General features: G+C 68.8%; 54 protein-coding genes (1 of these 54 cut by a window edge). 14 read left to right on the forward strand and 40 right to left on the reverse strand.

What is annotated here, in order from left to right; all coding sequences use genetic code 11:
• From icmH to IBL26_RS16850, 5 genes are all read right to left on the reverse strand, one after another.
• The coding region (icmH, locus tag IBL26_RS16830; RefSeq protein WP_187785668.1) for a type IVB secretion system protein IcmH/DotU at window positions 1-921 on the reverse strand (921 nt) is incomplete at its 3' end.
• Entirely contained in the window at window positions 918-2,255 is a 1,338-nt protein-coding gene (gene tssK / locus IBL26_RS16835; protein ID WP_187785669.1) for a type VI secretion system baseplate subunit TssK, read from the reverse strand. The genes tssK and icmH, both read right to left, overlap by 4 nt.
• Before the next feature lie 3 nt (window positions 2,256-2,258).
• Window positions 2,259-3,587, reverse strand: a complete 1,329-nt coding sequence (gene tagH / locus IBL26_RS16840; RefSeq protein ID WP_187785670.1) for a type VI secretion system-associated FHA domain protein TagH — start codon at window positions 3,585-3,587, stop codon at window positions 2,259-2,261.
• The gene (locus IBL26_RS16845) at window positions 3,578-4,168 is read right to left on the reverse strand and encodes a DUF6931 family protein (RefSeq protein WP_241749482.1); all 591 of its coding nucleotides are present in this window, start codon (window positions 4,166-4,168) and stop codon (window positions 3,578-3,580) included. Before IBL26_RS16845 ends, tagH begins: the two co-directional genes overlap by 10 nt.
• Before the next feature lie 14 nt (window positions 4,169-4,182).
• Window positions 4,183-5,991 (reverse strand): type VI secretion system Vgr family protein, encoded by a 1,809-nt coding sequence (locus tag IBL26_RS16850; protein ID WP_187785671.1) that lies wholly within the window; start codon window positions 5,989-5,991, stop codon window positions 4,183-4,185.
• Window positions 5,992-6,277: 286 nt separating this feature from the next.
• On the opposite strand from IBL26_RS16850, the gene IBL26_RS16855 reads away from it, so the two are divergent.
• From IBL26_RS16855 to IBL26_RS16865, 3 genes are read left to right on the forward strand one after another with little or no spacing between them, the layout of a single operon-like run.
• Window positions 6,278-6,952: a hypothetical protein gene (locus tag IBL26_RS16855; protein ID WP_187785672.1), complete on the forward strand. Its 675-nt coding sequence runs from the start codon at window positions 6,278-6,280 to the stop codon at window positions 6,950-6,952.
• Window positions 6,953-6,992: 40 nt separating this feature from the next.
• On the forward strand, window positions 6,993-7,394 hold the full coding sequence (locus IBL26_RS16860; protein ID WP_187785673.1) for a hypothetical protein: 402 nt from the start codon (window positions 6,993-6,995) through the stop codon (window positions 7,392-7,394).
• A gap of 3 nt (window positions 7,395-7,397) precedes the next feature.
• Window positions 7,398-7,991 carry a hypothetical protein gene (locus tag IBL26_RS16865; RefSeq protein ID WP_187785674.1) on the forward strand — a complete coding sequence of 198 codons (594 nt, stop codon included), beginning with the start codon at window positions 7,398-7,400 and terminating at the stop codon, window positions 7,989-7,991.
• Window positions 7,992-8,142: 151 nt separating this feature from the next.
• Here IBL26_RS16865 and IBL26_RS16870 read toward each other — a convergent pair whose 3' ends face one another.
• From IBL26_RS16870 to adh, 8 genes are all read right to left on the reverse strand, one after another.
• On the reverse strand, window positions 8,143-11,181 hold the full coding sequence (locus IBL26_RS16870) for a caspase family protein (RefSeq protein ID WP_187785675.1): 3,039 nt from the start codon (window positions 11,179-11,181) through the stop codon (window positions 8,143-8,145).
• An 11-nt stretch (window positions 11,182-11,192) separates the two neighbouring features.
• Window positions 11,193-12,185 (reverse strand): YMGG-like glycine zipper-containing protein, encoded by a 993-nt coding sequence (locus IBL26_RS16875; RefSeq protein ID WP_187785676.1) that lies wholly within the window; start codon window positions 12,183-12,185, stop codon window positions 11,193-11,195.
• A 120-nt stretch (window positions 12,186-12,305) separates the two neighbouring features.
• Window positions 12,306-12,647: a hypothetical protein gene (locus tag IBL26_RS16880; RefSeq protein ID WP_187785677.1), complete on the reverse strand. Its 342-nt coding sequence runs from the start codon at window positions 12,645-12,647 to the stop codon at window positions 12,306-12,308.
• Window positions 12,635-13,798 carry a polymorphic toxin type 50 domain-containing protein gene (locus IBL26_RS16885; RefSeq protein ID WP_187785678.1) on the reverse strand — a complete coding sequence of 388 codons (1,164 nt, stop codon included), beginning with the start codon at window positions 13,796-13,798 and terminating at the stop codon, window positions 12,635-12,637. Before IBL26_RS16885 ends, IBL26_RS16880 begins: the two co-directional genes overlap by 13 nt.
• A 15-nt stretch (window positions 13,799-13,813) precedes the next feature.
• The gene (locus IBL26_RS16890) at window positions 13,814-14,248 is read right to left on the reverse strand and encodes a DcrB-related protein (protein ID WP_187785679.1); all 435 of its coding nucleotides are present in this window, start codon (window positions 14,246-14,248) and stop codon (window positions 13,814-13,816) included.
• Between the two features lie 124 nt (window positions 14,249-14,372).
• Entirely contained in the window at window positions 14,373-14,909 is a 537-nt protein-coding gene (locus IBL26_RS16895; protein WP_187785680.1) for a hypothetical protein, read from the reverse strand.
• Between the two features lie 167 nt (window positions 14,910-15,076).
• The gene (locus IBL26_RS16900) at window positions 15,077-15,433 is read right to left on the reverse strand and encodes a DUF779 domain-containing protein (RefSeq protein WP_187785681.1); all 357 of its coding nucleotides are present in this window, start codon (window positions 15,431-15,433) and stop codon (window positions 15,077-15,079) included.
• Between the two features lie 51 nt (window positions 15,434-15,484).
• Window positions 15,485-17,002: an aldehyde dehydrogenase gene (adh, locus tag IBL26_RS16905; protein WP_187785682.1), complete on the reverse strand. Its 1,518-nt coding sequence runs from the start codon at window positions 17,000-17,002 to the stop codon at window positions 15,485-15,487.
• Window positions 17,003-17,207: 205 nt separating this feature from the next.
• Between adh and IBL26_RS16910 the strand changes: the two genes are divergently transcribed.
• The 3 genes from IBL26_RS16910 (at window position 17,208) to IBL26_RS16920 (ending at window position 19,537) form a co-directional block, all read left to right on the forward strand.
• Entirely contained in the window at window positions 17,208-17,696 is a 489-nt protein-coding gene (locus IBL26_RS16910; RefSeq protein WP_187785683.1) for a hypothetical protein, read from the forward strand.
• Between the two features lie 69 nt (window positions 17,697-17,765).
• Window positions 17,766-18,470 (forward strand): GntR family transcriptional regulator, encoded by a 705-nt coding sequence (locus IBL26_RS16915; RefSeq protein WP_187785684.1) that lies wholly within the window; start codon window positions 17,766-17,768, stop codon window positions 18,468-18,470.
• Window positions 18,471-18,565: 95 nt separating this feature from the next.
• Window positions 18,566-19,537: a Bug family tripartite tricarboxylate transporter substrate binding protein gene (locus tag IBL26_RS16920; RefSeq protein WP_187785685.1), complete on the forward strand. Its 972-nt coding sequence runs from the start codon at window positions 18,566-18,568 to the stop codon at window positions 19,535-19,537.
• A gap of 76 nt (window positions 19,538-19,613) precedes the next feature.
• Here IBL26_RS16920 and IBL26_RS16925 read toward each other — a convergent pair whose 3' ends face one another.
• Together IBL26_RS16925 and IBL26_RS16930 are read right to left on the reverse strand one after the other, a co-directional pair.
• Window positions 19,614-22,802, reverse strand: a complete 3,189-nt coding sequence (locus IBL26_RS16925) for an efflux RND transporter permease subunit (protein WP_187785686.1) — start codon at window positions 22,800-22,802, stop codon at window positions 19,614-19,616.
• A gap of 11 nt (window positions 22,803-22,813) precedes the next feature.
• Window positions 22,814-23,941, reverse strand: coding sequence for an efflux RND transporter periplasmic adaptor subunit (locus IBL26_RS16930; RefSeq protein WP_187785687.1), 1,128 nt, complete (start codon window positions 23,939-23,941; stop codon window positions 22,814-22,816).
• Window positions 23,942-24,153: 212 nt separating this feature from the next.
• Here IBL26_RS16930 and IBL26_RS16935 point away from each other — a divergent pair, with 212 nt between their 5' ends.
• The 5 genes from IBL26_RS16935 to IBL26_RS16955 all read left to right on the forward strand — a co-directional run bounded on the left by IBL26_RS16935 (window position 24,154) and on the right by IBL26_RS16955 (window position 28,353).
• Window positions 24,154-24,762 (forward strand): TetR/AcrR family transcriptional regulator, encoded by a 609-nt coding sequence (locus tag IBL26_RS16935; RefSeq protein ID WP_187785688.1) that lies wholly within the window; start codon window positions 24,154-24,156, stop codon window positions 24,760-24,762.
• Between the two features lie 183 nt (window positions 24,763-24,945).
• Window positions 24,946-25,998, forward strand: a complete 1,053-nt coding sequence (locus IBL26_RS16940; RefSeq protein WP_187785689.1) for a TRAP transporter substrate-binding protein — start codon at window positions 24,946-24,948, stop codon at window positions 25,996-25,998.
• A gap of 26 nt (window positions 25,999-26,024) precedes the next feature.
• Entirely contained in the window at window positions 26,025-26,528 is a 504-nt protein-coding gene (locus IBL26_RS16945; RefSeq protein WP_187785690.1) for a TRAP transporter small permease, read from the forward strand.
• A complete protein-coding gene (locus IBL26_RS16950; RefSeq protein ID WP_367615454.1) occupies window positions 26,495-27,850 on the forward strand; it encodes a TRAP transporter large permease in 1,356 nt (451 codons plus the stop codon). The genes IBL26_RS16945 and IBL26_RS16950 overlap by 34 nt, the downstream gene beginning before the upstream one ends.
• Before the next feature lie 71 nt (window positions 27,851-27,921).
• A complete protein-coding gene (locus tag IBL26_RS16955) occupies window positions 27,922-28,353 on the forward strand; it encodes a DUF1810 domain-containing protein (RefSeq protein ID WP_187785691.1) in 432 nt (143 codons plus the stop codon).
• Between the two features lie 35 nt (window positions 28,354-28,388).
• Here IBL26_RS16955 and IBL26_RS16960 read toward each other — a convergent pair whose 3' ends face one another.
• The 10 genes from IBL26_RS16960 to IBL26_RS17005 form a co-directional block, all read right to left on the reverse strand.
• Complete coding sequence (locus IBL26_RS16960; RefSeq protein WP_241749484.1) at window positions 28,389-29,243, reverse strand: helix-turn-helix domain-containing protein; 855 nt, start codon at window positions 29,241-29,243, stop codon at window positions 28,389-28,391.
• A gap of 297 nt (window positions 29,244-29,540) precedes the next feature.
• Window positions 29,541-30,338 (reverse strand): 5-deoxy-glucuronate isomerase, encoded by a 798-nt coding sequence (gene iolB / locus IBL26_RS16965; protein WP_187785693.1) that lies wholly within the window; start codon window positions 30,336-30,338, stop codon window positions 29,541-29,543.
• A gap of 17 nt (window positions 30,339-30,355) precedes the next feature.
• On the reverse strand, window positions 30,356-32,269 hold the full coding sequence (locus tag IBL26_RS16970) for a bifunctional 5-dehydro-2-deoxygluconokinase/5-dehydro-2-deoxyphosphogluconate aldolase (RefSeq protein ID WP_187785694.1): 1,914 nt from the start codon (window positions 32,267-32,269) through the stop codon (window positions 30,356-30,358).
• A gap of 90 nt (window positions 32,270-32,359) precedes the next feature.
• On the reverse strand, window positions 32,360-33,208 hold the full coding sequence (locus tag IBL26_RS16975; protein WP_187785695.1) for a MurR/RpiR family transcriptional regulator: 849 nt from the start codon (window positions 33,206-33,208) through the stop codon (window positions 32,360-32,362).
• 55 nt (window positions 33,209-33,263) lie between these two features.
• Complete coding sequence (locus tag IBL26_RS16980) at window positions 33,264-34,340, reverse strand: ABC transporter ATP-binding protein (RefSeq protein WP_367615455.1); 1,077 nt, start codon at window positions 34,338-34,340, stop codon at window positions 33,264-33,266.
• Complete coding sequence (locus IBL26_RS16985; protein ID WP_187785697.1) at window positions 34,337-35,203, reverse strand: ABC transporter permease; 867 nt, start codon at window positions 35,201-35,203, stop codon at window positions 34,337-34,339. Before IBL26_RS16985 ends, IBL26_RS16980 begins: the two co-directional genes overlap by 4 nt.
• Entirely contained in the window at window positions 35,200-36,129 is a 930-nt protein-coding gene (locus IBL26_RS16990) for an ABC transporter permease (RefSeq protein WP_187785698.1), read from the reverse strand. The genes IBL26_RS16985 and IBL26_RS16990 overlap by 4 nt, the downstream gene beginning before the upstream one ends.
• A 16-nt stretch (window positions 36,130-36,145) precedes the next feature.
• Window positions 36,146-37,273, reverse strand: coding sequence for an ABC transporter substrate-binding protein (locus IBL26_RS16995; RefSeq protein WP_187785699.1), 1,128 nt, complete (start codon window positions 37,271-37,273; stop codon window positions 36,146-36,148).
• 50 nt (window positions 37,274-37,323) lie between these two features.
• A complete protein-coding gene (gene tkt, locus IBL26_RS17000) occupies window positions 37,324-39,384 on the reverse strand; it encodes a transketolase (protein WP_187785700.1) in 2,061 nt (686 codons plus the stop codon).
• 98 nt (window positions 39,385-39,482) lie between these two features.
• Entirely contained in the window at window positions 39,483-40,028 is a 546-nt protein-coding gene (locus IBL26_RS17005; RefSeq protein WP_187785701.1) for a hypothetical protein, read from the reverse strand.
• Window positions 40,029-40,124: 96 nt separating this feature from the next.
• Here IBL26_RS17005 and IBL26_RS17010 point away from each other — a divergent pair, with 96 nt between their 5' ends.
• Window positions 40,125-40,748, forward strand: coding sequence for a TetR/AcrR family transcriptional regulator (locus tag IBL26_RS17010; RefSeq protein ID WP_187785702.1), 624 nt, complete (start codon window positions 40,125-40,127; stop codon window positions 40,746-40,748).
• 25 nt (window positions 40,749-40,773) lie between these two features.
• Here IBL26_RS17010 and IBL26_RS17015 read toward each other — a convergent pair whose 3' ends face one another.
• From IBL26_RS17015 to IBL26_RS17035, 5 genes are all read right to left on the reverse strand, one after another.
• Window positions 40,774-42,087: an ArgE/DapE family deacylase gene (locus IBL26_RS17015; RefSeq protein ID WP_187785703.1), complete on the reverse strand. Its 1,314-nt coding sequence runs from the start codon at window positions 42,085-42,087 to the stop codon at window positions 40,774-40,776.
• Window positions 42,088-42,198: 111 nt separating this feature from the next.
• Window positions 42,199-42,654 carry a MarR family winged helix-turn-helix transcriptional regulator gene (locus tag IBL26_RS17020; RefSeq protein ID WP_241749486.1) on the reverse strand — a complete coding sequence of 152 codons (456 nt, stop codon included), beginning with the start codon at window positions 42,652-42,654 and terminating at the stop codon, window positions 42,199-42,201.
• Between the two features lie 65 nt (window positions 42,655-42,719).
• Window positions 42,720-44,078 (reverse strand): class-II fumarase/aspartase family protein, encoded by a 1,359-nt coding sequence (locus IBL26_RS17025; protein ID WP_187785704.1) that lies wholly within the window; start codon window positions 44,076-44,078, stop codon window positions 42,720-42,722.
• Window positions 44,075-44,905, reverse strand: coding sequence for a BKACE family enzyme (locus IBL26_RS17030; protein WP_187785705.1), 831 nt, complete (start codon window positions 44,903-44,905; stop codon window positions 44,075-44,077). Before IBL26_RS17030 ends, IBL26_RS17025 begins: the two co-directional genes overlap by 4 nt.
• 71 nt (window positions 44,906-44,976) lie before the next feature.
• Window positions 44,977-45,483, reverse strand: a complete 507-nt coding sequence (locus tag IBL26_RS17035) for a hypothetical protein (protein ID WP_187785706.1) — start codon at window positions 45,481-45,483, stop codon at window positions 44,977-44,979.
• 344 nt (window positions 45,484-45,827) lie between these two features.
• On the opposite strand from IBL26_RS17035, the gene IBL26_RS17040 reads away from it, so the two are divergent.
• Together IBL26_RS17040 and IBL26_RS17045 are read left to right on the forward strand one after the other, a co-directional pair.
• The gene (locus tag IBL26_RS17040; protein ID WP_367615456.1) at window positions 45,828-46,655 is read left to right on the forward strand and encodes an ornithine lipid ester-linked acyl 2-hydroxylase OlsC; all 828 of its coding nucleotides are present in this window, start codon (window positions 45,828-45,830) and stop codon (window positions 46,653-46,655) included.
• 117 nt (window positions 46,656-46,772) lie between these two features.
• A complete protein-coding gene (locus tag IBL26_RS17045) occupies window positions 46,773-47,570 on the forward strand; it encodes an SDR family oxidoreductase (protein WP_187785707.1) in 798 nt (265 codons plus the stop codon).
• Window positions 47,571-47,604: 34 nt separating this feature from the next.
• Here the strand turns inward: IBL26_RS17045 and IBL26_RS17050 are convergent, their stop codons facing one another.
• The 10 genes from IBL26_RS17050 to nikA form a co-directional block, all read right to left on the reverse strand.
• Window positions 47,605-48,696, reverse strand: coding sequence for a ParB/RepB/Spo0J family partition protein (locus tag IBL26_RS17050; protein ID WP_194443623.1), 1,092 nt, complete (start codon window positions 48,694-48,696; stop codon window positions 47,605-47,607).
• A gap of 10 nt (window positions 48,697-48,706) precedes the next feature.
• On the reverse strand, window positions 48,707-49,906 hold the full coding sequence (locus IBL26_RS17055) for an AAA family ATPase (protein ID WP_187785708.1): 1,200 nt from the start codon (window positions 49,904-49,906) through the stop codon (window positions 48,707-48,709).
• Window positions 49,907-50,017: 111 nt separating this feature from the next.
• Complete coding sequence (locus tag IBL26_RS17060; RefSeq protein ID WP_187785709.1) at window positions 50,018-50,467, reverse strand: RbsD/FucU family protein; 450 nt, start codon at window positions 50,465-50,467, stop codon at window positions 50,018-50,020.
• Window positions 50,468-50,470: 3 nt separating this feature from the next.
• A complete protein-coding gene (locus tag IBL26_RS17065; protein ID WP_187785710.1) occupies window positions 50,471-51,310 on the reverse strand; it encodes an amidohydrolase family protein in 840 nt (279 codons plus the stop codon).
• Window positions 51,311-51,314: 4 nt separating this feature from the next.
• Window positions 51,315-52,355 carry an aldo/keto reductase gene (locus tag IBL26_RS17070; protein ID WP_367615457.1) on the reverse strand — a complete coding sequence of 347 codons (1,041 nt, stop codon included), beginning with the start codon at window positions 52,353-52,355 and terminating at the stop codon, window positions 51,315-51,317.
• A gap of 68 nt (window positions 52,356-52,423) precedes the next feature.
• Window positions 52,424-53,239, reverse strand: coding sequence for an ABC transporter ATP-binding protein (locus tag IBL26_RS17075; RefSeq protein WP_187785711.1), 816 nt, complete (start codon window positions 53,237-53,239; stop codon window positions 52,424-52,426).
• The gene (locus tag IBL26_RS17080; RefSeq protein WP_187785712.1) at window positions 53,236-54,012 is read right to left on the reverse strand and encodes an ATP-binding cassette domain-containing protein; all 777 of its coding nucleotides are present in this window, start codon (window positions 54,010-54,012) and stop codon (window positions 53,236-53,238) included. Before IBL26_RS17080 ends, IBL26_RS17075 begins: the two co-directional genes overlap by 4 nt.
• Window positions 54,009-54,815: a nickel ABC transporter permease subunit NikC gene (gene nikC, locus IBL26_RS17085; RefSeq protein ID WP_187785713.1), complete on the reverse strand. Its 807-nt coding sequence runs from the start codon at window positions 54,813-54,815 to the stop codon at window positions 54,009-54,011. The genes IBL26_RS17080 and nikC overlap by 4 nt, the downstream gene beginning before the upstream one ends.
• A complete protein-coding gene (gene nikB / locus IBL26_RS17090) occupies window positions 54,812-55,753 on the reverse strand; it encodes a nickel ABC transporter permease subunit NikB (RefSeq protein ID WP_187785714.1) in 942 nt (313 codons plus the stop codon). Before nikB ends, nikC begins: the two co-directional genes overlap by 4 nt.
• Window positions 55,754-55,756: 3 nt before the next feature.
• Window positions 55,757-56,182, reverse strand: the 3' portion of a protein-coding gene (gene nikA, locus IBL26_RS17095; protein WP_241749488.1) for a nickel ABC transporter substrate-binding protein. The gene runs 1,140 nt beyond the window's last position; 426 of the gene's 1,566 nt are visible here — the last part of the coding sequence; its start codon lies beyond the right edge, outside the window — the gene reads right to left on this strand; it ends in the stop codon at window positions 55,757-55,759.

Here is a 56,182-nt window from a genome sequence, read left to right on the forward strand (position 1 = left end):
CACGGGGGCCGGCGGGGGCGCGGGCGGCACCGGCGGCGCGGTGCGGGCAATGGCCGGCTGCGTCGCCGGCGGCAGGGCAGCCAGCCGGGCGTAGAGATCGTCCGAGGCCTGGTTCAGGTCCCTCGACAGATAGGCATAGCCGATGCCCAGCAGAGCCAGTGCCAGCGGCACGGCAATCCAGGCCGAGACGCCGCGCCGGGCCGGACGATGCGGTGCGTCGACGCCACGCCAGCGGGGCGAGAGCTCCCGCTCCCACGGCCCCCGCAGCTGCGCCAGCAACTGGAACAGGCCTTCCCGCAGCCGGTCCAGCTCCGACCCACCGCCGCGCGCCAGGCGGTAGCGCCCCTGCATGCCCAGCGCCATGACAAGGTAGGCGACCTCCAGCGCCGGCAGGTAGCGGCCGGGGTCGCGCTGCATGCCCGCCAGCAGGTCGAAGAACCGCTCGCCGGAGCGGACTTCCTGGTGGAAGGTCGAGACCAGCGACTGCGCGCCCCAGACGCTGGGCGGCCCCCAGGGGGTGGCCAGTGCCACGTCATCCAGCGCGGCGCAGAGGGCGTAATGCGCCGCCCGCAGCGAATCCGGCGAGATATCGGCGGCGCGGGCATCGGCCTCGAACTGCCGCAAGGCGCGGATGGCGCATTCGCGCAGTTCATCAGGGCGCGCCACCTGGGCCATGTTGGTCAGCTGGGCCAGCAGTTCCAGCAACGGCGCTGCGGCAGCCGTGAGAGGGGAGATGCCGACCTTCGGCAATGCCTCCACCTCCCGCGCCACGGCGGCGGGCAGGCTGGCGGCAGGGGCCGGTGCCCCGGCCCAGGCGGCCACCGGGCGTGGCGGCGGCGGCGTGGCGCCGGCACGTGGCTGCGGGCCACGGATGATCGTGCGGTCGGCATCCTCCGGTTCGGAGAACGGGTTATCGCTCATCCCCGGATCGCCCAGAGTTCCATCTGCAGAGCCGGGAAATCGCCGGAGACATGGATGGCGAAGCCGCCCGAGGCCTGCATCTGCTGCCAGTGCGGGCTACCGCGATCCAGCTCGAAATACACCGCTCCGGCATTGAACGGGATCTGCCGCGGCGCCACCGGCAGCGGGCGGATGGCGATGCCGGGCAGCGCGACGTTCACCAGCTCCCGGATATGCTCCACGGCGCCGATCTTGACCTGGTTGGGGAAGATGCGGCGGATCTGCTCGCCCGGGAGTTCCGCCTGTACGGTGAGGACGAACTGGCTGGCCCGCAGCAAGGTGCGGTCCATGATCGGGCCGACGCGGACACCGTGCCGGCGCTCCTGCAACGGGATGGCGACGGCGTTGGTCTCCAGCACGGCGGAGAGCGCGCGCCGCAAATCGGCCACCACGGGGGCGAAGGCGCGCTGCAGATCGTCGTGCCGGTAGGCCGGATAAGGGCGCGCGCGGCGGCCAGGGTCGGTGAAGGTCGCCAACTCACCAGCCATCTGCACCAACACGGCAAACAGGGCTTCCGGGTGCGTGTTACCAGCATCCGACCAATGGGCCAGCAGCGGCAACCACCGGTTCAGCGTCTGCAGCAGTAGGAAATCCGCGACCTCCGCCACGCCACGCGCGCCGGGAGCGGAGAGGCGGGCCGCCAGGGCCTCCGCCCGCTGCCCCAGCATGCCGACCAGTTCCGGCGCCAGGTTGCCGATGGCAGGGCAGGCCGAGACTCTGAGGCAAGGCGGGATGAAGCGGTCATCGACCACGACGCGGCGATCCGCCTGCACCTCCACCACCCGGGCGATGCCGAGGCAAGTGAAGCCGGCGCGTTCCTCGCTCTCCAGCAGGAAGCGCAGCCGCGGACGGCCGACCTGCAACTCCGCTGGCTGAGTGCTATCCGAATGCGTGTCGAAGGCCTCGAAATTCCGCAATCCGTAGCGGGCGCCGGAGAGTTCCGGCATGTCGCCGAAAGCGACTTCCGGGCTGCCAGGCTGCCGCAGCGGCGCGGCGAGGTAGACCACCTGGTTCCGCGTGCCTTCCGGCAGGTCCAGCGGCTGCGGCTGGTCGGCGGTGCCGGGAATGGCGAAGGGCGTGCCGTCCTCCAGGATGCCGGCCGCGTTGGCGAGGGCGAACTTGCCGGCCGCCAGCAGGTCCCGGTCCAGCGCCAGTTCCGTCAGGCCCCAGGGATGCGGGCGCAGCGGTGCGGTGCGCGCCTGCAGCAGGTGCTCCACATAGCGGTCCTGCTGCTGGAAGTGCTGCGCGCGCAGGAACATGCCTTCCTGCCAGACAACCTTATCGGTCCAGACCATGCTTCAGCCCCGCCCGCCGCGTATGGCGTCCTCATAGGCCCGCGCGAAAGCCTTGCCGAAAGCGCTGTCGAAATCGTCGTCGAACTGCTCGGCGGTCTGCTGGTGCAGGGCCTTGTAGGCTTCCCACAACCGCTTCTCCCGCGCGCCGGGCATCAGGCCGCCGCCGCTATCGGCGGCTTCCAGCGGCGCCGGCGCCAGCCGTTGCAACAAGGCGCGGGCCGCCGCCTGGGTTGCCGCCAGCGTCGCGGCCTGATGCGCGGCAAGGTCGGCCACGGTTTCCTCCAGCGCCGCCTGCCCCGGCATGGTCAGCAGCGCCAGCAGCGCCGCTTCGTTGGAAGCGGCGAACTTCACCGGATTATTGCCGCTGGCGCGTAGCATCGTCTGCTCGATGCGGAACTCCCGCTTCACGTCGGCGCGGGCGATCAGCAGGGCGCGCATGCCGGCGATGGCGGCGCGCGTCACCACGCCGGCGGCGTGCAGCGCGGCGTCCGGGTCCGTGGCCGCCAGCACATGCGGCGGCAGGCCCGCCCCGGCGAGGAAGGCGGCGATGCCGCTTTCCGTGACCTTCGGCGCATGCGGCGCCGCTTCCGGCTGCGGCGACCATGGCTGTGCCACGCTGAAGGAATCCGGTTCCGCCGGTAATAGGGGCAAGGGCGCTTCCTGTTGCGGCGGGGGAACCGGCCGTGGCGGCGGTGGGGCTGCGGAGGGTTGTGGGGCCGGCGCGGGGCTAAGGTCCAGGTCCCAGTCATCCGGAAGGACGCTGGCAGGCCGTGCCGGCGGCGGCCGGAAGGCATCCGACGCCGATGGCCGGTGGTCCGGCATTGGCGCCTCGTCCTCCCCGAAGGGATCGCGCGAGGTGGTGGGCTGTCCAAAGGGGGTATAGGCAGGCGGGGGCGGCGCCATCGGGTCGAATAACGGGTCCAGCGCCGCGGTGGAGGCCGGCGCCTGATACGCGGGCGTGGGCGGCTCGGCGAACGGGTCGGTGCCGCCCCACGGCAGAGGCCCGGCCTGGGCGGCAACGGCGCTGACCCGCACCTCCACTTCCCAGGCGCCCAGGCGCAGCCGGTCCCCATCATTGAGCGGCGCGGCGGCTTCGCGGCCGAGGGGCGCGGCGGACTGGTTCAGGTAGGTGCCGTTGGTGCTGAGGTCGCGCACCTGCCAGCCGCCCGCGCGGAACTCCAGCACGCAATGGTGCTTGGAGAGCACCCGGTCCGGATCGGACAGTACCCAGTCATTCCCCGGCGCGCGACCGATGGAAAAATCCCCCCTTACCCGCCGTGTCTCGGGCACCGCGCTATCGGGGCAGCGCAGGACAGCCAGGGTTAGTTCCATATCGGGTCCTCCACCGGAATACGGCCGGCGCCACCTGCGGCGATGTCGCGTAGGGCCGCCAGGAAGCGGCTGTAGCGGGATGCCGCCTGGGCGGGGTCGTCACGCACCGCCGCCAAGGTCAGCGCGCTGGTGACCGCCGCGCCGGTCAGTTGCGCCGCCGGCTTCACCGCTTGCGCCCCGGCGGGCGCGATGGAGCCGCCGGACCAGAAGGCTGCCACCGCCGCCCAGGCTTCCGGCCCCCGGCAGCCGGAGCGCATCGCCAGCTCCATGCAGCGGTAGCGTCCCGGTTCGTCTTGCTGGCGCACCCAGGCTTCGGCGGCCTCCAGCGCATCGGCATCCGCATCCACCGGGTAGCGCGCCGGGACGGCGCGGGCGGCCATGCAGGCCCACCAGACCGCCTCCCGCTTCGGCAGCGCGTGAGCCGCCAGACGAATGGCATCGGGGAAGCGCCGCGCGTGTTCCAGCCGCAGCACGCCCTGCGCCGCATCGGCCACGCCGTGCAGGCAGGTTACGCCCGCCGCATCCAGCTCCAGGCGTGGCAGTAGCGGCGCCACGGCCGCCGCCAGCTTTCCGGCCGTCATCCCCGTCGTGCCCATCAATTGATGTGAATGATGCCGCCCTTGAGGATCATCGAACCCGACGCATCCTCCTGGATCAGCGGTGCCTCGATACGCGCGGTGCCAGTGGCCTTGGCGGTCACCAGAGTTCCCTCGATCGTCACGCCCGATGAATCGATGGTGATCTTGGATGAACCCACCTTCAGCGTGATCGACTGCATGGCCTCGATCTCGATCCGCCCCTGTTGGGCGGTGACACTGATATTGCCCTTCTCCACCAGCAGGGTGTCGTTGCCCTTCTGCACGGTGGCGCCGCGGTTGTCCCGCACCAGCAGGTTCAGGTCCTTCTCGGCCTGGAGGTAGAATTCCTCGGCACCGGCCTTATCCTCCAGCCGAAGGATGTTGGCGTTCTCGGCACCGCCGCCCTTGGAGGAGCGGGAGGAGATCCAGCTGCGCGTCATGTTGCCCGGCATGGCGTGCTGCTGCCGCGCGGCATCGTTGTAGAGGCTGCCGATCACGACGGGCTTATCCGGATCGCCATCCATGAAGCCGACCAGGACCTCGTCTCCCACCCGTGGCAGGAACCAGGTGCCGCCCCAGGACCCCGCCCAGGGCTGCGCCACGCGTACCCAGCACGAGGAACCTTCCGTACGCGGCCCGGCGCGGTCCCAATGGAAGTGAACCTTCACGCGACCGTATTCGTCGCAATGGATCTCGCCACCCTGCGGGCCGGTGACGATGGCGGATTGCAGGCCCGGCATCACCGGGCGCGGGCGCGGCGCCGCGCCGCGCCAGGTACGGTCGGCCTGCATCAAGCTGAGACTGTTGCCGTAGTGGCTGCTGCTGCCGCCGGCGATATGGCTGTCGTCGCGCGCGCGGTGCTGCACCGCGGTGACCAGCCAGCTGGACGGCGCAGCGCCCAGGGCCGGCGCCACCTGCAGGCGGCCACCGGCAAAGACCGCTGGCTCGCCTCCCTCGGCGCGCACCGCCTCGGCATGCGCCTCGCCACGTTCCATGGACAGGCGGGCCGGATCCACATCCGGCTGCGGCGTCTGATTGCCGGGCCAGGAAAACATCTCCGCCTCGGCGGCCGAGGTCGCCAGCATGGTGCTGGCCGAGGTCTTCTGCAGCGCCGCCGGGCGCAGCTGGTCGTAATCCAGCGCCTCGGACCGGCCCGGCCGCTGCGCCGTGGCGGCGGACCAGCCCCATACCGTATCGGGCCCGCCATTCTCCGCACCCGGCCGGTTGGTCACAGGCGCGCAGGCGATGGTGGGGAAGTCGGCATTGGCGCCGGTAACATGCAGCGTGTGCTCGCCCTGCTCATGACGGAAGAAGAAGCCGGCGCCGACTTCATCCAGCAGGCGCTGCACGAAGTCCAGGTCCGTCTCGTTCCACTGCACGCAGTAGTCACGTGCGGCCGCGGGCAGGTTGCCGAAGCGCACCGGGCTGACATGCCCTTCCTCCAGCACAGTTTGCACGATCCGCTGGACGCTCTGATTCTGGAAAATCCGGCAATCGGAGGTGCGGCTGAGCTGCCAGAGACGCGGCACCGCCGTTACCCGATACAGGCTCATGCCGCGGCCGTAGTCGCCAGCACGGTGGAAGCTTTGCACGATTCCGTGAAAGTGGCGCGGCGGGCGGCCAGGCAACGCGACCGTGCAGGTGATGCCGCGTCCGATCAACTCCCCGGCCTGGATATCGGCGCGATGGGAGATGGCCTCGGCCTCGATGGTGTAGAGGCTGCCGATCGCCTCATCCACATCTAGCGCACGCAGCACCAGGACATCGGCGCCAAGAGGCGTCGTCATCTGCAGCAACCGTTCAGCCTGCACGTAGTCGGCCGCCATCGGGCACTCCTCATTCGCCATGGGTACCGGATACGCGCGCGGCTTCGCAGACCCAGTTGGCTGGCGTTGTCGATCTCTTCTCCCACGATCGGCGGCGCAACGGTAGAGGCGCACTCTGCTGTGCCAGCAAACGCTTTCTTGATCATGCCACCGCCGACAAACGCGTGAGACAGCCTGTTCGCACCCCGGCCTCGCCTTGGCTCGGCTTCCGCCTGCGGATTACAAGCCACAAGGATGCTGGGGGAACCATGAGACAGTCCATCGACACGCGGCCGGGTACAGACCGATGCCTATTCCGCTGATCCTCATCGCGGCATTGCGGATCGCGGCACCTGTCCTGATCCGTGGTGGCGCTGCGTTGCTAAGGGGCGGTGCGGCCACGGCGCGTGTGGGTGGACGGGTGGCGATGAACCCCATCGCACAAGGCAGCGCCGGCTTCGTCGCCGGCGTCAGCACGGAAGGCACGGCAAATTCCCTGCCGGGCGCGGGGGCCGCCGCCGCTGGCGAGGCTATCGGCCACCTGGAGAAGACCAAGAGCTGGCGCTGGCTCGGCCCGGCCGGTCAGGCACTGAAATGGGGCGGCCTGGGCCACGCGGCCGGCGCCGCGACGCGGGACCTGCTGAAGGAAGCCGGACTGATCGATGATGGCTCCGTGCTGCAGGCGGAGGAAGAGCTTCGCGCCAGCCTGCGTGCGCTGGGCATTCCGTTCGAGGCAACGCAAGGCCTGATCGCTATCCGCAAGACTACCGACCTGGTGGCGATGGTGGAGAAGCAAGGCGGCATCGGCATCTCCATCAACGTGCAGGGTGGCGAAGGTGCGCTGGACCTTTGGGGCAGCGGCTTCGGGGAGGACCTGCCGGAGTTCCTGACGCGCTATGCGCGCGGCACCACCATCGTCACCTTCAAGCGGCAAGGCAGGCTGGAGCGGGTGCCGATCGCGCCGCAAGGCATCCGTGCCTAATCGTGTGGAGCACGGCGCATCGTGGCGGCGGGCAGGGTTCGTGTTCCTGTCGCTGCTCTGGCTCGTGCCCGCGCTGATCGGCACCATGCGCCGGCTCGGCTATGAGAGGCTGCCGGCGGGACCGGTGCTGGGCGACCGCTTCTGGGTCGTCGTGGGGGGCGTGGTTGCGCTCGTCACTCTGGATCTGGCGTGGCGCTGGCTACTGGGTGCGCGGCGGGCACGCCGGGCGCTGCCCGGCCAAACGCCGGCGCGGCTTGCGTTCGTCCTGCCGGTTGCGGCGCTGATCTTTGCCGGCGCGGTATGGGTTTGGCTGCGCCATGCCACATCATTCCCAAATCTGCCGCTGCTGGGGTCCTGGTTCTGGCCTGCCAGCGCGCTGACCCTCTCCCTATTAATACCCGACCAGATCTGGCGCGGCTATGTCGCGCCCCGGAGGAACTGAGCCATGCAGGCGTTGAACGAGGCCGCCTTCTCTCAGCCGCACTGGCTGCTGCGTGCCAAGGGCTTCAATACCGAGGACTGGTATGGCCGCCCGCAACGCGGCACGGCCATGGAGCGCAATGGTGGCATCGAGAACCCGAACCGCACCCGCCTCTACACCCGCAATTGCGTCTACTACCGCTTCGCCGATTCCAATGCGCGCAGCGACGACGCCAAGCAGGGTGGCGGCTGGTGGTTGGATTACGAGCAGCTGGAGAAGGTGATGTCCGGCTGCGCCGCCACGGGCATGAACCTCTCCCAAATGGCCCGGCATTATCTGGCGGTGCCGTGGGAGTGGAGCCAGGCGGATATCGTCATCTCCGCCGTGTTCCAGCAGCCGATGGACGCCTATGAAGGACGTGGCCGCCCTGTCGAGATCACGGGGCGCTACCTGGGCCGCAACGCGGTCGATGCCGGGCAGGGCTACAGCGGCAATCGCAATGTCATCCAGTTGTTCGTCCCCGACATGCGCAGCCATTGGCGGCAGACACTGACGATGGTGAAGGTGGAGGACGTGCGCGTCTTCGCCCGCCAGCATCGGGATATCATCCGCGTGTGATTGCGCGCATGGGCCGGGGCTTGCGGTGGCACTGCCGTAAGCCCTGGCGTGCTGTAGCGTGGTGACTTGAGGTGGAATCACCGAAGCCTGAATCACGCAATCAAACAGGGACGGAGAGCGTGGTTCATGAACGAATATCCACGCACCATGCTTAAGGCGGGGTAGCGCTCAGCGGGAAGCTGCGCAGGTCCCGCGTGGCAGTACGGAACACCGCATCCTGGCGATGGTTCCGCTCTGCCGCCAATTCGGGCACGCGGCGGGACACGTATTCGCCCAGGCCCAGCGCACTGACGCGGCCTTCGGCATCCTTCGGCGCACGCCCACTCAAGCCTTCCCGCAGGGCATAGGCAAAGACGCCGTTGCGGTCGTCGTAACTGTCCAACGCCTCCTGCACCGACGATGCGGCGGCAAGCAGGAAGCGCCCGGTTTCATTACCCATGGCTGAGAGACTGTCCAACGCCACCTGCCCGGCGTAGCACGTGTCGATCAGCAGAAAGCCATCCCGCGCACGGATGCGCGCCAGGGCGGCGATCAACGCGTCGTCATCCAGGGCAGCGCGGCTTGCCTCGGCCATCGAGGCCGGCTGGCCGATATCGGCCGGCAGGAACAGGAAGCGGCCGGTCTGCTCGACGCGCACACCGTGGCCGGCAATGTAGAAGACGAAAGTATCCTGTGGCCGCACACGGCGCGACGCGGCCTCCAGCGCGCGGAGGATACCGTCGCGCGTCGCGTCGCCATCCGTCAGCAATGTGGTGTCCACGCCCTCGAACAAGCCGACGCTGCCGGCGCGCAGGGCTTCCACTACTGTTCGCGCATCCGGCACGGCGAATTGCAGGTCCATGTCCTGCCTGCCGTAGTTGTTGACACCGACTGCCAGCACCACCAGCCGGCCAGCGCCGGAAGGGGCCGTCGCCTGCCCTTCCCGCCGCAACTCCAGCGCCGGGCCCTCGGCGAATAACGCACGGTCGGCGGCGTAGAGGCGAGTCGAGACATTGTTCGGCCCCGGGTCCAGCGGCACTTCCGCCTGGATAGGCGCGGCGCCGGCATCGCCGCGACGGTCTGCCCCAGCCTTGGGGGCATCGATGCGGGCCGCGATGCGGCCGTTGACCAGCACGTCCAGCGGGCCAAGGCCGAGGCCACGATCCTGCGGCAGGACCGAGAAGCGCAGGGCCGTCGCCGTGGCGGGAAGCGTTGCGCCATTCCAGGCGAGCGCGGGGCAGGAGCCGTCCGGCATCACCGCGCAGACATCGCCGGGATTCGCGACCGGCGTGTGGCCGATCCGCTCGCGCAGCCCGGCGGTGATGCCGGGGCGCGGCATCTGCCCCGCCACACGTTGCCGGACCGCCGCCGGGGCGTAGAGGGCGCGATAGGCCTGCTGAAAGCTCGCCCATTCCGGCGTGGCGGCACGGCCTTCATTCAGATGCACGCCGACCAGTTCCTGGCCACCGCCGGAGCCGTGGTCGAACAGTCCCTCCGGCGTCCACATCGCCCAGCGCGTCGTGCCAGGTTGCAGGAACAGCGCTGCGCGTTCAGCGATCTTCTGGCCATCCAGGCCGTACCAGCGCACCGTGCCGTCCGCATGCGCGGCCACGACCACCGTGCCGTCGGCGGAAGGCACCAGGCCCCAGGTGGCGCCCGGCCCGGCCAGGGCATCGAGCAGGTTGCCGCGTGCATCGAACAGCCGCAGATGCGTATCAGTCCCCAGCAGGAAGCTCTCGCCCCCCGGCAACACGGCGGCACTGCGGGCGAATTCCCCGGCGCCCAGTGGCAATGGACGGCCATTCAAACGCGGTTGGGTGGCGTTGCGCCACTGCGTCAGGCGGGTCGTGCCAACCGCCTCGTTGGCGGAGAGGAAGCCATCGCCGGCCAGAGGCTTTGTCGTCTGCAACTGGCCCGTTGCCACGTTGAAGCTGACGGCCGGCATGCCGGGGCGCGGCACAAAGCGCAGCCGCATGCCATCAGGGCTGATGGCGAGCGTATCGGCAGTCGCGCGGAAATTCGCGGTGAGCGAGCGCGGCGGTTGCGCCAGCGCACCATCCGGCGCCAGCCGGCCCCAGCCCGGATCAGCCGCGGCGAAGGCCAGCCCACCCTGCGGCAAGGGCAGCAGCTGCGCGATGGAATCACGCGACGCCGCAATGTCGGTCGCGGGCCCAAGGCCGAAATCGGCCCACCGGCGAATCAGGAAGCCGCGTGGCTCCGCGGCATTGTCCTCCGCAGCTGGGCTGGCCGGCTCGGCCGGCGCGGCGGAAGGCGGGCGGATGCCCCGCGCGCCAGTGGTCTGGGGCGCCGGCGCCGATGCGGCGCGGGTGGCGGACGCTGCGCCACGCGCATAGCCCGCCGCGTGCAGTTGCACGCCACCCTTGCCATCGCTGGCCCAGGCCACCGCCGGCAGTCCCTCGCCTTGCAGGCCTTCCGTGTCCGGCACAGCGACGCCGCGCAGGTCCGGCAGTGCCAGGATGTCCACGCGCAACCGGTCTTCGTAGCCGATGGCAACCAGGGTGCTGTCCGGCGACACCGCCAGACCGAACGGGCGGCCATTCGCCACCGGCACGCGTTCGCCGATCTTGCGTCCGCGCGAATCATAGAGACGGATTTTGCCGTCAGCGGAGGTGCTGATCAGCCGGCCCTGGGCGTCAAAGGCCACCATGCGGACGGGGCCAGCATAGTTGGCATCGTCGAAGACTGGCCGGCCGGTCCTGGCGTCCCAGACGCGGATGCCGGCCCGGCCGCCCAGCGCGGCGGCCAGCCGCGTACCGTCGGCGGAAAGTGCCAGGTGCTGCACCGGTGCCGGTAGCCCGGGCAGGCGCGCGGCCAGGCGGCGAGCCTGCGTGTCGAAGACATAGATGGAGAAGCTGCCGTCCCAGGCACGGCCGGTGCTGCCGGCGGCAAAAGCCCTGCTGCCATCGGCCGAAAGCGCGACCGCGTAGAGCTCGCCTTCTTCCGCCGGGCCGATCGGCGGCCGCAGCACGCCGCGCGGCGTGCCGTCCGGCAAGGACCACAGACGCAGCGTCTTGTCATCGCTGACCGTGGCCAGCAGGCGGCCGGAGGCATCGGTCGCCAGACGCGCAACGGGGGCGGTATGCGCCCCCGTCTCGATCCGCAGGATAGGCTGCTGCGGCGGCTCCTGCAGCAACTGGCCGAATGCCGGGCCAGAGACCAGCAGGAGCGCCGCGAGCAGGACCCTGCGCATGGGGGCTGGGCTCAGCCCGCCGCCAGCTCGAAGCCGCTGGCCGCCGCCGTCTGCGCCTGCGTCACGCTCTCCGCGAAGTTGTCGCGGCGGGCGATGTTGCTGGCGGCCAGGGAGCGGGCGTCACCGGACACGCCGGTCGGCGTCACGCGGGGCGTGCCCAGCGAGCGGCGGCTGGCGAAGGAATCGGTGGTCACGTAGCCGCGCTGGCCGTTGGTGGTCTCCACCAGGGCGAAGTTGCCGCTGGCCGGACGTGCCTGCACCGACTGGCGCGCGGCAACGGTGCCGATCTCCGGCGAAGCCGCGTCCGGACGCAGGCGGATGGATGTGGGGCGGCTGACCTGCACGCTGCGCAGCGGCACTTCGCGCGCGGCGAGCGCGGCCTTGGTGGTGCCGGGGGAGATGGTTTCCACGGCAGTATCGAACTCGGCGCCGCGCTTGTTGACATTCTGGCTGATGGTCTGCGCCAGCGCGATCTCGCGCTGCGTCCGCTCCCGCAGCTGCGCCATCTGCGCCTGGCCGGAAGCGCGGTCCAGGCTGCCATTGGCGACCGAGGCGCGGATCTGCTGCGCCTGGCTGAAGCGGCAATCCATCAACTGATCGAAGGCCAGCTGGGTGCGGTCCAGCTCGGCGTTCTCACGCTCCAGGTCGGAGGCGATGGAGGCGCGCAGGCTGGCCTGGTCCTGGTTGCGCTGCTGCTGCGCGTAGAGATAGCCGCCGGCCGCGCCGGCCGCGGCACCGGCAGCGGCGCCGATGGCCGCGCCACGCCAGTTCTGCCCGATGGCTCCACCCAGCAGTGCACCGCCGACGGCGCCCAGAGCCGCGCCCTTCAGGATGTCCTCGCCAAAGAAATTGCCGGTGCTGTCCAGCGCGACGAGCTGCGTGCGGCAGGAATCCGTCCCGTCATCCGAGCCAATGCGCCCATCCCGCGTCAGCGGCGTGGCGCAGCCGGCGAGCAGGCTGAGGGAGGTGAACACTGCAACCGCGCGCCGTGCTTGAACTGGCATGAACTGGCATTCCTTTTTCTGGCGGCCGGAAGGTAAATGCCACGCGGGACCGTTGCCAAGATGGCAGAGGCTACGCCTGTATAGATTATAGCGACACTCGCAACGATGTGACGGGCGATTTTACAGTCCGCCGCCAGAACGGCGGTAAGCGATGGCTGGCAAGCAGGCCGGTGACCGCCCTGCCGGGACGATTTCTATTTCCGTTTCCACATCAAAATCTTCCGGCAGATAGGCCATGACTTCGCTTTCCACGGCCTGGATGGCGTCGATGTCATCCTCGCTCGGCTGCGCGTCGAAATGCGCCTTGAGCCGCGCCTGCCGCGTACCGGGCAGCACTGCGCAGGAATAGGCCACCAGCGCAGCCGGGGCGTCCTCCAGCGCATGCTCGGCCGACCAGCGGACCTGTTCCTGCCATGTGCGCCAGGCCTCGGCGTCTTCATGCGGTTGGTTCATTCCACCCATCCATCGGGACGTGCGGGCACGACATGCGCCCCGTCCTTGCCATAGTGAATCATGCCACGCGTCGTGGGCGCGGAGCGGCCATCCTGGTGTCGGAAGACGCCGATCACCTCACCACCCGTGTCGAAGCGTTCCTTCGAGCCGGGCTGGCCGACCGGGATCTTGCCGACGGGCTGGCCCTGCCCGGCATGGGTATTCAGCAGCACCTGCGGGTCTGCCGTGATGGTGCCGCGGTTGGGGTCGGTCTGCTGCCCGGGGATGTGGCGGCCCTGCTTCGGGCTGACGGTCACGGGCGGCTTTGGGGCCGGCGGCGGCACTGGTGGCGGTGCTGTCGTGGCCGGGGGTTCCGGCGTGGTGGGCCGTGCCGGCGTCCTGGCCCTGCCGGCCGCGCCTGCACCCAACATGCCGCCCGCCAAGCCCCCCAGCGTGCCACCGGCCACGGTGCCGATCCGCTCGCCCAGCTCCGGGGCGCCATACTGGGCACCGATGGCGCCACCAATCTCACCGCCTGCCGCACCCAGCAGCGTGCCACCCGCCAGGCTGCCACCCAGCCCACCCAAGGCCGGCCCCCACCCCACTGCCAGGGCGGTGCCGCCGGTCGCGATGATGGTGCCACCGATCATCACGCCCAGCAGCGTGTTGCGCAGCCACGCAGGCACTTCATCCTCGATGGAAAGGCCCGGAACGGTGGTGGACGCGCCACCGATGATGACACTGGAGCAGCCGGAGGCGATGGCGGCGCCGCAAAGCATCTTGTCCTGCTTGCGGGCGGCCATGAAGCCGTTGACCAGCACGGTCGGGCTGCCCTGGGCGATGACCGGCACGCCATGTACCCCCGTTGGGCCGGCGCAGGGGGACATGTCCGCCAGGGCGCGTGCCTGCGGCAGGCCACCGGTGATGACGTTGAGCGAGCCTTTGATGATGGCGCCGCTGGGCGGGCCTGGAATCAGCTCGCCGATCAAGGCACCGGCAAGACCGCCGCCCGCGCCCGCGGCGGCGATACCGGCGCCGATGGCCACCGCCGCGACACCGCCTGTGCCGACGATGGCCACCACCGCCCCCGCCAGCACCACCCCCGCGACCACGCCCATCAACAGCCCGGACATGGCGCTGGTGTGGTTGATCTGGTCGGTCAGGCGCGCGGCCTCGGGCATCGGCGCTGCGGGCTGCTAGGCGATGGGAAAGCGCAGGCTGGCGAACATCTTGTCGAACACCGCCTCGACCTTCGGGTAGTCGCCGCGCAGGGCGGAGGCGACGGCCGAGAATACCCGGCCATCCGGCATCAGCAGGATCAGCTGCCGCTGTTGCAGCACACCCTCGGCGCCTGCCCAGGTGAACAGCATGTCGAGGCCCGTGTGCTGCTGCACAGCCGTCTCGGCCCGGCGCAGCAATTGGAAATCGGGCAGCCGCCGCGCCAGCTCGACCAGCGTGCGGTCGGCATACTCGGTCACGGTGCGGGCTTCCCCGGCGGAATCACGGGTGATGACGAAGTTGGGGAGGACCTTGAACTCACCGCCGACCGGCGCCGCGAAGGCCGTCATGCTGCGGTCCGTCCAGTCGGACGGATAGGCCAGCTGCAGATCGCTGCTTACATGCACCGGCACCGTGTCGCTCCCTCACCACCCCCGCGCTTCTATGCCGGGGCGGGGACGGCGCCGAGAGGCCAACCGATCAGCTTACGGTGATCGAGCTGCTCCGAAGCCCGGATCAGCTACGCTGCGCGGAAGCTCAGGCCGCGCTGCGGCGGGGCCCACGACGGCGCCCGCCAAGGGGCGAGGACGGGGCGACACCGGGCAACAGCGCCAGTTGCAGCGCTGCGGGCTGCGGCAGGGAGCGGGGCTTGGGGGCAGGCGCGACCACGGGCACGGGCGACGGCATGGGCACCGGCCAGAAGCATTCCGTGCGGCCTTCCTCCCCCCGCAGGGCCAGAAACACCACACGCTCGACCCCGCCGCGATCCTTGGTCTCCAGCGCCAGGCGGAACATCAGCCCGCCGGTCTCGGCCTCTCCGCCAAAGGCCATGGCGATCTGGGTCGCCTCGTCTTCCTGCAGGCGCAGCGTGCGCTTGTTGGGCTCGTCCGCATCACCACGGAAGAAGCGAACCGGCACGCCGTCGATCAGGAAGACGAAATGGTGGGTCGCGTCCAGCACCTTCAGCCAGGGGTAGCGGCCGGCCTCGGCGGCGGCTTTCACCTGATGGCGGCTGAAGGAATAAGCGCGGCAGCCGACGGACCAGGGGTCATCACCCGCTTCGTAATCCGCCATCTCGAGCGCCCTTTCCCGTCCCCGAACCAGGAGGCGGGCGGATGCCACCAGCCTCTCCTCCGTGAGGGCAGGATGCAAATCCCAGGGGTAGCTGCCTCGGCTCGACCCGCGCGCTTCGCTCATACCAGTACATATAGGAAACCTTCCAGCGACGGGAAAGTGATTTCCTAGCTCTCCAGCGACATCATCTCACCCGGGGTGAAAGTCCGAGAGCGGGTCAGGAACCGACGCTCCCGCCCATTGTCCAGCGAGAACATGCCGCCGCGCCCTGGCACGACGTCGATGACCAACTGGGTGTGGCGCCACAACGCGAACTGCGCACCGCCGATATAGACCGGGGCGCCACCGATCTCGCCCAGCTTCACATCATGGTCACCCAGCAGGAAATCACCCTGCGGGTAACACATGGGGGAAGAACCGTCGCAACAGCCGCCTGACTGGTGGAACAGCACCGGGCCGTGATCGGCCTGGATGTCCGCCAGCAGGGCCAGGGCAGCGGGGGTGGCGGCGACACGCTCGGTCATGGCCCGTCTCCAATCAGGGGCGATGAGCGCCGCAAGGCGCCCACCGTCGGGTCAGAAGAAGCCGAACTTCTTCGGGCTGTAGCTGACCAGCAGGTTCTTGGTCTGCTGGTAGTGGTTCAGCATCATGCTGTGGTTCTCACGCCCGATGCCGGACTGCTTGTAGCCGCCGAACGCGGCGTGGGCCGGGTAGGCATGATAGCAGTTGGTCCAGACCCGCCCGGCCTGGATGGCGCGGCCGAAGCGGTAGGCGCGGTTGCCGTCCCGCGTCCATACCCCGGCGCCGAGGCCGTAGAGGGTATCGTTCGCGACGTGTAGCGCCTCCGCATCGTCCTTGAAGGTTGCGACGGAGACGACGGGGCCGAAGATCTCTTCCTGGAAAATCCGCATGCGGTTGTGTCCCTTGAAGACCGTGGGCTTGACGTAATAGCCGCCAGCCAGCGCGCCCTCCATCTCGTTGCGGCCGCCGCCGGCAAGCACCTCGGCGCCTTCCTGGCGGCCGATATCGATATAGCTGAGGATCTTCTCCAGCTGCTCGCTGGAGGCCTGGGCACCGACCATGGTCGCCATGTCCAGCGGGTTGCCCTGGACGATGGCCTCCACCCGCTTGAGCGCCTTCTCCATGAAGCGGTCGTAGATCGATTCATGGACCAGCGCGCGGGAGGGGCAGGTACAGACCTCGCCCTGGTTCAGCGCGAACATCACGAAGCCTTCGATCGCCTTGTCGAGGAAGTCGTCATCCTCCGCCGCCACGTCGGCGAAGAAGATATTGGGCGACTTGCCTCCGAGCTCGAGCGTGACAGGGATCAGGTTCTGGCTGGCATACTGCATGATCAGCCGGCCGGTCGTCGTCTCACCGGTGAAGGCGATCTTGGCGATGCGGTTGCTGGAGGCCAGCGGCTTGCCCGCTTCCAGCCCGAAGCCGTTGACGATGTTCAGCACGCCCGGCGGCAGGATGTCCGCGATCAACTCGGCGAATAGCAGGATGGAGGCCGGGGTCTGTTCCGCCGGCTTCAGCACGACGCAGTTGCCGGCCGCCAAAGCGGGCGCCAGCTTCCAGCACGCCATCAGCAGCGGAAAGTTCCAGGGGATAATCTGGCCCACCACGCCCAGCGGCTCATGGAAATGATATGCCACTGTGTCGTGGTCAATCTCCGAGATCCCGCCTTCCTGCGCCCGGATACAGCCCGCGAAGTAGCGGAAGTGGTCAATGGCCAGCGGCAGGTCGGCCGCCGTACTCTCGCGGATTGGCTTTCCATTATCCCATGTCTCCGCAGCCGCCAGCAGCGGCAGGTTGTCTTCCATCTTCTGCGCGATGCGCAGCAGGACCTGGGCACGGTCTCCCGCGCTGGTGCGGCCCCAGGCCTCCTTCGCGGCATGGGCGGCATCCAGCGCCTTCTCCACATCCGCGGCCTCGGACCGGGCGATCTCGCACAGCACACGGCCATCGACCGGCGAGGTATTCTGGAAGTAGCGGCCGGAGACCGGCTCTGCCCAGGCGCCGTTGATGAAGTTGCCGTAGCGCGCCTCGAAAGGCGGTTGTGCGGTGCGGTCGAATTCCACCTTGGTCATCGTGTTCCTCCGGTCTCGCGCTCGTGCGGCGCCTTGTTCTGGAAGATTTCGCCTTCACGGCCAGCGATGTAAGGGGTGGCGACGCCTTGGCCCCCGGGACCTGTCGCAGTTCTGCGCCAGGTGACGCCGACAAGAATGCGCGAGGCAGGCTTGCCCGCATGCCGGCTGGCAGCAAAGACGCTGCACCATTCCCTGGAGCTGCCCGATGCGCCACCGCGCCCGCCCTATCGTCCCATTGGCCTTGGCCGTCCTGGCCCTGGGCGTCCTTGGCAAGCCCGCATCGGCGGACGGCCTGCGCTGGCAGCACCGGGAAAGCGCCAGCGGCGCCGTATTGGCCTGGGAGAAGCCGGATACAGATGACCAGCCGCTCGTGTTCAACTGCAACGCCAGCGACCGCAGCCTGCGGGTCGGCTACGTGCATCCGAGCGGGCAGCGGAGCCGGGATATCCCGCTGGAACTGAGCTCGGAAGGTGGGCGGGTGCAATTGCGGATGCAGGGCGAGCGCAGCGAACTCGATGATTCCTTCGTGCTGAGTACGCGGACCAGCCTGACGCCGGAGTTGATGAACGTGCTGAGCCGTGGCCGCCATCTGACCGTGCGCGTGCGCGGCGATGTCGCCCGCATCCCTCTCGCCGGCGCGGCGCCCGGCGTGGCCGAGCTGGCGCGAAAATGCGGCGCAACGCCCGCGGGCTAGCGAACCCCACCTTAACGCGCTGCAATGTGATATTGCAGCCCCTCGCCGTTGGCTGGTAGCATCGGTCCCATGCTGAACGATGCACCGACAGGTCTCATACGGCTGGCCGCCGAGGACATCATGTCCCTGGCCGAGCGGGCTTACCGGCGGCTGCGCGACGCGATCGTCGATGGCAGCCTGCCGGGGGGAGAGCGGGTTTCCGAACGCTCCCTGGCCCACTCGCTCGGCATCTCCGCCCAGCCGGTGCGGGAGGCGCTGCAACGGCTGGAAGCCGAAGGCATGGTGGTCACCCTGCCCCGCCGCGGCACCCTGGTGGCGGAGTTCGGGCCGGAGCGCCTGGCGGAGATGGGGCTGATCCGCGTAGCGCTGGAAGGTACGGCAGCCGGGCTGGCGGCACGGCGGGCCGACCCTGCCAGCCTGGCGGAGCTGCACCGCCGGTTGCGCGCCATGCGCCCGCTGGCACAGGACGAGATCCCCCGCCTGGCGGAAGCCAACGAGGATTTCCACGAGGTCATCCACCGCATGTCCGGCAATGCGTTCCTGGTCCGGTCGCTGGAGGCGCTGCGGGCCTACGACCATTTCGGCCGGGTGCTCGCCCTGCGCTCCACGCCGCAGGAACCCCGCCTGGCCTGGCGGGAGCATGCCGGCATCCTCGCCGCGCTGCGGCGCCGGGACCCGGTGCAGGCGGAGGCGCGGATGCGCGCGCATGTCCAGCGCTCGCTGGAGGCCAGCGGTATCCTCGAGGCGCTCGAGCAGGAGGGAGGAGCGGCATGACGCAGCCCCGTCCCGGCTAGTCCACCACAGGCGCAGGCACGCTTCCGCCCACGCCTCCCACACCGATGTCCAAGCAAAGAAAAAGGTAGAACGTCATGACCGTCACCCGCCGCGCGGCGCTGGCCGCGCCCTTCGTCCTGGCCGCCGCAGGGCGCGCCCTGCCTGCCCGGGCCCAGGCCCCCTTCCCCAACCAGACCGTGCGCATCATCGTCCCCTACAGCCCTGGTGGCGCCTCCGACATCGCCGCGCGGCTGATCGCGGAGAAGCTGACGCCGCTGTGGAAGCAATCCGTCGTGGTGGAGAACCGCACCGGCGCCAACGGCATCGTCGGCAGCGACGCGGTGGCCAAGGCGCCGGCGGATGGCAGCACGCTGGGCTTCGTCTCGGTGAACCATGCGGTGAATGCGGCGCTGTACACGACGCCGTTCGACACTCTGAAGGATTTCTCCGTCATCAGCGTCATCTACTCGGTGCCGCTGCTGCTGGTTACCGCGCCGGACTTCCCGGCGAAGTCGGTGCAGGAGCTGGCGGCGATGGTCAAGGCCAAGCCGGGCGCCATCACTTTCGCCGGCACCGGCGGCGCCGTGCACCTGGCGGCGGAGATGTTCGCCCACAAGGTTGGCGCGCCGATGGTGCATGTGCCGTATCGCGGCTCGACCGCCGCGCATCCGGACCTGATCGGCGGCCGCGTGGATGTGATGTTCGATACGCTGGCGGCCGTTATCGGCCACGTCCAGTCGGGCAAGCTGAAGGCGCTGGCCACCACCGCTGCACAGCGCCTGCCGATTCTGCCGGACCTGCCCACCGTGGCGGAAAGCGGCTTTCCGGGCTTCGAGGCCTCCACCTGGGGCGCCATCATCGGCCCGGCGGGCCTGCAGGCCCCGGTGGTGACCAAGATCGCCACGGATTCCATCGCGCAGCTGCAGGTGCCCTCCATCCAGGAGCGCATGGCAGCGTTGGGCGCCACCCCGGTCGGCAGCAAGCCGGAGGAGGCGCAGGCCTTCGTCCGTGCCGAGGTGGCCAAGTGGCAGGCCGTGGTGACCCAGGCGGGGATCGAGAAGCAGTAGCCCTCAACAGAAAACGGCACCCGGGGGGAACCGGGTGCCGTTTTCCATTCAGTTCGGAAAGCCTGTCCTGTGCGTGTCAGGCTTCCGAATGCGTGCCGACCGGCGTTGCCGCCGCAGCCTGCCGCTGCCGGCCCGCGAAGCGGCGGGCGACGACGTAGAACACCGGGGTGAAGATCAACCCGAACACCGTCACGCCCAGCATGCCGGCGAAGACCGCCGTTCCCAGGCTCTGCCGCATCTCGGCACCCGCGCCCGTGGCGATGGCCAGCGGCAGCACGCCCAGGATGAAGGCCAGCGAGGTCATCAGGATCGGCCGCAACCGCGTCCGCGCCGCGGCCTCCGCCGCCTGCCAGCGGGTCATGCCATCTGCCTCGGCGGCACGTGCGAACTCGACGATCAGGATGGCGTTCTTGGCGGCCAGGCCGATCAGCACCACCAGCCCGATCTGCACCAGCACGTTGTTGTCCAGCCCACGCCAGGAGACACCGGCCAGCGCCGCCAGCACCGACATCGGCGCGATCAGCACCACCGCCAGCGGCAGCAGCCAGCTTTCATACAGAGCCGCCAGCAGTAGGAAGACGAAGACGACGGCGAGGCCGAAGGCGATCGGCGCCGTGTTGCCCTGCGTGGTCTCCTGCAAGGCGATCTCCGTCCACTCGAAGCTGTAGCCCGGCGGCAGTTCCTTGGAGAGCAGCTGCGCCACGGCCGCGATGGCTTGGCCGGTGGAGACGCCCGGCGCGGCGACGCCCTGCACCTCGGCCGCAGGGAACAGGTTGTAGCGCGGCACGCGGTAGGGGCCCGTATCCTGCTCCAGCGACGCAATCGAGCCGATGGGCACCATGTCGCCCGCATCGTTGCGGGTGCGCAGCAGGGAGACGTCGCGCGTGCTGCGGCGCTGGCCTTCCTCCGCCTGCGCCGTCACCCGGTAGGTGCGGCCCAGAATGTTGAAGTCGTTCACGAAGGCGGAGCCGAGATAGACGGACAGCGTCTCCGACACGCGGGAGAGCGGCACGCCCAGCATCTCGGCCTTGCTACGGTCCACCTCGGCCCGCAGGGTCGGCGTCGAGGTGTTGAACAGCGTGAAGGCCATGGCGATCTCGGGCCGCTGGTTGGTGGCGCCGACGATGCGGTTGGTCACCGCCTCCAGCTCCCGCGCCCCACGGTCGCCACGGTCCTGGATGTAGAGTTTGAAGCCGCCACCGGTGCCGATGCCGGAGACGGAAGGCGGCGGGATCACCAGCGCGAAGGCGTCGCGCTGGGCGGAGACGGCGGCCTGCACCGCGCCGATCAGCGCGGGGTAGGAGATGTGCTCGGCCGTCCGCTTCTCGAAGGAATCGAGGGTGACGAAGATTACGCCGGTATTCGGCGCATTGGTGAAGGTGGCGCCATCGAAGCCGGTGAAGACGACGGTGTTGGACACGCCCGGAACCTGCAGCAGGTCCTTGGAAGCCTGGCGCATCACCGCATCCGTCCGGCCCAGCGTGGCGCCGGGCGGCAGCTGGAAGGCGGCGATCAGATAGCCACGGTCCAGCGGCGGGATCAGGCCGGTGGGCGTGGTGCGGACAGTCTGGCCGGTCAGCACCAGCAGGCCGGCGAACAGCACCATGACGATGGCCGTCATCCGCACCAGCCGCCGCGTCAGCGCGCCGTAGCCGAGGGACAGTGCATCGAAGACGCGGTTGAAGCCGCGGAAGAACAGGCCGAACGGCGCACCGACGACCGCGCGCCAGCCCTTCGGCTTCTCATGCGAATGGGGCCGCAGCAGCAAGGCCGCCAGAGCGGGGGACAGCGTCAGCGACACCAGCGCCGACAGCAGGGTTGCGACGGCGATGGTGACGGCGAATTGCTGGTAGAACGCACCAGCCAAGCCCTCGATGAAGGCTGTTGGCACGAAGACGGCGCAGAGCACCAGGGCAATGGCGACGAGGGCGAACCCGACCTCGTCCATGGTGCGACGCGTGGCCGTCACCGGGTCCAACCCATTGGCCAGGTGCCGCTCCACATTCTCCACCACGACGATGGCGTCATCGACGACGATGCCGATGGCCAGGATCAGGCCGAACATGGACAGCGAGTTTAGCGTGATGCCAAGCGCGCCCATGAAGGCCAGCGTGCCGATGATGGAGACCGGGATGGCCACCAGCGGGATGATCGAGGCGCGCCAGGATTGCAAGAACACGATCACCACCAGCACGACGAGGATGATGGCCTCGATGAAGGTGTGGATCACCGCTTCCATCGACTGCTCGATGAACTGGGTGGTGTCGTAGACGATGCGGTAGTCGACGCCGGGCGGGAAGTCCCGCTTGGCGGTCTGCAACGTGGCATGCAACGACGCCGCCGTGGCGAGGGCGTTGGAGCCGGGGCGTTGGAACACCGGCATGGCCACCGCGCTCTCCGCACCCAGATAGGCGCGGAGCGTGTAGTCCTGGCTGCCCAACTCCACCCGCGCGACGTCGCGCAGGCGCAGGGGGGCGCCATCCTCGCCGGTCGATACGACGATGTCAGAGAATTCTTCCACCGAACGCAGGCGGCCAAGCGCCTGGATGTTCAGCTGGAAGGCCTCGCCGGAGACGTTGTTGGTCGGCGCATGGTTCAGGCCACCGGCCGCCACCTGCACGTTGGCGCGGCGCAGCGCCGCCACCACCTCGCCCGGCGTCAGGCCACGGGCGGCGATGCGGGCGGGATCCAGCCAGACGCGCATGGCGTAGTCGCCACCGCCGCCGAACAGCTGCACATCGCCGACGCCATCGAGCCGCGCCAGGCGGTCCTTGATGTTCAGCGAGGCATAGTTGGCCAGATACTGGTCGTCACGCGACCCGTCCGGGGAGACCAGATGGATCACCATCATGATGTCCGGCGAAGCCTTCTTCACGATGAGCCCGAGGGTGCGGACCTCTTCCGGCAGGCGCGGTTCGGCCACGGCCACACGGTTCTGCACCAGCACCTGCGCCTGGTCGATATTGGTGCCCTGGCGGAACACCACATTGATGCTCAGCCGGCCATCGCCCGTCGATTGGGAGCTGACATAGAGCATGTTCTCGACGCCATTGATCTCCTGCTCGATCGGCGAGGCCACCGTCTCGGCGATGACGGCGGCGGAGGCACCCGGATACTGCGCCGTGATGGTCACGGTCGGCGGCGCGATTTCCGGGTACTCGCTGATCGGCAGCCGCAGGCCGGCGATGGCGCCGATCAGCAGGATGGCGATGGAGATGACCGCGGCGAAGACCGGCCGCGAGATGAAGAACTGGGCGAACCGCATAGCCTGATTCCTTAACGGGCGGCGGCGAGGCGGCCGTCGAGCGGTCTCGCCTCCGCCGTCACGCGCGTCCCTGGCCGGGCCAGATGCAGGCCGGCGACGATCACCTGGTCATTCGGCGACAGGCCACTGCGGACGACGCGCAGGCCATCCACCACCGGGCCCAGCGTCACCGGCTTGGCACGCACCGTGCCGTCAGCGGCCACGGTCAGCACGACGCGGTTGGCCTGGTCGGCGGCGATGGCGGCGTCGGGCACCAGCAGCGTCTCTCCCTGGCCGACCGGCAGCCGCAGGCGGGCGAAGATGCCCGGGGTCAGGAACAGATCCTTGTTGGGCAGCAGGGCGCGGGCACGGATGGTGCCGGAACGCGCGCGCATCTCGCTGTCCAGGAAGTCGAGCTTGCCTTCCCGCTCCCAGCCCGCCTCATCGGCCAGGCGCAGGCGAATGCTGGGCGCTTCCGCCCCGGCGCGGGCTCCGCCGCCACGGGCCAGGCGGAGGTAGTCGGCCTCGCTCATGTCGAAGCTGGCGTAGATGGGGTCCAGCGTCAGGATGGTGGTCAGCAGCGTCGTACTGGCCTGCACCAGGTTGCCGGCATCGACGCGGCGGTCGGATGCACGGCCCGGCTGCGGGGCCCGCACCTCGGTCCAGGTCAGTTCCAGCTCGGCCTGGCGCAGCTTGGCGCGGGCGTCGGCCAGTTGGGCCTCGGCTTCGCGCTCGGCGCCGCGCCGGGTGTCCAGCTGGGCCTGGGGGGCGATGCGGTCCTGCACCAGCGGCGCGGTGCGGCGGATGTCCTGCCGGGCGAGGTCCAGCCGCGCCTGGGCACGGTCCAGCTCAGCCTGGGCGCTCAGCACGGCGATTTCGAAGGGCCGGCGGTCCAGCGTGAACAGCAGGTCGCCGGCCTTGACGATCTGGCCGTCGCGGAAATGCACCTGCTCAATCAGGCCGGAGACGCGGGGGCGCAGCTCCACCCGGGCGGAAGGCTCCAGCCGGGCGATGTGCTCCTCCCACTCGGTGATGTCACGGCGCAGGGGCTCGGCAACGGTCACGGTCGGCTGGGGCGGCTGCTGGGCCAGAATCGGCATCGCAGGCAGGGCCATCAGGATGGCCATGGGAACAAGGGTCTTGCGGAAAGGGATGGGCATGGCCTATCTCCGGGGCCGGGTGATACCGACCGGTTCGTACCATGAATACGTACCGATCGGTATAAATGCAAGAGGCCGATGAACACCGCCGTTTCCGGCCGGATGGCGGGACATGGTAAATCGGTCGGCGTAACAATGGTTTGGGGGCCGATGGCTGCTTCCGCGAGCAAGCGTTAAGCTGCCTTCCCCCGCTGGAGAGGAGCGTTTCTGCCATGGATGCCCCGGTAGCAACCCCGGTGACCAAACCCCGCAGCCCGGCGGCGCAGCGCCTGCACGCGGTGGCCAAGGACCTGTTCTATCGCCAGGGCATCCGGGCGACGGGGGTGGAGGAGCTCTGCCGCCTCGCCGGCACGACGAAGATCAGCCTGTATCGCGCCTTCCCCTCCAAGGACGAGTTGATCGCCTCGGTCGTGCGGGACGAGTGCGAGGAGAACAGCACCTGCCAGCTCGACCAATCCTTCGACCCGGCGCTGCCCCTGCGTGACCGGCCGGCCGCCGTGATGAAGGCTGCGGCCGACGCCTTGCGCGTGCCGGGCTTCCGGGGCTGTGCCGTCGGGCTCGCCATCGCCGAGTTCCCGGACCCGGCGCACCCTGCCCGCAAGGTGGCCGACGCGCATAAACTGAAGAAGCGGGAGCAGATCCGGCAGCTCTGCGCCGAGGCCGGGGCGCCGGACCCTGCGACCCTTGGCGATGCGATGTTGATGCTGGTGGAGGGCGCCTTCGCCGCCGCCGCCTATCTCGGCAACGACGAAGCCGCGGGCGCGCTGGAGCGTGCGGGCCACCTGCTGCTGGCCGCCGCCCTGCCCCCGCCGGCGGATTGAAAGCCCGGGCCGCCTGGCGGCCCGGAAGAAACTCCTCCCGCGTACCGAAAAGCGCATTGAAAGACCGCGAAGCGGCATGCGTTGATGGCACAGACGTCCATGGCCAGCCATGCCTGCCCCTGCGGGCAGGCCATGCGGCATACGCTGTCGCCAAGAAGACCACGCACGGGAGAAGACGACCCCATGATTCAACGACGCCAGCTGCTTTCCGCGCTGCCAGCCATGCTGGCCGCCCCGGCCCTGCTGCGGCCATCGGCCGCCCGGGCCCAGGAAGTGACGCTGCGGCTGCACCACTTCCTGCCGCCCGTGGCCAATGTGCCGCGCTACTTCCTGACGCCCTGGGCGCGGAAGGTGGAGGCAGATTCGAACAACCGCATCAAGGTGCAGATCTTCCCCTCCATGCAGCTGGGCGGCGCGCCACCGCAATTGTTCGACCAGGCGCGGGACGGCGTGGCGGACCTGATCTGGACGCTGCCGGGCTACACCCCCAACCGCTTCCCGCGGCTGGAGGCCTTCGAGCTGCCCTTCATCGCCAATGCCCGTGCCGCGGTGAATGCCCGCGCCGCGCAGGAATACGCCGAGGCGCATCTGCAGGAGGAACTGCGCGAGGTCCACCCGATCTGCGTCTGGGCGCATGATGGTGGGCTGATCCACGCCAACCGCGCCATCGCCACCATGGAGGATTTGCGCGGCCTGAAGCTGCGCTTCCCCACCCGGCTGGCGGGTGAGGCATTGCGGGCGCTGGGTGCGGCGCCGATCGGCATGCCCGTGCCGCAGGTGCCGGAAGCGCTGAGCCAGCGGGTACTGGATGGCGCCGTTGTCCCGTGGGAAGTGGTGCCGAGCATCAAGCTGCAGGAACTGGTGCGCTTCCACACCGCCATTCCCGGCAGCCCGACCCTGTACAGTGCCACCAACATCCTGGCGATGAACCCGGCGAAATATGCCGGCCTGCCCGCCGACCTGCGCGCGGTGATCGACGCCAATAGCGGCATCCAGGCCGCCGCCGCCGCCGCCATTCCCTATGACGAGCAGGCCAAGGTGGTCGAGGAGATGGCCCGTAAGCGCGGCAACCAGATCGGCGCCATCAGCGAGGCCGAGAAGGCGCGCTGGATCGAGACGACCAAGCCGGTCATCGACACCTGGCAGGCGAGCATGAAGGAGCGCGGCATCGATGGCGCCGCCTTGCTCGCCTCCGCCCAGGCCCTGATTGCCAAGCACGCCACGGCGGCCGGGTGAGCGGCACGACCGGCCCGGAGCCCGGCATGCCCGAAGCGTTCTCCACCCGGCCGCCGCCGGGTGGCCTGGTGGCGCGCCTTGCCACGCTGCTGGCCATGGCGGGCGGCATCACCCTGCTGGCGACGGCAACGTTCAGCACCGTCAGCGTATTGAGCCGCTGGTTGCTGGGATGGCCCATCCCGGGCGATTTCGAGTTGATCGCCATCGGCTCCGGCCTCGGTGCCTTTGGCTTCCTGGCCTTCGGCACCCTGGCTCGCTCCAACATCCTGGTGGATACGCTGACCGCCTGGCTGCCCGTCCGCGTCAACCAGTGGATTGACGCGTTCTGGTCCCTGGTCTGGGCCGTGGTGCTGGTGGTGCTGGCCGAGCGCATGGTGCAGGGCGCGGTGGAAACCGCGCGGTCCGGTACCACCACCATGGTGCTGGGGCTTTCTACCTGGTGGGCCGTGGGGATCGGCGCCTTCTGCATCGGGGTCACCGCCTTGGCGGCGTTTCGGTGGGTATTCCTGCTGGCACGGGGGCGTGGCTGATGGCGCCGGAATTCGTCCTGGCCGGCACCGGCTTCGCGGCGATGCTGGTGCTGATCGCGCTGCGGGCACCGATCGGCATCGCCATGCTGCTGACTGGTGCGGCGGGCTACTACCACATCGTCGGCCTGCCGCCTTTGCTGAACTATCTGAAGACGACGCCTTGGCATCTGTTCGCCAACTACACGCTCTCCGTCATCCCGCTGTTCATCCTGATGGGCAGCCTGGCGGAGCGGGGCGGCCTGGCGCGGGACCTGTTCACGGCGGCGAATGCCGTGGTCGGGCAGCGGCGCGGCGGATTGGCCATGGCGGTGATCGGCGCCTGCACCGCCTTCGGCGCCGTCTGCGGTTCCTCCGTCGCCACCACGGCCACGATGGGCCGCGCCGCGTTGCCGGAGTTGCGCCGCTTCGGCTACGACCCGGGCTTCGCCACGGGTGCCATCGCGGTCGGCGGCACGCTGGGGGTGCTGATCCCGCCCAGCGTGATCCTGGTCGTCTATGGCATCAGCACCGAGCAGAACATCGCCAAGCTGTTCATGGCGGCGCTGGTGCCGGGGTTGATGGCGGTAGCGTTCTATTTGCTGGCCATTGCCGTGACCACACGGCTGCGGCCGCGCATCGCGCCGGTGCATCCGGCCCTGCCGGCAGCGGAGCGCCGCGCCGCGCTGATCGGCGTGCTGCCGGTGCTGCTGATCGCCATCGTGGTGATCGGCGGCATCTATGGCGGCATCTTCACCCCGACGGAGAGTGCCGCCGTCGGCGTTATCGCCACGCTCGCGGTGGGCGTGGCGCGCCGGACGCTGAGCCTGCGGGATATTGGCGCCAGCATCCGCGCGAGTGCCGAGACCAGCGCGATGATCTTCGTCATCCTGCTGGGTGCGGAAGTGTTCAACGCCTTCCTGGCGCTGTCCCAGGCGCCGGACATGCTGGCGATGTGGATCACCGAACAGGGCTTCCCACCCTACGGGGTGCTGGCGGCCATGCTGCTGGCCTATATCGCCCTGGGCGCGGTGATGGATGAGCTGGCGATGATCCTGCTGACGCTACCGGTGTTCTTTCCCGTCATCACCGCACTCGATTTCGGCATGGACAGTACCGATACGGCGCTGTGGTTCGGCATCCTGGTACTCATCGTCGTCGGCATTGGCCTGACGGCGCCACCGATCGGGCTGAACGTCTTCGTCGTATCCTCGCTGACGCCGGACGTGCCGATCGCGCGCACCTATCGCGGCGTGCTGCCTTTCCTGGCGACGGATCTGGTACGGTTGGTGATCTGCGTGAGCTTTCCCGGGCTCAGCCTGTGGCTGGTGCATCTGCTCAGCTGAGCAGGCACGGGGCGGCGTTTCCCTGGCCGGCGGTCCTTTCATCGGGCCGCCGGTTGCCTAAGTCCATTCCCATGACAGATACATTCGAGCTTGAGCGATTCGTTCGTGCGCAGGGGCCGGTGCTGGCCCAGGTGCGGCAGGAACTACGGGACGGGCACAAGCGCAGCCACTGGATGTGGTTCATCTTCCCACAGCTGCGCGGATTGGGGCGGAGCGAGATGGCGACGCGCTACGGCGTCTCCTCGCTGGCCGAAGCCAGGGCTTACCTGGCGCATCCGGTGCTGGGGCCGCGACTGGTGGAATGCACCAACCTGCTCAATGCCGTGGAAGGGCGCGATGCGCACCAGATCCTCGGCAGCCCGGATGACAGGAAGTTCCAGTCCTGCCTGACGCTCTTCGCCCGTGCGGACACCGGCGAGGCCGCCTTCCGGCAGGCGCTGCAACACTACTTTGGCGGCGAAGAGGACCAGCGGACCGTGGAACTTCTGGCGGGTGGGCGGTAAGGCAAGCCGATCAGCGCCCGCACACCAGTCCCTGTTCAGCTACGGCCAAGCTTTGCGTGAGCCAGGACCGGCGCGGCAGATACCGCCATCAGCGTGGCATTTTCCAAAATCTCCTGCTCCTGACACAGGCGCAGGCCGAGCCGCTTGATCTTGCGGTGCAGGGTGGCGCGGCTGACGCCCAGGATGCGTGCGGCGCCAGAGACATTGCCGCCCGCCCGCGCCAGGGCGCGTTGCACGACGCCACGCTCGGCATCCGACAGGCCTTCTTCCAACCCGTCGCCCAGCACAGCGGCGGCGGGCAGCCCGGCCGCCAGCCGTTCATCGGTGATGCCGTAGAGGCGGCGGGCGGTGCGGGTGGCGCCGATCAGCAGGTCGTCGCGGTCCACGGCAATCAGCGCGCCCGCCTCTCCCCCGTCCGGGCCCAACAGGATGCGCACGCCCTTGAAGGCCTGGCGGAAATGCGCGGCCTCGATCCGCCTTGCGGCGTCGCCTACCGCAGCCGCGATCAGCGCGACGACACCGCGATCCGCATCCCGCCGACAGGTGGAGACATCCAGGCAGCCGGCCAGTCGCCCGAGATGGTCGTAGATGGGCGCGACGGTGCAGGAGAGGCCGATATTGCGCGTGTAGAAATGCTGGTCCCGGTGGATGGTCATGGCCCGGCCCTCGATCAGGCAGGTGCCGATGCCGTTGGTGCCCTCGCACGCCTCGGTCCAGACCGCGCCTGTCCACAGGCCAAGCTTGCGGAAATCGTCGTCATCGCCCGCCACGCCTCGCCGTTGCAGCGGCACGCCATCGCGGCCGGTCAGCAGGATGCAGCAGCCGCTATCCCCCACAGCATCCAGCAGACGGTCCAGCGTGGGCTCGGCAGCGCGGAGGAGTGGGGACATCTGCTCCCGCGCATGGCGGAGGCGGGCTTCGTCCAGGGATTCAGGTCGGCGCCAATGCTCGGGATCGAGGCCATGATCGCGCACCGAACGCAGCCAGGACGCTGCCACGGCTGACCGGACCGCGGCGGAGCGGTCCTGCAACAGGGCGTGTACGCGTTCGGCGTGGTGGGCATGGCCAGACAACGTCATGGTTCCCCCAGAAAAAAGCCGGTCCGCTGGCGACGGATCTTCTGGAAGCAAGCCTGCCACAGTTCCGCGCCGGATGCCTAATGGCTTCCGACGCGGCCCTACAGAGTGTTACCAACCGAGCCAGGCATGCTCGGGCGCCATGGTGAACTTCCAGTCCCGCACCGGGCCGGCCATGACGTTGAGGTAGTAGAGATCAAAGCCATGCGGCGCACCCACCGGGTGGTAGCCGCGCGGCACCAGCACGACGTCGCCGTCGCCGACGGCCAAGGTCTCGTCCAAGCTGCGGTCGTCGGTATAGACGCGCTGCACGGCAAAGCCGCCCGGGCGCTGCAGGCGGTGGTAATAGGTTTCCTCCAGCGCCGTTTCGCGCGGCGGGTCGTTCACGTCATGCTTGTGCGGCGGGTAGCTGGACCAGTGGCCGCCGGGGGTGATGACCTCCACCACTAGCAGGCTTTCCGCCTCCGCCGAGACCGGCAGGACGTTGCGGACATGGCGGATATTCGTGCCCTTGCCACGCGTTTCCTCGCCGACATCCTCCGGCGGGATCACCCGTGCCGGCAGTCGGCCTTCCGCCGGGGAGGTGCAGACAGCCAGCTCGCAGCCATCCGATTCCACCCGCCACTCGGCACCGGCGGGCACGTAGACGGACCACGGGCTGCCCTCGAAGGGAGAGGCGCGGCCACCGAGGCGGCCGAAATCCTGGCCGCCGGCCGTGATGCGCGCGTGGCCGGAGAGCAGGACGAGGCAGGCTTCCCGCCCCTGCTGGCGCCGTGCCAGCTTCGCACCGGCTGGCAGGCGGTAGGTTTCGAATCCCACATAGGTCCAGTTCGCCGATTGGGGCGTGATGCGGTGCGTGGCACCTTCGGCATCCGGCTTCTGCGGATGCACCAGCAATGGCGATGTCATCTGTGTCCTTCCCGCGTTCAGGCGACGGCGGCGTGGTGGCGGGCCTGCCAGGCCGTCACCAGAGTGGAAAAGCGCTGCGCCATCTCGCCGATGGCTTCCTCGTCACCGATGCGGCCGGCGAACCAAGCTCGGGCAGGCTCGGCAAAGATGCTGCGCCCGACGGCGAAGCCGCGCACCAGCGGCGTGGCGGCCGAGGCGCGGAAGGCACTGACCAGTTCCGCCAGCGGTGCGTCCAGACCCAGCATGACGATGCCACGGCAATGCGGGTCGTGGCGCTGGATCACCTGCTCGATCTCAGCCCAGGCGCGGGCATCGGCCTGCGGTTCCAGCTTCCACCAATCGGGGCGAATGCCCAGGCCGTAGAGATGGTCAAGGATGCCGGCCACGGTGCCGCTCTCCAACGGGCCGTGCGGGCCGGCGATAATTTCCAGCAGCAACTCCCGCCCCACGGTGCGGCATGCATCGTGCACGCGCAGCAACTCGCGTTCCTGCCGGCTGCGGAGTTCGGCGGGGTCATCGGGATGCCAGAAGCACAGGCACTTCACCGTCTGCTCCACCGGCCATTCGACGAGATGCGCGCCCAGATCGCCCTGCCCTTCGAAATCCAGCGGGCGGGAGGCCGGCAATTCGACCGGCCTCGCCACCCAGAAGCCCTGGTGCGACGCGTCGAACAACGCCTCTCGGCCATAGGTGCCGTCCAGCAACATGCCGAAGCCTGGGCGGCCTGCCGCAACCCGCGACGCCGCCTGTACCGCCAGTTGCTTGAAGGGCCCGATCCGATCGGCCGAAACGCCGGCCTCAGCGGCCATGGCGGCCAGCTGCGGCCGGTGGTCGATCGCCAGCGCCATCAGACTTTCCGGCTGGGGACGCCGTGTGGTGGCGCGGTGGATGTGCGACAACACGGCATCCTTGCGTAGCGCCGGCGTGGTGACGCCGTGGGCCAGGAAGTGTTCCAGTTCCACCCAGGTGGCATACTCCGGTGCGCAGAGCAGGCGGGATACCGCGATGGCGCCGCAGGCATTGGCGAAGGTGCAGCTGCGTTCCAGCGGTTCCTGCCGCAGCCAGCCGCGCAGGAAGCCCGCCATGAAGGCGTCGCCGGCGCCGAGCACGTTGTAGACTTCCACCGGGAAGCCGGGGCCGGAGACGCCATCTTCCAGCCGCGCCGGAATGGCGCCGGGAAAGACGACGCAGCCCATCGGCCCGCGCTTGCATACCAGCGTAGCGGCGCTCAGCGCGCGGATGTTGCGCAGGGCCTGCAAGGTGTCCTCGGAACCGCCGGCGATGTGCAGCTCCTCCTCCGTGCCGACGATCAGGTCGCAATCCGGCAGCAGGGCGGCCAGGCTCTGGGTCACTTGGTCGGCCCGGACATAGCGGGATTCGCCGGCATCGTGGCCGGCGACGCCCCACAGGTTGGGACGGTAGTCGATATCGAACACGACGCGGCGGCCATGGGCGCGGGCGATCCGCATGGCCTTGCGCTGCGCCGCCGCCGTGTTCGGGCGGGCGAAATGCGTGCCGGTGACGACGATGCAGGCAGCGGAAGCAATGAAATCCTCTTCCACATCTCCCTCGTCCAGCGCGGCGTCGGCGCAGTCGGTGCGGTAGAAGATCAGCGGGAAGGTCTTGTCGTCGCGCACGCCCAGCACGGCCAGCGCAGTCAGCCGCGCCGGATCGGTGCGGATGCCGCGCGTGTCCACGCCTTCCCGCGCCGATTGCTCGCGGATGAAGCGGCCCATGGCTTCGTCGCCGACACGCGTGATCAGGCCTGCCTTCAGGCCGAGCCTGGACGCGCCGATGGCGATATTCGTCGGGCAACCGCCGACCGCCTTGGCGAAGCTGGCCATGTCTTCCAGCCGGCCACCGATCTGCTGGCCGTAGAGATCGACCGAGGCACGGCCAATGGTGATGAGATCGAGCGTCGGTGCCGGCATCGTGGCCATCTCCTCCTGGCGGCGTGGGCGCGCCGGTCTGCTGCCGGTGCTGCCCGCCTCAATGGAACTGGAATTCCTAATTCCAGTCAATTATGGAATTTCTGTTCCACCACCGTGATTGCGGTGCTCCGCTGTCGCCACGGCGAGGGTCATCGCCAGGACGAGGGTGCCGGAGAGGGACCGGAAGGCGGCGTGATCCGCCTCCGTCACTTCCAGCCACACCGAGGTCGAAGGAATCAGCGGTGAGAACGGCGTGTCCGTCAGCGCGACGACGCCAATGCCGCGCTGCGCGGCGCTGCCGACTAGATCCAGCGTCGCCGGCGTGTAGGGCGAGAAGCTGACGGCGAGCAGCACGTCCCGCGGTGACATCAGCGCCACCTGCTCCGGTGCCAGGCCGCCGGCCTGGTCGACCAGGTGGCAACGAATTTCCAGCTTGCGAAGGGCGTAGGCCAGGTAGGTGACGATGGGAAAGGCGCGGCGGCTGCCGAGCAGGTAGATGGTCTCCGCCTTAGCCAGCAGCGCCACGGCGCGCTCCAGCGTGGCGGCGTCCACCGTCTCGGCCAGCCGTTCGGCGGAATGGACCGCGGCGCGGGTGAAGCCTTGCATCAGGGCGAGTGGCCCCTCCCCGCGCACCGTTTCCAGCCGCTCCCGGTACTCCGGCCACCGATCCCGCGCATGGGCGCGGAACACCGCCTGCAGATCGGAGAAGCCGGAATAGCCCAGGCTTTGCGCAAACCGCACCAAGGTGGAGGGCTGAACCTCGGCCTGGGCCGCGATCTCGCCGATGGTGCCGAAGGCGAATTCCTGCGGGTGGGCCAGCGCGAACTCGGCCGCCTGCAGAAGCCGCTTCGGCAGCGTTGCCCGCTGCTGCAGGATCAGTCCACGCAGCGCGGTCAGGGTCGTCGGGGGGCCGCCGGCGGCGGCATGAGCCTCGGTCATGCCAAGGTCATACCGCGCCGCCGCCTTGCCGGCACGCCTGCCCGTGGCCATCCGGTCAGGCTCGCAGGGCGTGGGCGCTCTCGACCGGCCACCGGCACAGGACGCGGCTGCCCAGCGCATGTGGCGGGCTGCCGGCCGGCGCGGCCACCTTCAGCACCACCTCGTCCGAGACCTGCACCTCGTAGCGCGTCGCGGCACCCAGGAAGGCGGCCATCCGGACGGTGCCCTCCAACTCGCCACCCATGGCCGAGGCAGGCTGGCCGGCGGGCACCAGGGTGATCATCTCCGGCCGCAGCGCGAGCTGGACATTCTCCCCGGTCGAGGACGACCGGTGCGAGGCTTCCAGCAGGCCGGCGGCGGTTTCCACCATCACGGTGCGGCCGCGTGCCTCCCGCACCTTGCCCGGCACGAGGTTGTTGACGCCGACGAAGTCGGCAACGAAGAGCGAGGCGGGCTCGCCATAGATCTCGGCCGGCGTGCCGATCTGCTCGATATGCCCCTTGTTCATCACCACGATCCGGTCGGAGACGGCCATCGCCTCCTCCTGGTCATGCGTGACGAAGACGGTGGTGATACCAAGCTGCTTCTGCAGCGCCCTAAGCTCGAAGCGGATGCGCTCCCGCAGCTTGGCGTCGAGGTTGGAGAGCGGCTCGTCCATCAGCAACAACGAAGGGCGGATGGCGATGGCACGGGCGATGGCCACGCGCTGCTGCTGGCCGCCCGAGAGCTGCTTCGGGTGCCGGTCGGCGAAGGCTTCCAGGCCGACCATGCTGAGCACGGTGGCCACCCGGCTCTCGATCTCCGCGGCCGGCAACTTCCGCAGCTTCAGGCCGTAGGCGACGTTGGCACGCACGGTCATGTGCGGAAACAACGCGTAGGACTGGAAGACGAAGCCGCAATCGCGCTGGTTCGGCGGCAGGTGGGTGATGTCCCGCCCCGCCAGCAGGATACGGCCGCTATCGGGTTCGCCAAAGCCGCCGACCATGCGCAGCAGCGTGGTCTTGCCGCAGCCCGATGGGCCCAGGAAGGTCATGAACTCGCCAGGGCGCACGTCGATGGAAATGCCGTCCAGCACCGTGTTCGGGCCGAAGGATTTCGTGACGCTCTGGATGGACAGATCGGACGCGTTCACCACCAGCGTACCCTCCGGACAGCAACTTCAAGAATGACGATGACACCGACGGCGAACAGGTTGGTCGCCATGGCCACGGCAGCGCCCAGACGGGTCGAGCCGCTTTCGAAAGCCTGGTAGATCGCGATAGGCATGGTGCTGATCTCGGGCGTGGTCAGCAGCAACGTGATCTCGAAATCCGAGATCGAGCGGGCGAAGACCAGCGCCACGCCGGTCAGCACCGAGGGGACGATGATGGGCAGCACGGTGGTCAGGAACGCGCGCAACGGGCTGGCGCCCAGGCTGCGTGCGGCATCCTCCACCGCGATATCGACACGCTGAAGGGCGGCGATGATCGGTTGGATCATGAAGGGCAGCGAGACGATGGTGTGGCCGAGCACGATGGCCACCCAAGGGCTGACGCCGGCGAACGGGCCCTGCTTGAACATCTGCATCAGACCGAAGGCCAGGACGATGGGCGGGAACACCAGCGGCAGGTTCACCAGCTCCGCCAACAAACCACGCCCAGGGAAGCGCAGCCTCACCAGCGCATAGGCCACCGGCAGGCCGACGAGGAAGGATAATATCACCGTCGGCACCGCGATGCGCATGCTGTGCGCCACGGAGCGCAGGATGGCCGGGCCGGATTCCCGGTACAGGTCGAAGCTGACGCCGGCGGGGAAGATGCCCCATACCAGGTCGAACCTATCATTGACCGAGAGCGAGAGCAGCGTGATCGGCGGCAGGATGATGAACAGGATCAGGCCCAGCGTCGTAGCGGGAAAGATCCAGCGGAAGGGCGGCAGGAAGCTGCCGCGGCGGGGCGCGGGCACGGGAGCGGTCGGCAGCTTTTCGGCCACCACGGTGCCGGAGAGGCCACTCACAGGATCTCTCCCTTCAGGCGATCGCGGAAGGCGCGGCGGACGATGACGAGGTAGATCGCGCGGCCGGCCAGTGTGATGATGGAGAGCACGACGGCGAAGGCGCAGATCTGCGCCATGGTGCCGGAGATGCCCAGGGACTGGATGCGGGTGAAGATTTCCAACGGCAAGACGACAATGCCCTTGGCGCCGCCGCCCAGCACCAGCGCCGCGACATAGGCGACCATGGTGCGGATGAAGATGAACACCCACACCGCCGCCAGGCCAGGCGCCGCCAGCGGCAGCAGCACGTTGAAGAAGGTCTCGCGCTCCGTTGCGCCGAGCGAGGAGGATGCGTCCTCCAGCGCCGGATCGATCATCTCGAAGAGCGAGGCCATCATGCGCACCGCCAGGGTGGCGAACAGCGCGAGGTCGCCGATGACGATGGCCATGAAGGTGCCGGAGAACTCCAGCGGCTCATCGATCCATTCCAGCTGGTGGAACAGGATGTGGTTGATCGGTCCGGTCGGCGACATGAACCACAGGATGCCGAAGATGATCGTCACCGCCGGCGCCAGGGACGGATAGGTGACGATGGCCGAAATGGTCGGTGCCAGCGCCCGGTTGCGCGCCATGAAGTAGCCGGTGCCGACGCCGATCACCGTCAACAGGCTGGCCACCACAGCGGAGATACCCAGCGTGTTGAGGATGACGGCCTGGTTGTGCGGCTCAGTCAGGATAGAGACGTAGTGCCGCGCCGTCGGCTGCATGTCCGCCAGGCCGTCGGCGCCGCCCAGGAAGGGCAGGCCGAAAGTGGCGGAGCCTGACAGGCTCTTCAGCGCAATGGACAGGAAGGGTGCGACCAGCAGCCCCAGAAGCATGAGGGCGAAAGGGGCGACCAGCAGCCAGGCCAGCCACGTCTCCCGCCGGATAAGACCAGATTTCTGCATGGTCGCAGTCCTCGCCTCAGCCGCGCCGACGGAGGATCTCGGCCTCCCAGGTCTGGACGTAGCGGTCCATCTTGCCGGCCCACTCCACCCAGTTGGTGTTCATGGTGTGCTTCTGCACATCGCCCCAGGAGTTCAGCCCGACCTGCTTGGCGTTGTTCAGTTCCAGAATCTTGTCCGAGAGCGGATGCGGGTAGTTGGCCGGGTTGTTGCTGGGGTTCAGGCCGATATCCATCATCACCTTCGCGTAGCGGGCAGAGCTGATGAGATCGAGCACCTTGAGGGCGCCGGTGCGGGACGGCGCGTTCTTCAGCAGCGCGATGGAGACCGGCAGCACGCCCAGCCCGACATCCGGCTTGGTGATGGGGAAGCCCGACACCGAGGCCTTATCGATCTGCGTGCTGATATAGATGTTCGCCAGGTTCATGAAGGTGATCCAGGCGTCGCCACGCTGCAGGCCGATGCGGTTATCGATCCAGCGCGCGTTGTAGGTCTTCACGTTGGCGTCGATGCGGCGGCAATAGTCGATCCAGCCATTCTCGCCGTACAGCTCAACGACGATCGGGATCCAGACGGGGAAGCCGCGCGGATCAGCCCAGCTCAGGCGGTTCTTCCAGCGGGGGTCGGCGAAGACTTCCCAGGTCAGCGGCGTCTGGAAGCTGCTGGCACGCACGAAGTTGGTGTTGAAAGCGGCGACGCCCCAGTTGGTGCGGAAGACTTCCAGCGTGAACTCGCCGCGCGCGAAGGCTTCCAGCTCCTTGGTGTGGGGCAAGTCGTCATACGGCAGCCGCTCCAGCAACCCGTCCAGCGCCAGGCGCTCCGGGAAGGGGCTGTCGCCGTAGAACAGGTCGGTGCCGAAGCTGCGGCTCTCGGCCTCGGTCTTGATCTTGGCGAAGGCGGGGGCGTAACCCAGCGGGTCGAAGCGAACCTCGACATCGCCCTTCGTGTCCTCGCGGATCATCGAAGTCCATTCCTGCCACAGCTTCACGTGCAGGCCAGGCACGCCCAGCACGTTCACCACCTGCGCGGCGCGGGCCGTGCGGTGGAGGAAGGGCGTGGCGAGGGCCGCACCGGCGGCCCCTTGCAGCAACCGGCGGCGGCCGAGCGCCGCCAACCCGTCGCGCCAAATTCCGAAATCACTGGTCATGGCATTTCCCCCATTTGTTTTTTCGTTGTCCGCCCGTGCGGGCGGGGTCGTCAGGCGTGGGCGGAGAGTTGCTGCCGCACCGCGTCGCGCACCGCTTCCGGCGTGATGCCGAAGTGGTTGTAAAGGTCGGCCGGCTTGCCGCTGGCGCCGAAGCCGTGCATGCCGACGAAACCGCCATGGCGGCCGATGATGGCGTCCCAGCCTTGGCGGATGGCGGCCTCGACGGCGACCTTGGCCGGCGCGTCGCCGATCACCGAATCCTGGTATTCCCTGCTCTGCTCAGCGAACAGCTCGAAGCTGGGGATGGAGACGACGCGCGCCTCGATCCCTGCCGCCCGCAGCAGGTCGCGGCCCGCCAGGGCGATGTGCACTTCCGAGCCCGTGGCGAAGATCGTCGCCTGCGCCTTGCCCTGCGCGGCCGCCAGTTCATAGGCGCCGCGGGCAGAGCGGTTCTCGGTCGTCTCGTCCAGCCGCACCGGCGGCACTTCCTGGCGGCACAGCGCCATCACGGAGGGGCGGCGGCGTTCCTCGATGGCGATCTGCCAGCATTCGGCGGCCTCGATGCCATCGGCCGGGCGCAGCAGCAGCAGGTTGGGAATGGCGCGCAGGGCGGCCAGATGCTCCACCGGCTGGTGGGTCGGGCCGTCCTCGCCCAGGCCGATGGAGTCATGCGTCATCACATGGATGGAGCCGACGCCCATCAGGGCCGCCAGACGCAGCGCCGGGCGGCAATAGTCGGAAAAGGCGAGGAAGGTACCGCTGGCCGGAATCATGCCACCATGCAGCACCATGCCGTTCATCGCGGCGGCCATGGCATGCTCGCGGATGCCCCAATAGACGTAGCGGCCGGAGAAGTCGTCGGCCGAAATCGGCTCGAAGCCCGGGATTTTGGTGAAGTTGGCGGAGGTCAGGTCGGCCGAGCCGGTGACAATCTCGGGGATGGCCGGCACCAGCGCCTCCAGCACCGCTTCGGACGCCTTGCGGACAGCCATATTCTTCGGGTTGGCCAGGAAGCGCTGCTTCGCCGTGGCGATGGCGGCATCCAGGCCAGCCGGGCGGTCATTGCTCACGGCAGCCAGGAAGGCGGCCTTGGTCTCCGGCGCGGCGGCATCCAGCCGCGCCTGCCAGGCCGTGCGCGCGGCGCGGGCGCGGGTGGCGGCGGCGTCCCAGGCCGCACGGGCATCGGCGGGAATCTCGAACGGTGCCGCGGTCCAGCCGAAATGGGCGCGTACCCCCTCGACTTCCTTGGTGCCAAGCGGCGAGGAATGTGCGGCCGGCGTGCCCTGCTTGGTCGGCGCGCCGAGCCCGATCACGGTCCGGCAAGCGATCAGGCTGGGGCGCGGGTCGGCCAGCGCGGCCTCGATAGCGTGGGCGACGGCTTCATGGTCGTGCCCGTCCACCCGCTGCGTGTGCCAGGCGGAGGCGTCGAAGCGGGCGATCTGGTCGGTCGCGTCGACGAGGCCGATATTGCCATCGATAGAAATATCGTTGTCGTCGAACAGGACGATCAGCCGGCCCAGGCCTAGGCGTCCGGCCAGGGTGATGGCTTCCTGGCTGACCCCTTCCATCAGGTCTCCATCCGAGGCGAGCACCCAGGTGCGATGGTCGACCAGCGCGTCGCCGTAATGGGCGGCCTGCATCCGCTCGGCCATCGCCATTCCGATGGCGGTGGCCAGGCCCTGGCCCAGCGGCCCGGTGGTGGTCTCGATGCCGGTGGCATGGCCGTATTCCGGGTGGCCGGCGGCGCGGGCACCCAGTTGGCGGAAGGCCTTGAGGTCCGCGATGGACATATCCTGATGACCCATCAGGTGCAGCAGCGCGTAGAGCAACATGGAGCCATGGCCGGCCGAGAGCACGAAGCGGTCCCGGTCCGGCCAGTGCGGCTGCTGCGAGTCGGCCTTGATGAAGCGGCCGTACAGCACCGCCGCCACATCCGCCATGCCCAGCGGCAGGCCGGGATGGCCGGAAGCCGCATGCTCGATGGCGTCCATGCTGAGAGCGCGGATGGCGTTGGCCATCAGGCGCAGGCTCGCCGTATCCGGCGCGCTGCCCCGCTGTGCGTCGGCGACATCGCGCGTGGCACGGATGCTGGGTGCGGCGTGGTCAGGCATGGACATTTCCTCGTTAAGCCCGCGGCGCTCCGACCCTCCTGGGCGGGACGCTGCGGTTATTCGTGTTTCATGAATGGAAACACATTGCCGGATTTTCGTCAAAACAGAATTTTAATTCCAAGCCGCCGTTCGACAGCGTCACGACGCTGCGGGATTACCAATCCAAAGCCCGTTGGGATGAAGGCTGGCCTCTTTACCCCTGGCGTCGGCGTGCGCGCCGCGGGGGCCGCCTCTGCCAACCGGCGGCACCGGTACAGTTCGTCGATCCTGGCTTCGTCGGCTGCGATGCCCTGCCTCAGCCTCGCCACATCGGCACGCAGCACTTGCAGGCGCCGCAGTGCTTCGCGCCGTTCCTGCTCCATCCTGGCGACGATGACGGCCTGGGCAGCGGCACCGCCGCGCCCGCCCAGACGCTGCAGAAGATGCGCCTCCTGCCTCCGGATTTTCCGTTCGAGCTCCTCAAGACGCCGTGTCTCGATGGCCTCACCGGCCTGGGCCGTAACGAGGATCCGGCGCGTCGCCGGTAGGCGCGCGGTCGCTTCCCGTAATTGAAGGTCGAGCATGGCCAGGGCGTAACCCGTACCGGGCACAGGCGTCGCCACTGCGTATTTCCGACGCCAGAGCGTTAATAGGGTCTTGAGCATCGGCGCCTCCTGAACGATGTTCACAGACAGCACCTTGAAAGGTATCTGAACATTGTTCAAGAGCGTTTTGAACGTCGTTCATAGAAATCTTCTGCCGTGAGCACGGCCGAGGCTTCGCCACGCCAGCAAGCTTTGCGGGAGCGGCTCCTCCTCGTGGCGGAACAGATCCTGGCGACAGAGGGTATCGGCGCTCTACGGGCCCGGGACCTGGCGAGGCAGGCCGGCTGTGCCGTGGGGGCGATCTACACCGCCTACCCGGATATCGACGCGCTGATCCTGGCGGCGAATGCGCGCACGCTGGATGCCATCAACGAGGCCCTGGCCGCCTTGCCGCCGCCCTCCCCCGGTCCAGACGGTGCGGCGCGGCGGATGGAGGAACTGGCGGAAGCCTATCTGGATTTCGCTTTGGCCAACCGAGCACGCTGGGATTCACTCTTCGCCCACCGCATCGCCGGCGGGCAGCCGAAGCCGCTCTGGTACCAGGAACGGCAATTGCCGATGTTCCGCCGGCTGGAGGAATTGCTGGCGGCGCTTTGCCCCAGGATGGCGGCGGAAGCACTGCCGCCGCTGGCACGCACGCTGTTCTCCGCCGTGCATGGCATCGTGCTGCTGGGGCTGGAAGAGAAGCTGGTGCCCACGCCCCTACCGCTGATCCGGGCCGAGTTGCAGCGGATGGTGCGGGCCATCGCCACCGGGCTGCGGGCCAGCGCCGCCACCTGATTACCCAGGTGGCGGCATGGGTCGTTCAGGCGGCCTTCTGCTGGCGCAGCGGCACCACGCCGCACCATTCCGCGATGAACAGAGCCATCGCCAGCGTCGTCTCCTTCAGGCTGTCCAGGCGCACGCGCTCATCGAAGGCGTGCGGCCCTTCGCCGTCCGGCCCGTAGCAGAGCGCCGCGATGTCGTAATACAGGCTGTAGAACCGGGTATCGTTGACGGCGGTGCTCAACCGCGTGGGTACCGGCTTGCCATGCAGCTGCTGGTGGATGCGCGCCAGCAATTGTTCCGCCTCGCCACCCGGCTCCAGCACCGCGCCATCGGCCTCGAAGCCGATCCACTCGATGGCGGGCGGGTTATTGGCCAGGAACGGGTCGCGTTGGGCGGCGGTGCGGATGGCCTGTTCCACGCCCGCCTTGGCATCGGCCACCTCGGCACCCGGCAGCAGGCCGATGCGGCAATCGACCTCGCACCAGGCCGGTGTGCTGCTGGCCCAGTCCCCGCCGCGGATGACACCGGGGTTGAACTTGATCGGGTCCTGCACCTCGCCGAACCAGGGGTCGCTGCGGGCGGCTGCGTTCAAGGCAACCGTGTGTTCCTGCAGGGCACGGATCATGTCGCAGGCGGAGAGGATGGCGTTGCTGCCGGCCTGCGCCACCATGACATGCACCGGCGAGCCCAGCACCCGCAGGCGGAACCACAACGCGCCGCTCTGCGCCCGCGTCAGTGTCTGGCCGGTCGATTCCGGGATGAAGCATGCATCGGCTCGGTACCCGCGCAGCAGGGTCGCCAGCGCGCCGTTGCCGGTGCTCTCCTCCTCCGTCACGGTCTGCACGCAGACATCCGCCGCCGGCTCCAGCCCCGCCGCGCGCAGCGCGTCCAGCGCGAAGATCATGCAGGAGACACCGGCCTTCATGTCGTAGGCGCCGCGCCCGTACATCCAGCCGTCGCGGATGGTCGCGGAGAAGGGCGGGTAGGTCCACATCTCGTGCGGGCCGGTCGGCACCACGTCGATATGGCCTTGCAGGATCAGGCTGCGGCCGCCGGGCGTCGCGGCACGGTGCATGGCGGCGACCTGCACGCTGCCGGCGGGGTCAACCTCGACCATCGGGCTGGCCTTCGGGTGCGCCGTCAGCGGCACGTCGGCCAGGGTGAAGCGGTCCACGGCATAGCCACGGGCGGCGAGCTGATGGGCGATCCAGTCCTGCAACGGGGCTTCCTGGCCGCGCAGGCTGGGGAAGCGCACCATCTCCGCCAGGAAGGCCACTTGCTGCTCGTGGCCCGCCTCCACCGCGCGCCGCAGGCGGGCCATCATGTCCGTGCCGCCAGTTTCATCCGCCATGCCGCGCATCCTCCTCACGATCCAGCCGGCTCGTCCCGGCCCTGCCCGAGCCTAGAACGTGATGGCGGCAGGGGGAATCACCCCGGGGCAAGATTCGCGGCAGGGGCGGCCTCAGCCCAGGGCGATCAGGTCGGCCCGCAATCGGCCTGGATCGGCCCCCGGCAAGGCGCGCTCGACCTCCGCATGCGTGGACTTCCAGGTCGGCACCGCGGCGGCCAGCAGCGCCCGCCCCTCCTGCGTCAGGATCAGCAGGCGGCTGCGGCGGTCGGCTTCGTCCACCTGCACCCTCACCAGGCCACGGCGCTCCAGCGGCTTCAGGTTCGCCGTCAGTGTGGTGCGATCCATCGCCAGCAGCTGGGCCACCGGCGCCATGCCGGGCGGGTGCGGCCGGTTGAGCGACATGAGCAGGGAGAACTGGCCGTTCGTCAGATCGAACGGCCGCAACGCGTCGTCGAAGCGCCGTGCCAGCGCGCGGGCCGCCCGCTGCACGTGCAGGCACAGGCAGGTATCGCGCACCAGCAGTGTCGTCTCGAATGGAACCAAGGCAGCAGTGTCAGGCATGAGCATGAAATGTTGATATCAACTGGTTGTGTCAAGCGCCCGGTGGCCACGCTGTCCGAGGCATGGCCGGCTCAGCCTGCCGGCGTGGCGAGCAGGGCGCGGACGGCATCGGCCTCCTGGATGGCGCGGTCCACCCAGGGGCCGGCGGCGGCGATGGAGGGGGTCAGGTCGAAGGCCGGGTCCAGTGCCACGCCCTGCGCTTCGGGCATGGCCTCCAGCACCGCGCGCAGCGGCCGGCCGCTGCGGCGGACCTCGCCGGCCGCGTGTTCGACCAGGGCGTGGGCGGCTTCGCGCCCCATCGTACCGCCCAGGCGAGATGCTGCGGCATCAGCGAAGAGCAGCCCCTGCGTCAGGTCGATATTGGCGCGCATACGTTCCGCATCCACCGTCAGGCCTTCCGCCAATCCACGGGCCTCTCGCAGAGCGCCGGAGACCAGGCCGAACAGCGGCGGCAATGCGTGCCACTCGGCGTGCCATGCCCCGGCGGGGCGCTCATGCAGCGCGACCATGGAATCGGCCAGGATGCCGGCATAGCCGCGTGAGGCCGCCTGCGCCGCCAGGATGACCGTGCAGGACACCGGGTTCCGCTTGTGCGGCATGGCGGAGGAACCGCCACGGCCAGGAATGTAGGGTTCCGCCACCTCCCCCACTTCCGTGGAGCAGAGATGCGCGATGTCGGTGGCCATCTTCGCCACGGCGCCCAGCACGGTCGCCAGCCACGCCCCGGTCTCGGCCATCCGGGCCCGGCGGGTGTGCCAGGCGATGCTGGTGCTGCCGAGGCCGAGCTCGGCCGCGAAGGCCTCCAGCACCGCCGGCCCGTCCTTGCCAAGCGCGGCCAGGGTGCCGACCGGCCCCGCCAGGGAGGCGACCAGGACCCGGCGGCGGATCTCCGGCAGGCGTTCCGCGACCTCGGACACGCCAGCCAGCCAGACTGCGACCTTGTAGCCGAAGGTCAGCGGCGCCGCGTGCTGCGCGTAGGTGCGGCCGACGCAGGGCGTGGCCCGGTGCGCCGCCGCCAGCCGGGACAGCCCGGCCAGGATGGCGTCCAGCTCCGCCGCCACCAGGTCCAGCGCCGGGCGCAGTTGCAGCACCAGGGCGGTGTCCATGATGTCCTGGGTGGTGGCGCCCTTGTGGAAGGCGCGTTCCAGCTCCGCCGGAAGTTGCTCCTGCACATCCTTCACGAAGGGAATGGTGGGGACGGCGGAAAGGGCGGTGCGGCGGCCGATGGCGGCAGCATCCAGCGGCGCCGTGGCCGCGATCGCCGCCGGCAGCGTGGCGGGCACCAGGCCGAGCCCGGCCTGCGCGCGCGCCAACGCGGCCTCGACCGTCAGCATGGCGCGCAGCCTCGCTTCGTCGGCGAAGACCGCCCGCATTTCCTCGGTTGCGGAGAGGGGGCCGAGGAGGGCGGAATCAAGCGCGGCGAACGTCACTGGGCGCGCAGCCCCAGCAGCGCCCGGGCTTCCGTAGCCGTTGCAACCTGCCGGCCGTGGCGGCGCACCGCCTCCGCCGCCAGGCCCACCAGTTCCGCGTTGCTCGCGGCCAGGCGGTCCCGCGTGATGCGGATGTTGTCCTCCAGACCGGTCCGCACGCCGTCGGCGCCACGGGCCAGGGCCCATTCCATCACGGTGGATTGGGTGCGGCCGATGCCGGCGGCGGTCCAGGTCGCGTTGGGCAGCACCCGGCGCAATTCGCCCAGTAGCAGGTCCAGCAGGTGTTCCTCGGCCGGCATGGCGTTCTTCACGCCCATGACGAACTGGACATGCGGCCGGTCGTGCATCAGCCCGGTCTCTACCAGCCTTCGGGCAGCATGCAGGTGGGACAGGTCGAAGATCTCGATCTCCGGCAGTACCGCATGATCACGCATGCCGGTCGCCAGCTGTTCGACCAGGGAGGTGGGGTTCTCATAGACAATGGTGGGAAAGTTGACCGAGCCGGTGGACAGCGAGGCCATGTCCGGCCGCAGGCTCAGCGACGAGCCACGGGACGAGGGGTCCCGCCCCCGGCCGCCGGTGGAGAACTGCACGATCATGCCCGGGCAATGCCGCTTCACCCCTTCCTGCACCTGCGCGAACAGGGCGGGATCGGAGGAGGAGCTTTCATCCGGATTGCGCACATGGATATGGACCAGGCTGGCGCCGGCCTCGAACGCCGCGTGGGTGGATTCCACCTGCTCGGCCGGGGTGACCGGCACGGCGGGGTTGTCCTTCTTGCGCGGCACCGAACCGGTGATCGCCACGGCAATGACAACGGGCTTCATGGCGTGCTTCTTCCCTCAGGCTCCACCCAGCTGAAAGACACCGTTCCCCCCGCCGCTGCAAGAGCCCCGTGTTAGTGCCCGTTGGCGGGATGCAGGCTGCCAGGGCCGGGCATGGCGGGGAAGCAACGCAACCACGGCGGTTGCTGCACCGCCGGGCGGCGCGCCAGCCACAGGCCCCTCGCCTCCAACGCCTGGGCGATCCCGGCCAGGGCTGGCAGAGCCTGCAATGCCATGAGGTGCGGCATGATGCAGGAGAGCAGCGCCACAGCCTCGGCGGTGCCCTGCCGTTGCTGCAGGGCAATGGCGTCCAGCAACAGGGCCTCTTCCTCCCCCACCACCCGGTCCCCCAAGCAATGGACGCGGGGCAGGCGGCCGGCGCCCCGATGCCACAAGGCCAGGCAGGCCTCTAGCCGACGGCCGCCGCCCTCTACGCCGAGATCCTCGAAGACCTGTGCGATACGTGCGCCGGGGTGTCCGCCAAGGCGGACCTGGTCCACCCAGAGCCGCATGCACCAGAGCACGGCGTGCTCCGCCAGTGGCAGCGCCGCGACGGACTCGGCGGGACGGCAATAGGGCAAGGCGGTGCGCTCCGGGCATGGGCCGACACGCGGCGCCGGGGGCCAAAGAATGCACTCCACTCAATTGCGATTGCAAGTCGTTCTCATTAACTTGCGGCCCTGATGAGCCTTGCCGCCGAGCTTATTGGATTTGTCATATTGGAAGTTTGATCAAGGTTCTGTAAAGAAAAGGGAAAGTACCAATCGGGGCGACGAGGGTGCGAGTCAGTCGCAGAAACGTGACTGGAGAGGCTGCCCGATCATCACGAATTGCCGCCTCGATCTCCCTGCCGCCCCATGCTGAGTTAGGTCGGTTGACGGGACTCGGTCGGCAATCGAGCGCACTGACATAAGGATAGAGTTGAGTGCAACAGCATCGCCAGGACACCGCGGCCGCGACGGACGCCCAGCAGAGTTTCGGCACCGCCGGCATTGCCCCGATGGGTGGCGAGAGCCGCCTGGTGCGTTTCTTCATGTCCATCGTCTCCTGGGCGGAGCGGCTCAACCTGCGGCATGCCAAGCTCGGCAATCCTCCTGTCTACGACAACGCGGTATTTCCCTGGGCGACGGAGATCGAGAAGGAATGGCCGCTGATCCGGGCGGAGTTGGACAAGGTGCTGCTGCGGCAGGAAGAGCTGCCGAGCTTCCATGACATCTCCACCGACGTGGCCACCATCAGCGCCGATACGCGCTGGAAGACCTTCTTCCTGACCGGCTACGGCCTGTCCTCCCAGGCCAATATTCAGCAGTGTCCGGAAACCTGGCGGATCGTCCAGAAGATCCCCGGCCTGAAGACAGCGATGTTCTCGATCTTCGAGCCCGGCAAGCATCTCCCGGCCCATCGCGGCCCTTACAACGGCGTTCTGCGACTGCATCTGGGCCTGATCGTGCCGGAGCCACGTGACAAGCTGGCCATCCGCGTCGACCAGCAGGTCTGCCATTGGGAAGAAGGCAAGGCACTGATCTTCGACGACGCCTATGAGCATGAGGCCTGGAACCACACGGAGCATACCCGCGTGGTGCTGTTCGTGGATTTCGTGAAGCCGCTGCGCTTCCCCGCCCGGCTGGTGAACTGGCTGCTGCTGAACATGGCGGTCTTCACCCCCTTCATCCGCGAGGGGCTCGACAACCATAAGGCCTGGGAAAAGAAGTTCTACGCCCAGGCCGAAGCCATCCGGAACCGCCCGCGCTGATACCAGGGGCAGCCCCCTCCCCCTCCATCTTCCCCCGCCCTTCCATTCCTGTGGGCGGCTGACAACCTATTCCGGGCCCAGCGATTATGCTGCGGTAACCCGAGGGGAGCTCAGCCGATGGAATGCAGGTTGGATGGCCAGGTCGCCATGGTCACCGGCGGGAGCTCTGGCCTCGGGCGCGGCATCGCGCTGCTGTTCGGCCAGGCGGGCGCCTCCGTGGTGGTCAATTACCGCTCCGGCCGCGAAGGCGCCGAGGAAGTGGTTCGCCAGATTATCGGAAGCGGCGGCCGGGCGATCGCGGTGCAGGCGGACGTGGCCCAGGAAGACGCCGTGGAGGCGATGTTCGCCCAGGCGGTCGAGACCTTTGGCGCCGTTGATATCCTGGTGGCGAATTCCGGCATCCAGAAGGATGCCAGGATCGGCGACATGTCGCTGCAGCAGTGGCAACAGGTGCTGGATACCAACCTGACCGGGCAGTTCCTGTGCGCGCGCGCCGCACTTAAGCAATTCCGTGCACAAGGTGACCGCGGCGTCTCCCGCGCCCACGGCAAGATCCTGTGCATGAGCTCGGTGCACGAAGTGATCCCATGGGCCGGGCATGTGAACTATGCGGCTTCCAAGGGCGGCGTTTCGCTGTTGATGAAGAGCCTGGCGCAGGAAGTGGCCGGCGAGCGCATCCGGGTAAACGCCATTGCCCCCGGCGCCATCCGCACCGCCATCAATACCGAGGCGACCCAGGGAGACGCCGCGAAAAAGCTACTGAAGCTGATCCCGTATCAGCGGATCGGTGAAGCGGAGGACGTGGCGAAAGCGGCCCTGTTCCTGGCATCCGACATGGCGGATTACGTCGTCGGCGCCACGCTGTTCGTGGATGGCGGCATGACGCTGTATCCCGGCTTCGAGGATAACGGCTGAAGAAGCCGCCCTGACCCCCACAGGGCGCGGCGTCTCACTCCTTGGCCGCGCCCTTCCTCGGGCGTGCCTGGGCGGGGGGCATCAACTCCGGTAGCCGGTCCGCAATGGCGTGGATGATGTCCTCGGAGATCGAGGTCGCGAAGCGGAACATCCACTGGCCACCATTGCGCGTCAGCGTGCCGATCCGCTGGCCGTCATGCACAATGTGCCGGCGGTCCGGCGGCGTGGCGCGGGCGGCGTTGCGCTTGACCTCCCTCCCCTCCGCCGCACGCATCAGGGTATCGACCTGCTCGTCCGGGTCAGGGTCCTTCTGGGCGTCCAGGGCATCGACGATGCGCTGGAAGGCCAGCGGGTCCGCGTCCAGCGCCTCCATCACCCGGCGGGCACGCAGAACCGCCAGGCGGCGGGGATCGCGCAGGCGCTCCATGATCTCCGACGGAAACCGCGCCAGGCGCAGGTAGAGGCTCAAGGTGGAGGGGTCCAGGCCGAACTGGGCCGCGACATCCTTGGCCTGGATGTTCAGCCGACCTTTCACCTCCGCGAACCAGCGCGCACGCTCCAGCGCCGAGATGTCCTCCCGCCGCTCATTCTCAGAGAACTGGATGCGCAGCATGGCGGCATCATCCAGCGGCCGAACGCGGGCCAGCACGCTGCGGCCCAGGGCGCGGCAAGCTTCCAGGCGGCGGCGGCCGGCGGCGATCTCGAACCGCCCCTCCTCCGCCCGGCGCAGCGTGACGGGGTCGTTCTGGCCGTTGGCGCGAATATCCTCCAGCAGCGCGTCAAACTCGGCGCCTTCGAAGGCGGGACGCATGCGATCCCGCGGCAGGGAGTCAGTGATCAGGTCCGGGCTGAGGAACAGGAACTCATCGGCATCGCTGCCGGCCTGGACCGCCAGGGCCTTCGCCTGGGTCAGTTCCTGCTCCAGGTTCTCGCCCCGCTGGTCGGCATGGGCCAGGGACTGCTCCAACCGCTGGATGCGTTCCTTCAGGCTCTCGCTCACCGTGCCCAGGGCCGAGGAGGGTTTGTGCAAGGCGGCGGGCTTGGCTGCGGCCGGGGCGGCGTCCCCACTCCGCTCCCGCATGGCTTTGGCGAGTTGCGTGAAGCGGGAGGCGGAAGGTGGGCTCATGGCTATCTCCTCAGTTCCGCTTGGCCGAAGACGCCTTGGTCCAGGCGGCCAGGACATCACGCTCGATCAGCCGGTTCACGGCGTTGATGCTGTTCAGCGCGCGCTGGCAGGCGGCACGGTCGGTCGTCGGCTCATACTCGTACAGCGTTTCCTTCCCCAGGCCGGCGGTGCCGAGGATGCGCGAATGCAGGAAGGGTTCCGGCAGCACCATCTTGCCGAAGCGGTCCCGCGCCAAGGAAAACAGGGCTTCCTGACTACGATCCGTCGGGTCGAAATCCGTGATCAGGATGCGGGTGAAGGCCGGCTGCAGCCCGGCGCCGAAAGCCTTGGCGAATTCCGCCATGTAGCTGGCCAGATGGGCGAAGAACTCGCCGGTGGAGGCCAGGTCCGTCATGGTGGCACGCGTGGGCACGACAATGCCGGTCGCGGCATGCAAAGCCGTGGTCATCAGCATGTTCACGTCGGGCCGGGTATCGACCACCACAATATCATAGCGCGTCGGCAGTGCCGCCAGGAACGCGTTGAATTCATCGAAATACAGCGTTTCCTCTGCCTCGGCGGAAGCGGCGCGCTTCGCAAGCGCCTCTTCCGCCGCGGAAAGCGCTGCGCCCGCCGGAACCAGATCGATGGTGGGCCAGTAGGTCCGCCGGCACAGTGCGGCGACATCCAGACTATCGATCCGGCCCTCAGCGCGCGCGGCGGTCCAGGCCGCGAAGCTCTGGTCCAGCCCAGCCTCATAAGCGGGGTCGAAGCCGAACTGGGCGGTGGCACTGCCCTGGCTGTCGAGGTCCACGAACAGAACGCGATACCCCGCCAATGCCATGAACTGCGCGAAGTGCACGCTGCTGGTGGTCTTGGCCGAGCCGCCCTTGAAGTTGGTGAATACGATCCGCGCCGGCGCCTCCTCGCCCTTACGGCGTTTGCGGCGGGCTCGTTCCCCGGGCGAAGCGCTGACCGGCAGGACCTCGCGCAAGGTACCAAGCTGATCGAAGCTCAGCCGGCTCCGGCTGGCGGGGGCGAGGTTGGGGAACCTGGCCCGCACCAACGCCCGCAGGTCGGCCGGCGGCACGCCGAGCAAGCCCGCGCTCTCAGACAGGGAGAAGCTGCGGAGGGTTTTCCGCTTCTCCGGCGCGTTCTCGACTTCGATGGCCACGCGCTGGGCAGCACGCAGAACCTCGGCAACGTTCCGGAAGGCCGCCAGCTGATCCACTCTCGCACCTCATCCGCATTCCTCGGTCCTGTTAACCTATGCGGGGAGAAAAGGGAACAATGCTGCGCCGGGCCATCCAGTTGGATGCATCCAACTGGATGCCGGGAGTGGCTAGAGACCGGCGATGGCGCCCTTGCGAAACAGGAAGTCGCCATAGGAACGGGCGTCTCCCACCTGTACCACGGCGAAGGCCTGGCGGGATGCCTCGTAGAAGGCGAACCGTTCCAGGCCATGCAGCGCGGCGCCAGGGCCAGCGGCGTGGCGGATGATGTCCCGCATCTCCTGCTGCACGGGTGGAACGGAGGTCGGATCGCCGACCACCTGCATGCACCGCACCGGGTCCGGCACAAAGTCGTCCAGGGGGAGGACGGACAGGATAGCTCGCGCCACAGCGCCCATCCTCAATCCAGGAAGCCGCAGCAGGCGGCCAGAAGATGTGGCCCTGGCAACCGCCTCAGCCGGGAAGTTTGCGTCCACCAGCGCCAAGTCATCTCCATGCCCCATGGCGGCCAGGACCCAGAGCAGGTCAGGCGTGAGCAGAGGGTCGATGTGCTTCAGCATGGCTCAGTGCCTCCCACGGCTGGAAAGATACAAGCTTTGTGCGTTGCCTCCGAGAATGGCATCCCTCTCCGCCTCTTCTAGCGGAGAGAGGAGCTGCTGCGTCACTGCCCACCAGTCGGCGTAAGGCGCCGCCAGGGTCAGCACGGGCCAGTCGCTGCCCCAAAGCAGCCGCTTAGGCCCAAACACTGCGAGCAAGTGCTCCACGTAAGGTCGCAACGCCGCAGCGTCCGTCCCAGGCCCAGCCTCGGTCAGCAGGCCGGAAAGCTTGCAGCACGCCTGGCTCGCACCAGCAATCGCTGCCATATCCTCGGCCCAGCCTTGGAACCCACCCTGGCCGATGGCCGGCTTTGCCGCGTGGTCGATCACCACCTTCAGGTCCGGGTGCCGTTCCAGTAATCGGCGGATGTGCGGCAGATGCTGCGGCCGGACCAGGGCGTCCAGCACCAGGCCATGCTCCTGCATCGCCGTCAGCCCTACCGCGACGTCGGGGCGCAGAACCCATGCCTCATCGGAAAGGTCATGCAGCATCGGCCGCAGGCCGACCAGCAGCGGGTCCGTGGCCAGCTCCCCGACCATGCTGCGCGCCTCTTCCGCATCCAGCGGCACCCAGCCGACCACGCCCCGCACCCAGGGCGTCTCTCGCGCCAGACCCAGCATGTATCGGGTCTCCGCCACGGTTGGCGCGGCCTGGACCAGGATGGTGCCGCCAATCCCCTGTTGGTCCAGCAGCGGCTTCAGGTCAGGTGGCTGGAAGTCGCGGTAGATGGCGGCAAGCTCAGGCGTCAGCCAACCGTAATCGCCCCGCTGCAAATGCCAGAAATGCTGGTGTGCATCGATCCGCATGGCACTATCCCGGTATCGGCGCATGCGCCGCCAGCAAGCCCGCAGCCTTCAGCTCCCCCCACAAGGCCGCCGGTATCACCGTGTCCAGCGCCTGCAGGTTACGCTCCACCTCCGCCGGACTGACCGCGCCCAGCACGACGGAGGACACGGCCGGATGCCCCAGCGGGAATCGCAGCGCGGCGTGGGCGAGCGGCACGTGGTGCCGGGCGCAGATAGCCTCGATCCGCCGCACCTTCTCCATCACCGGCTCGGGCGGCGCGGCGTAGTTATACCGGGCGCCCGCCACGGCCCCGGTCGCCAGGATGCCGGAATTGAACACCCCGCCCATCATGACGCCGATACCCTTCCGCAGCGCCAGCGGCAGGAACACGTCCAGTGCCGGCTGCTCCAACAGGGAATAGCGCCCGGCCAGCAGCATGGTGTCGAAATCGCCTGCCTCGGCGAAACGCACGCACATTTCGGCCTCGTTCACTCCAAGGCCGATACCCTTCACGACGCCCTCCGCCCGCAGCCGCTCCAGCGCCGGGTAGGCACCTTCCATCGCCTCGCGGAAGCGCTGTTCCAGCGCATCGCCATGGGTCCAGACATCGACATCGTGGATCAGCAGCAGGTCGATCCGGTCCGTCCCCAGCCGTAGCAAGGACTGCTCCACGGCGCGGAGCGTGCCGTCATAGGAGTAGTCGAACACCGCCTTATGCGGCAGCCCTCCAGCGAAACCGGGGGAAATGGCGTCCTGGCTTGTCCTCTCCACCGGCGCTCCCGGCACCATCCGGCGCCCAACCTTGGTGGAGAGGACGATGCTGTCCCGTGCCATGCGCCGCAGGGCGGTGCCGCAGCGGTGCTCGGCCAGCCCGTTACCGTAGTGGGGGGAGGTATCGAACAAGGTGATGCCAGCGGCGCCGGCGGCCTCCACCGTGGCGATGGCCGTCGCATCATCCAGCCTGGCATACAGGTCGCCAAGCGGTGCTGCGCCGAAGCCGATGGCCGAGACCTGCAATCCTGTCCTGCCCAAGGTGCGCGATGGCATGCTGCGCTGAACGGTCACGCGGCGTTCCTCCTGCTTTTCAGAAGGCTATCATGCCGGCTTCGGGGAAGGGGAGGGGAGTTCGCCCCTCAGGCCATGGCGTCTTGAGGCGCTCCCTGCGGCGTCCGCAGCTTCGGCCTGGAGGGCAGAATAGCGGCCCGCAGCGCCGCCAGGGCAGGGGGCACCGCGCCAGCCCCGAAGGGCTCGGGTACTTCCAGCGGACGGCCATCCTGCATGACGTAGCAGCGGTCGGCGAAGCCGCGCAGCAGGCGCATGTCGTGGGTGATGAACAGATAGGCGACGCCAGTGGTATGCCGCAGCCCTGCCAACAGGCGGAGGATGTGCGCCTGGGTTTCCAGATCCAGGCTGCTCACCGCCTCATCCAGCAACACCAGACGCGGGGCAGGGGCCAGGGCGCGGGCGATGCACAGGCGCTGCAGCTGGCCGCCGCTGAACCGATGCGCCAGCCGGCCGAGTTCCGTGGGCTCAAGCCCGACTGCCAGCACCAGTTCCTCCACCCGCAGTCGCAGCGCGGCACCGGACATTCCCAGGTAGCGCAGCGGCTCGGCCACAACGTCAAAGGCGCTGAAGCGGGGACTGGTGGCCCCATGCGGGTCCTGGAACACCGCCTGGATCTGTGGCCGTATCGCGGGGGCCATGCGGCCGGCCTCGTCCAGCAAGGGAAGCCCATCGAAGTTTACCGTGCCGGCATCCGGCTGCTCCAGCCCCAGCAGGATACGCCCCAGCGTAGACTTGCCAGAGCCGGTCTGCCCCAGCAGCGCGACGCATTCGCCCGCCTCGATGTGCAACTCGCCACCACGCAGCACGGCCACCGGCGGCCGCCGGGCGAACCAGCCGCCTGCCCGGTAGGTCTTCTCCACGCCCTTCAGCCGCAGCAGGCTCATTCCGTCGCCTCACCATACAGGGCAAAATGCGTGCGGAGCAGCGCCTGGGTGGCCGGATGGCACGGCGCTTCGAACAGCCCGACAACGTCCCGCTGCTCAACGATGCGGCCGCCCTGCATCACCGCCACATCGTCAGCCAGCCGCGCGATGACGGAGAGGTCATGCGTCACCAGCAACACCCCGATGCCACGCTGGGCCACCATCTGTTCCAGCAAGGCCAGGATCTGCGCCTGGACGGCCAGGTCCAGGTCGGTCGTCGGCTCGTCCGCCAGCAGAAAATCGGGGTCCCGGCACAGGGCCAACGCCAGCATGACCCGTTGCAACATCCCGCCGCTGAGCTGGAACGCATAGGAAGCCAGGACGGCCGCCGGGTCAGCGAAACCGACTTCAGCCAGTAGCCCCGCCGCCCGGTCCGCCGCCGCTCGTCGCGCCAATCCGTGCGCCGCCAGCGTCTCGGCGAAATGACGGCCGATGGTCACCAGGGGGTTGAAGCAGGCGCGGGGCGATTGCTGTACCAGCCCGACCACCGCGCCCCGCAGGGCCGCAACCTGTTGCGCCGCCAGCACCGCGCCGTCGCGCAGCACCTGTCCGCCGGTCTGGCGCAGGGCCGGCGGCAGCAGCCCCAACATGGCCAACACCGTCAGGCTCTTGCCGCCGCCGCTGGTCCCCACCAGCCCCAGCACGCGGCCGCGTGCCAGCTGTAAGGAGACATCCCGCACCAACGGCGTCGCGCCGGCGCTGACACACAGTCCCTGGATAGCCAGCGTGCTCAATGCGCGTGGCCTTGCAGCGCCGGGTCCAACCGGTCCCGCAACGCATCACCCAGCAGATTGAACGCCAGCACCGTCAGCAGGATGGCAGCGCCTGGCAGCAGCACCAGCATCGGCGCCACGCGAAAAAACGGGCGGGCGTCGTTGATCATGATGCCCCATTCCGCCGCCGGGGCCGCCAGGCCCAGCCCCAGGAAGGACAGCCCCGCGACATGCAGCATCCAGTGCCCCAGATCCAGGCTGGCCAGGACCGCCAGCTGTCCGCCCACGGCCGGCAGCACGTGCCGGCGGGCCACGTCCAGCCGCGATGCACCTGCCACCCGCGCGGCCGCCACATAGTCCCTGGCCCGAAGGGAGAGCGTCAGCCCACGCACCAGCCGCGCATACCAGGCCCAGTGAGAGAGTGTGATGGCGATGACGACGTTGGTCAGGCCGGTCCCCAGCGCGCCTATGAAGAACAGCGCGAGCACCAGGGTCGGCACCGTCATGAAGGCATCGGCCACGCGCATCAGCATCGCGTCCACCACCCCGCCGAGCAGTCCGGCCGTGGCGCCCACCAGCGAGCCCAGCGCCAACACCAGCGCCAGGATGATCGCCACGGCGCCCATGGAGGCCCGCGCGCCCCACAGCAGGCGGGAGAGTACGTCGCGGCCCAGATGGTCCGTACCCAGCCAGTGCAGGGCGGAAGGCGGCAGCAGGCGGCTCGCCAGGCTGGTCTCCGCCGGGTCGAACGGTGCCAGCCAGGGCGCGAACACCGCGGCGCCCAGCAGAACCGCTACCAGCAACAGCGCCAGACGCACCTTCATGCCGCGCGCGCCCCGAAGCGGATGCGCGGGTCCACCCAGGCATAGGCAAGGTCCACCAACAGATTGCACAGCACGAAGACCAGCGTCATCACCAGCACGAAGCCCTGCAGGACGGGGAAGTCCCGATTGGTGATGGCCAACAGCGCATATCGCCCCAGCCCCGGCCAGGCGAACACCATCTCCACCACCATCGCCCCGCCCAGCAACTCACCCACATGCAGGCCCAGGGCGGTGAGGGGGGGGATCATTGCATTCAGCACAACATGCCGGCCGAGGATGGTCCGCCGCGGCAGGCCGCGCGCCCGCGCGAACACCAGGTGTCGCTCCCCCAGCACGCCCAGCACGGCGCTGCGCATCAGGCGCAGCGTCACGCAGGCGGACATGGTGGCAGTCGCCACGGCCGGCATGATGATGCTGGCAGGCCCGTCCCGCCCCATGGCCGGCAGCCAGCCCAGTTGCACGGAGAACAGCAGCACCAGCAGGAAGCCCAGCCAGAAATTCGGCAGCGATACGCCAAGGAAGGCGATGGCTCGGGTCAGGTGGTCGGGCCAGCGGTCCCGGTACAGCGCGGCCAGCAGGCCCAGCGGCAGCCCGACCAGCACCACCAGCAGCAACGCCGTACCCGCCAGTTGCAGGCTGGCGGGCAGGAAGTGCAGCACCTCCTCCAGCACCGGCCGCCCCGTGCTCCAGGACCGGCCGAGATCCAGCCGCAGCGCGCCGGACAGCCAACTCCAATATTGCGCGGCCAAAGGCTGGTCGAGGCCAAGCTGCTCCCGCGCCAGGGCCAGTGCGTCATCGGTGGGCGGCAATTGCGACAGGCGCAGATAATCCAGCGCCGGATCACCCCGCCCCAGCCGCAGCATCAGGAAGAACACCAGGGAGACGATCAGCAGCAACGGTACCAGGGTCAGCAGCCGCCGCACGGCAAAGCCCAGCACCGCTCAGCCCCGGCGCATCTGCGCGAAGGGAATCTCGTAACGCGTGTCCCCGAACGGCACGGTGCCGAAACCCTTGCGGTAAACAAGCTTGTTGGTGAGGAAGGATACCGGCAAGTACACCGCCTGCTCGTGCAGCGTCGTCAGCAGCCAGCGGTACTCCGCCGCACGATGCTCCTCCTCGGTCGAGACCAGCACGGCGCCGATGCGGCGGTCGATCTCCGCCTTCATCGGCAGGCCGCGCTGGGCCTGGTAGTCGGCATGGGCGGGCTGCCGCATCGAGCCCAGAAAGGCATGCGGGTCGTAGGGCGCGCCCCAGGTGTCGGCGAAGATCATGCCGAACTCGCCGGAACGCTGGCGGCCGTAGAAGGTGGCCGCATCCTCGCCCAGCAGCCGCACCGCCATGCCGATGCGCGCCAGGTCACCCTGGAT

Source organism: Teichococcus aerophilus (assembly GCF_014490485.1).
Classification (GTDB): domain Bacteria; phylum Pseudomonadota; class Alphaproteobacteria; order Acetobacterales; family Acetobacteraceae; genus Pseudoroseomonas; species Pseudoroseomonas aerophila.

What these genes read in the sequence shown, in the direction of transcription:
- tssK (WP_187785669.1), bottom strand. Translation starts at nt 2,255, where the DNA reads ATGGTCTGGACCGATAAGGTTGTCTGGCAGGAAGGCATGTTCCTGCGC.
- tagH (WP_187785670.1), bottom strand. Translation starts at nt 3,587, where the DNA reads ATGGAACTAACCCTGGCTGTCCTGCGCTGCCCCGATAGCGCGGTGCCC.
- IBL26_RS16845 (WP_241749482.1), bottom strand. Translation starts at nt 4,168, where the DNA reads ATGACGGCCGGAAAGCTGGCGGCGGCCGTGGCGCCGCTACTGCCACGC.
- IBL26_RS16850 (WP_187785671.1), bottom strand. Translation starts at nt 5,991, where the DNA reads ATGGCGGCCGACTACGTGCAGGCTGAACGGTTGCTGCAGATGACGACG.
- IBL26_RS16855 (WP_187785672.1), top strand. Translation starts at nt 6,278, where the DNA reads ATGCCTATTCCGCTGATCCTCATCGCGGCATTGCGGATCGCGGCACCT.
- IBL26_RS16865 (WP_187785674.1), top strand. Translation starts at nt 7,398, where the DNA reads ATGCAGGCGTTGAACGAGGCCGCCTTCTCTCAGCCGCACTGGCTGCTG.
- IBL26_RS16870 (WP_187785675.1), bottom strand. Translation starts at nt 11,181, where the DNA reads ATGCGCAGGGTCCTGCTCGCGGCGCTCCTGCTGGTCTCTGGCCCGGCA.
- IBL26_RS16875 (WP_187785676.1), bottom strand. Translation starts at nt 12,185, where the DNA reads ATGCCAGTTCAAGCACGGCGCGCGGTTGCAGTGTTCACCTCCCTCAGC.
- IBL26_RS16880 (WP_187785677.1), bottom strand. Translation starts at nt 12,647, where the DNA reads ATGGGTGGAATGAACCAACCGCATGAAGACGCCGAGGCCTGGCGCACA.
- IBL26_RS16885 (WP_187785678.1), bottom strand. Translation starts at nt 13,798, where the DNA reads ATGCCCGAGGCCGCGCGCCTGACCGACCAGATCAACCACACCAGCGCC.
- IBL26_RS16895 (WP_187785680.1), bottom strand. Translation starts at nt 14,909, where the DNA reads ATGGCGGATTACGAAGCGGGTGATGACCCCTGGTCCGTCGGCTGCCGC.
- IBL26_RS16900 (WP_187785681.1), bottom strand. Translation starts at nt 15,433, where the DNA reads ATGACCGAGCGTGTCGCCGCCACCCCCGCTGCCCTGGCCCTGCTGGCG.
- adh (WP_187785682.1), bottom strand. Translation starts at nt 17,002, where the DNA reads ATGACCAAGGTGGAATTCGACCGCACCGCACAACCGCCTTTCGAGGCG.
- IBL26_RS16910 (WP_187785683.1), top strand. Translation starts at nt 17,208, where the DNA reads ATGCGCCACCGCGCCCGCCCTATCGTCCCATTGGCCTTGGCCGTCCTG.
- IBL26_RS16915 (WP_187785684.1), top strand. Translation starts at nt 17,766, where the DNA reads ATGCTGAACGATGCACCGACAGGTCTCATACGGCTGGCCGCCGAGGAC.
- IBL26_RS16920 (WP_187785685.1), top strand. Translation starts at nt 18,566, where the DNA reads ATGACCGTCACCCGCCGCGCGGCGCTGGCCGCGCCCTTCGTCCTGGCC.
- IBL26_RS16925 (WP_187785686.1), bottom strand. Translation starts at nt 22,802, where the DNA reads ATGCGGTTCGCCCAGTTCTTCATCTCGCGGCCGGTCTTCGCCGCGGTC.
- IBL26_RS16930 (WP_187785687.1), bottom strand. Translation starts at nt 23,941, where the DNA reads ATGCCCATCCCTTTCCGCAAGACCCTTGTTCCCATGGCCATCCTGATG.
- IBL26_RS16935 (WP_187785688.1), top strand. Translation starts at nt 24,154, where the DNA reads ATGGATGCCCCGGTAGCAACCCCGGTGACCAAACCCCGCAGCCCGGCG.
- IBL26_RS16940 (WP_187785689.1), top strand. Translation starts at nt 24,946, where the DNA reads ATGATTCAACGACGCCAGCTGCTTTCCGCGCTGCCAGCCATGCTGGCC.
- IBL26_RS16945 (WP_187785690.1), top strand. Translation starts at nt 26,025, where the DNA reads ATGCCCGAAGCGTTCTCCACCCGGCCGCCGCCGGGTGGCCTGGTGGCG.
- IBL26_RS16955 (WP_187785691.1), top strand. Translation starts at nt 27,922, where the DNA reads ATGACAGATACATTCGAGCTTGAGCGATTCGTTCGTGCGCAGGGGCCG.
- IBL26_RS16960 (WP_241749484.1), bottom strand. Translation starts at nt 29,243, where the DNA reads ATGTCCCCACTCCTCCGCGCTGCCGAGCCCACGCTGGACCGTCTGCTG.
- iolB (WP_187785693.1), bottom strand. Translation starts at nt 30,338, where the DNA reads ATGACATCGCCATTGCTGGTGCATCCGCAGAAGCCGGATGCCGAAGGT.
- IBL26_RS16970 (WP_187785694.1), bottom strand. Translation starts at nt 32,269, where the DNA reads ATGCCGGCACCGACGCTCGATCTCATCACCATTGGCCGTGCCTCGGTC.
- IBL26_RS16975 (WP_187785695.1), bottom strand. Translation starts at nt 33,208, where the DNA reads ATGACCGAGGCTCATGCCGCCGCCGGCGGCCCCCCGACGACCCTGACC.
- IBL26_RS16990 (WP_187785698.1), bottom strand. Translation starts at nt 36,129, where the DNA reads ATGCAGAAATCTGGTCTTATCCGGCGGGAGACGTGGCTGGCCTGGCTG.
- IBL26_RS16995 (WP_187785699.1), bottom strand. Translation starts at nt 37,273, where the DNA reads ATGACCAGTGATTTCGGAATTTGGCGCGACGGGTTGGCGGCGCTCGGC.
- tkt (WP_187785700.1), bottom strand. Translation starts at nt 39,384, where the DNA reads ATGCCTGACCACGCCGCACCCAGCATCCGTGCCACGCGCGATGTCGCC.
- IBL26_RS17005 (WP_187785701.1), bottom strand. Translation starts at nt 40,028, where the DNA reads ATGCTCAAGACCCTATTAACGCTCTGGCGTCGGAAATACGCAGTGGCG.
- IBL26_RS17015 (WP_187785703.1), bottom strand. Translation starts at nt 42,087, where the DNA reads ATGGCGGATGAAACTGGCGGCACGGACATGATGGCCCGCCTGCGGCGC.
- IBL26_RS17020 (WP_241749486.1), bottom strand. Translation starts at nt 42,654, where the DNA reads ATGCTCATGCCTGACACTGCTGCCTTGGTTCCATTCGAGACGACACTG.
- IBL26_RS17030 (WP_187785705.1), bottom strand. Translation starts at nt 44,905, where the DNA reads ATGAAGCCCGTTGTCATTGCCGTGGCGATCACCGGTTCGGTGCCGCGC.
- IBL26_RS17045 (WP_187785707.1), top strand. Translation starts at nt 46,773, where the DNA reads ATGGAATGCAGGTTGGATGGCCAGGTCGCCATGGTCACCGGCGGGAGC.
- IBL26_RS17050 (WP_194443623.1), bottom strand. Translation starts at nt 48,696, where the DNA reads ATGAGCCCACCTTCCGCCTCCCGCTTCACGCAACTCGCCAAAGCCATG.
- IBL26_RS17060 (WP_187785709.1), bottom strand. Translation starts at nt 50,467, where the DNA reads ATGCTGAAGCACATCGACCCTCTGCTCACGCCTGACCTGCTCTGGGTC.
- IBL26_RS17065 (WP_187785710.1), bottom strand. Translation starts at nt 51,310, where the DNA reads ATGCGGATCGATGCACACCAGCATTTCTGGCATTTGCAGCGGGGCGAT.
- IBL26_RS17075 (WP_187785711.1), bottom strand. Translation starts at nt 53,239, where the DNA reads ATGAGCCTGCTGCGGCTGAAGGGCGTGGAGAAGACCTACCGGGCAGGC.
- nikC (WP_187785713.1), bottom strand. Translation starts at nt 54,815, where the DNA reads ATGAAGGTGCGTCTGGCGCTGTTGCTGGTAGCGGTTCTGCTGGGCGCC.